Source organism: Kitasatospora sp. NPDC001527 (assembly GCF_040298605.1).
In the GTDB taxonomy this organism is placed as follows: domain Bacteria; phylum Actinomycetota; class Actinomycetes; order Streptomycetales; family Streptomycetaceae; genus Kitasatospora.
Window position 1 is genome coordinate 55,112 of the sequence record NZ_JBEPAM010000030.1, and the last position, 44,652, is coordinate 99,763.

41 protein-coding genes (1 of these 41 running past the window's edge) are annotated in these 44,652 nt (G+C 74.7%); 28 read left to right on the forward strand and 13 right to left on the reverse strand.

What is annotated here, in order from left to right:
• On the forward strand, nt 1–1,768 hold the 3' portion of the coding sequence (locus tag ABT238_RS24690; RefSeq protein WP_350789607.1) for a CLIPPER-2 domain-containing protein. The gene continues 446 nt to the left of window position 1, outside the view; the window shows 1,768 of its 2,214 coding nt (coding positions 447–2,214); the start codon falls outside the window, past its left edge; it ends in the stop codon at nt 1,766–1,768.
• A gap of 513 nt (nt 1,769–2,281) precedes the next feature.
• Here ABT238_RS24690 and ABT238_RS24695 read toward each other — a convergent pair.
• From ABT238_RS24695 to ABT238_RS24710, 4 genes are read right to left on the reverse strand one after another with little or no spacing between them, the layout of a single operon-like run.
• A complete protein-coding gene (locus tag ABT238_RS24695; RefSeq protein WP_350565418.1) occupies nt 2,282–3,301 on the reverse strand; it encodes a GNAT family N-acetyltransferase in 1,020 nt (339 codons plus the stop codon).
• Nucleotides 3,288–4,820 (reverse strand): glutamine synthetase family protein, encoded by a 1,533-nt coding sequence (locus tag ABT238_RS24700; protein WP_350789633.1) that lies wholly within the window; start codon nt 4,818–4,820, stop codon nt 3,288–3,290. The genes ABT238_RS24695 and ABT238_RS24700 overlap by 14 nt, the downstream gene beginning before the upstream one ends.
• Nucleotides 4,817–6,229 (reverse strand): amidase, encoded by a 1,413-nt coding sequence (locus ABT238_RS24705; protein ID WP_350565422.1) that lies wholly within the window; start codon nt 6,227–6,229, stop codon nt 4,817–4,819. The genes ABT238_RS24700 and ABT238_RS24705 overlap by 4 nt, the downstream gene beginning before the upstream one ends.
• Nucleotides 6,222–7,829 (reverse strand): hypothetical protein, encoded by a 1,608-nt coding sequence (locus tag ABT238_RS24710; protein ID WP_350789651.1) that lies wholly within the window; start codon nt 7,827–7,829, stop codon nt 6,222–6,224. Before ABT238_RS24710 ends, ABT238_RS24705 begins: the two co-directional genes overlap by 8 nt.
• Before the next feature lie 449 nt (nt 7,830–8,278).
• Here ABT238_RS24710 and ABT238_RS24715 point away from each other — a divergent pair, with 449 nt between their 5' ends.
• The 7 genes from ABT238_RS24715 to ABT238_RS24745 are packed head-to-tail and all read left to right on the forward strand — an operon-like array spanning nt 8,279 to nt 15,600.
• Nucleotides 8,279–9,778, forward strand: coding sequence for a phosphotransferase (locus tag ABT238_RS24715; RefSeq protein WP_350565426.1), 1,500 nt, complete (start codon nt 8,279–8,281; stop codon nt 9,776–9,778).
• Nucleotides 9,775–10,515, forward strand: a complete 741-nt coding sequence (locus ABT238_RS24720; protein ID WP_350565428.1) for a class I SAM-dependent methyltransferase — start codon at nt 9,775–9,777, stop codon at nt 10,513–10,515. The genes ABT238_RS24715 and ABT238_RS24720 overlap by 4 nt, the downstream gene beginning before the upstream one ends.
• On the forward strand, nt 10,512–11,804 hold the full coding sequence (gene purB, locus ABT238_RS24725; RefSeq protein WP_350789702.1) for an adenylosuccinate lyase: 1,293 nt from the start codon (nt 10,512–10,514) through the stop codon (nt 11,802–11,804). The genes ABT238_RS24720 and purB overlap by 4 nt, the downstream gene beginning before the upstream one ends.
• Complete coding sequence (locus ABT238_RS24730; RefSeq protein ID WP_350565432.1) at nt 11,791–12,195, forward strand: GNAT family N-acetyltransferase; 405 nt, start codon at nt 11,791–11,793, stop codon at nt 12,193–12,195. The genes purB and ABT238_RS24730 overlap by 14 nt, the downstream gene beginning before the upstream one ends.
• The gene (locus ABT238_RS24735) at nt 12,192–12,947 is read left to right on the forward strand and encodes a gamma-glutamyl-gamma-aminobutyrate hydrolase family protein (protein ID WP_350565433.1); all 756 of its coding nucleotides are present in this window, start codon (nt 12,192–12,194) and stop codon (nt 12,945–12,947) included. Before ABT238_RS24730 ends, ABT238_RS24735 begins: the two co-directional genes overlap by 4 nt.
• On the forward strand, nt 12,944–14,338 hold the full coding sequence (locus ABT238_RS24740) for a methyltransferase domain-containing protein (RefSeq protein ID WP_350789745.1): 1,395 nt from the start codon (nt 12,944–12,946) through the stop codon (nt 14,336–14,338). The genes ABT238_RS24735 and ABT238_RS24740 overlap by 4 nt, the downstream gene beginning before the upstream one ends.
• A 29-nt stretch (nt 14,339–14,367) precedes the next feature.
• Complete coding sequence (locus ABT238_RS24745) at nt 14,368–15,600, forward strand: MFS transporter (RefSeq protein ID WP_350565437.1); 1,233 nt, start codon at nt 14,368–14,370, stop codon at nt 15,598–15,600.
• A 215-nt stretch (nt 15,601–15,815) separates the two neighbouring features.
• Here ABT238_RS24745 and ABT238_RS24750 read toward each other — a convergent pair whose 3' ends face one another.
• Nucleotides 15,816–16,256, reverse strand: a complete 441-nt coding sequence (locus ABT238_RS24750) for a hypothetical protein (RefSeq protein ID WP_350565439.1) — start codon at nt 16,254–16,256, stop codon at nt 15,816–15,818.
• A gap of 312 nt (nt 16,257–16,568) precedes the next feature.
• Between ABT238_RS24750 and ABT238_RS24755 the strand changes: the two genes are divergently transcribed.
• Both ABT238_RS24755 and ABT238_RS24760 read left to right on the forward strand, forming a co-directional pair.
• The gene (locus ABT238_RS24755; RefSeq protein ID WP_350789785.1) at nt 16,569–17,648 is read left to right on the forward strand and encodes an LLM class flavin-dependent oxidoreductase; all 1,080 of its coding nucleotides are present in this window, start codon (nt 16,569–16,571) and stop codon (nt 17,646–17,648) included.
• Nucleotides 17,645–18,769: an LLM class flavin-dependent oxidoreductase gene (locus ABT238_RS24760; protein ID WP_350565443.1), complete on the forward strand. Its 1,125-nt coding sequence runs from the start codon at nt 17,645–17,647 to the stop codon at nt 18,767–18,769. Before ABT238_RS24755 ends, ABT238_RS24760 begins: the two co-directional genes overlap by 4 nt.
• A 14-nt stretch (nt 18,770–18,783) precedes the next feature.
• On the opposite strand, the gene ABT238_RS24765 is transcribed toward ABT238_RS24760, so the two are convergent.
• Nucleotides 18,784–19,875 carry a DUF5937 family protein gene (locus ABT238_RS24765; RefSeq protein WP_350565445.1) on the reverse strand — a complete coding sequence of 364 codons (1,092 nt, stop codon included), beginning with the start codon at nt 19,873–19,875 and terminating at the stop codon, nt 18,784–18,786.
• Between the two features lie 100 nt (nt 19,876–19,975).
• On the opposite strand from ABT238_RS24765, the gene ABT238_RS24770 reads away from it, so the two are divergent.
• The 6 genes from ABT238_RS24770 to ABT238_RS24795 all read left to right on the forward strand — a co-directional run bounded on the left by ABT238_RS24770 (nt 19,976) and on the right by ABT238_RS24795 (nt 23,751).
• Nucleotides 19,976–20,179 (forward strand): hypothetical protein, encoded by a 204-nt coding sequence (locus tag ABT238_RS24770; protein ID WP_350565446.1) that lies wholly within the window; start codon nt 19,976–19,978, stop codon nt 20,177–20,179.
• Nucleotides 20,180–20,339: 160 nt separating this feature from the next.
• The gene (locus ABT238_RS24775; RefSeq protein WP_350789822.1) at nt 20,340–20,975 is read left to right on the forward strand and encodes a carbohydrate binding domain-containing protein; all 636 of its coding nucleotides are present in this window, start codon (nt 20,340–20,342) and stop codon (nt 20,973–20,975) included.
• 42 nt (nt 20,976–21,017) lie between these two features.
• Nucleotides 21,018–21,665 (forward strand): carbohydrate binding domain-containing protein, encoded by a 648-nt coding sequence (locus ABT238_RS24780; protein WP_350565450.1) that lies wholly within the window; start codon nt 21,018–21,020, stop codon nt 21,663–21,665.
• 151 nt (nt 21,666–21,816) lie between these two features.
• On the forward strand, nt 21,817–22,479 hold the full coding sequence (locus ABT238_RS24785; RefSeq protein WP_350789846.1) for a hypothetical protein: 663 nt from the start codon (nt 21,817–21,819) through the stop codon (nt 22,477–22,479).
• 157 nt (nt 22,480–22,636) lie between these two features.
• Complete coding sequence (locus tag ABT238_RS24790; RefSeq protein ID WP_350789862.1) at nt 22,637–23,281, forward strand: DUF2867 domain-containing protein; 645 nt, start codon at nt 22,637–22,639, stop codon at nt 23,279–23,281.
• Nucleotides 23,282–23,295: 14 nt separating this feature from the next.
• Nucleotides 23,296–23,751, forward strand: a complete 456-nt coding sequence (locus ABT238_RS24795; protein WP_350565455.1) for an NTP pyrophosphohydrolase — start codon at nt 23,296–23,298, stop codon at nt 23,749–23,751.
• 81 nt (nt 23,752–23,832) lie between these two features.
• On the opposite strand, the gene ABT238_RS24800 is transcribed toward ABT238_RS24795, so the two are convergent.
• Nucleotides 23,833–24,690 carry a hypothetical protein gene (locus tag ABT238_RS24800; protein WP_350565457.1) on the reverse strand — a complete coding sequence of 286 codons (858 nt, stop codon included), beginning with the start codon at nt 24,688–24,690 and terminating at the stop codon, nt 23,833–23,835.
• Between the two features lie 440 nt (nt 24,691–25,130).
• Between ABT238_RS24800 and ABT238_RS24805 the strand changes: the two genes are divergently transcribed.
• From ABT238_RS24805 to ABT238_RS24830, 6 genes are all read left to right on the forward strand, one after another.
• A complete protein-coding gene (locus ABT238_RS24805) occupies nt 25,131–26,756 on the forward strand; it encodes an ATP-binding protein (protein WP_350565459.1) in 1,626 nt (541 codons plus the stop codon).
• The gene (locus tag ABT238_RS24810; protein WP_350565461.1) at nt 26,753–27,160 is read left to right on the forward strand and encodes a roadblock/LC7 domain-containing protein; all 408 of its coding nucleotides are present in this window, start codon (nt 26,753–26,755) and stop codon (nt 27,158–27,160) included. The genes ABT238_RS24805 and ABT238_RS24810 overlap by 4 nt, the downstream gene beginning before the upstream one ends.
• The gene (locus ABT238_RS24815; protein ID WP_350565463.1) at nt 27,157–27,516 is read left to right on the forward strand and encodes a DUF742 domain-containing protein; all 360 of its coding nucleotides are present in this window, start codon (nt 27,157–27,159) and stop codon (nt 27,514–27,516) included. The genes ABT238_RS24810 and ABT238_RS24815 overlap by 4 nt, the downstream gene beginning before the upstream one ends.
• Nucleotides 27,497–28,117: a GTP-binding protein gene (locus tag ABT238_RS24820; RefSeq protein ID WP_350565464.1), complete on the forward strand. Its 621-nt coding sequence runs from the start codon at nt 27,497–27,499 to the stop codon at nt 28,115–28,117. The genes ABT238_RS24815 and ABT238_RS24820 overlap by 20 nt, the downstream gene beginning before the upstream one ends.
• A 49-nt stretch (nt 28,118–28,166) precedes the next feature.
• Entirely contained in the window at nt 28,167–29,687 is a 1,521-nt protein-coding gene (locus tag ABT238_RS24825) for a cytochrome P450 (protein WP_350789950.1), read from the forward strand.
• 79 nt (nt 29,688–29,766) lie between these two features.
• Nucleotides 29,767–30,411: a dihydrofolate reductase family protein gene (locus ABT238_RS24830; RefSeq protein ID WP_350565468.1), complete on the forward strand. Its 645-nt coding sequence runs from the start codon at nt 29,767–29,769 to the stop codon at nt 30,409–30,411.
• A gap of 522 nt (nt 30,412–30,933) precedes the next feature.
• Here the strand turns inward: ABT238_RS24830 and ABT238_RS24835 are convergent.
• The gene (locus ABT238_RS24835; RefSeq protein WP_350789978.1) at nt 30,934–31,740 is read right to left on the reverse strand and encodes an alpha/beta fold hydrolase; all 807 of its coding nucleotides are present in this window, start codon (nt 31,738–31,740) and stop codon (nt 30,934–30,936) included.
• A 216-nt stretch (nt 31,741–31,956) separates the two neighbouring features.
• On the opposite strand from ABT238_RS24835, the gene ABT238_RS24840 reads away from it, so the two are divergent.
• Nucleotides 31,957–32,406: a hypothetical protein gene (locus ABT238_RS24840; RefSeq protein WP_350790000.1), complete on the forward strand. Its 450-nt coding sequence runs from the start codon at nt 31,957–31,959 to the stop codon at nt 32,404–32,406.
• A 29-nt stretch (nt 32,407–32,435) separates the two neighbouring features.
• On the opposite strand, the gene ABT238_RS24845 is transcribed toward ABT238_RS24840, so the two are convergent.
• On the reverse strand, nt 32,436–32,801 hold the full coding sequence (locus tag ABT238_RS24845; RefSeq protein ID WP_350565474.1) for an iron chaperone: 366 nt from the start codon (nt 32,799–32,801) through the stop codon (nt 32,436–32,438).
• Between the two features lie 190 nt (nt 32,802–32,991).
• On the opposite strand from ABT238_RS24845, the gene ABT238_RS24850 reads away from it, so the two are divergent.
• The 3 genes from ABT238_RS24850 to ABT238_RS38820 all read left to right on the forward strand — a co-directional run bounded on the left by ABT238_RS24850 (nt 32,992) and on the right by ABT238_RS38820 (nt 35,347).
• Complete coding sequence (locus tag ABT238_RS24850; RefSeq protein ID WP_350790020.1) at nt 32,992–33,573, forward strand: hypothetical protein; 582 nt, start codon at nt 32,992–32,994, stop codon at nt 33,571–33,573.
• A 210-nt stretch (nt 33,574–33,783) separates the two neighbouring features.
• Entirely contained in the window at nt 33,784–35,178 is a 1,395-nt protein-coding gene (locus ABT238_RS24855; protein ID WP_350565478.1) for a carbohydrate-binding protein, read from the forward strand.
• A 94-nt stretch (nt 35,179–35,272) separates the two neighbouring features.
• Entirely contained in the window at nt 35,273–35,347 is a 75-nt protein-coding gene (locus tag ABT238_RS38820) for a hypothetical protein (protein ID WP_502884254.1), read from the forward strand.
• 66 nt (nt 35,348–35,413) lie between these two features.
• On the opposite strand, the gene ABT238_RS24860 is transcribed toward ABT238_RS38820, so the two are convergent.
• Entirely contained in the window at nt 35,414–36,076 is a 663-nt protein-coding gene (locus tag ABT238_RS24860; protein ID WP_350565480.1) for a GNAT family N-acetyltransferase, read from the reverse strand.
• A 194-nt stretch (nt 36,077–36,270) separates the two neighbouring features.
• Here ABT238_RS24860 and ABT238_RS24865 point away from each other — a divergent pair, with 194 nt between their 5' ends.
• Nucleotides 36,271–36,822, forward strand: a complete 552-nt coding sequence (locus ABT238_RS24865; protein ID WP_350565482.1) for a YceI family protein — start codon at nt 36,271–36,273, stop codon at nt 36,820–36,822.
• Nucleotides 36,823–36,906: 84 nt separating this feature from the next.
• On the opposite strand, the gene ABT238_RS24870 is transcribed toward ABT238_RS24865, so the two are convergent.
• The 3 genes from ABT238_RS24870 to ABT238_RS24880 all read right to left on the reverse strand — a co-directional run bounded on the left by ABT238_RS24870 (nt 36,907) and on the right by ABT238_RS24880 (nt 43,766).
• Nucleotides 36,907–37,386, reverse strand: coding sequence for a hypothetical protein (locus ABT238_RS24870; RefSeq protein ID WP_350565484.1), 480 nt, complete (start codon nt 37,384–37,386; stop codon nt 36,907–36,909).
• A 78-nt stretch (nt 37,387–37,464) separates the two neighbouring features.
• Nucleotides 37,465–39,912, reverse strand: a complete 2,448-nt coding sequence (locus tag ABT238_RS24875; protein WP_350790099.1) for a PP2C family protein-serine/threonine phosphatase — start codon at nt 39,910–39,912, stop codon at nt 37,465–37,467.
• The gene (locus tag ABT238_RS24880; protein ID WP_350565488.1) at nt 39,909–43,766 is read right to left on the reverse strand and encodes a HAMP domain-containing protein; all 3,858 of its coding nucleotides are present in this window, start codon (nt 43,764–43,766) and stop codon (nt 39,909–39,911) included. Before ABT238_RS24880 ends, ABT238_RS24875 begins: the two co-directional genes overlap by 4 nt.
• 215 nt (nt 43,767–43,981) lie before the next feature.
• On the opposite strand from ABT238_RS24880, the gene ABT238_RS24885 reads away from it, so the two are divergent.
• Nucleotides 43,982–44,305: a plasmid stabilization protein gene (locus ABT238_RS24885; RefSeq protein ID WP_350565490.1), complete on the forward strand. Its 324-nt coding sequence runs from the start codon at nt 43,982–43,984 to the stop codon at nt 44,303–44,305.
• Nucleotides 44,306–44,652 lie beyond the last annotated feature (347 nt).

Genomic DNA, 44,652 nt, shown 5'->3' on the forward strand with positions numbered 1-44,652 from the left:
CCTCTCGCTGGAGAAGGTGGCCGCGACCGGCGGCGGAGGCGGCAACAACCGCCGCAACACCGTGATCACCACCCTGACGCCCGGACAGACGGTGAGCTACTTCTACGTCGTCCGCAACACCGGGAACGTCACCCTCAGCGGCGTCGCCGTCGCGGACACCGCGTTCTCCGGCACGGGCGCGCCACCGATCATCACCTGCCCGCAGACCGTCCTCGCCCCCGGTGAGGCGATGGTCTGCACGGGCGCCTACACCGTGACGCAGGCCGACGCGGCCACCGGGTCGATCACCAACACCGCCGCCGCGACCGGCAACCCGCCCAGCGGCGGGCCCGTGACCTCCCTGCCCTCCACCGCGACGGTGACCGGCCCACAGGCGCAGCCCGCGCTGGTCCTCGACAAGATCGTCGCCCAGGGCGGCGGTGGCGGCAACAACCGCCGCAACACCCTGGTCACCACCCTGGTGGCCGGTCAGCCGCTCGGCTACGCCTTCGTGGTGACCAACAGCGGCAACGTCGACCTCACGGACGTCACCGTGACCGACACCGCCTTCTCCGGGACCGGCACGCCGCCGGTGATCTCCTGCCCGTTCACGGACCTGCCCGCGGGGGCGTCGATGACCTGCACCGCGGCGTACACGGTGACGCAGGCGGACGTGGACGCCGGGGTCATCACCAACACGGCGACCGCCACCGGCACCCCGCCCAGCGGCCCGCCCGTCACCTCCCCGCCCACCACCGCGACCGTCACCGGCCCGCAGGCGTCCCTCACCCTGGACAAGACGGTCTCGACCGGCGGCGGAGGCGGCAACAACCGCCGCAACACCGTGATCACCACCCTGACGCCCGGACAGACCCTCGCCTACACCTTCGTGGTGACCAACACCGGTGCCGTCACCCTCACGGACCTGAAGGTCACGGACACCGCGTTCTCCGGGACGGGCACGCCGCCGGCGATCTCCTGCCCGTCGACCAGCCTCGCCCCGGGCGCGGCGATGACGTGCACCGCGACCTACACGGTGACCCAGGCCGACGTGGACGCCGGACGCGTCACCAACACCGCGACCGCCACGGGCACCCCGCCCAGCGGCCCCGACGTGACGACGCCACCCGCCACCGCGACCGTCGCCGCGGCGAGGCCGGTTCTGGCGCTGACCAAGTCGGCGGCACCGGCCGAGGTGACCTCCTCCGGGCAGCTCGTGACGTACACCCTGCAGGTCACCAACACCGGGAACGTCCCGCTCACCGCCATCGCCGTGCGGGAGACCGCGTTCGACGGCGAGGGCACCGTGCCCGCGGTCTCCTGCCCGTCCACCGCACTCGACGCGGGTGCCTCGATGACCTGCACCGCGACGTACATCGTCCAGACGCACGACCTCCACTCCGCACGGATCAACAACACCGCCGAGGCCACCGGCACGGCACCCGGTGGAACCACCGTCACCTCCAACCCGGCGTCGGCGAGCGTCACGGTGACCGTCACCCAACCGTCCGCCTCACCGTCGCCGTCACCCTCGCCGTCGCCCTCCCCCACCCCCTCGCACCAGCCGACCCAGCAGCCCACCCACACACCCACACACCCGCACTCGCACTCGCACGGTCCGACCCACGGCCACGGCCACGGAACGCCCGGCAAGCCCCCCGCCGGGCCCCCGCTCCCCGCCACCGGGGCCGGAACCCTCCCGCTCCTCGCGGCGGTCGGCGCCGCCGCCCTGATCGCGGCGGGGACCCCGCTCCTCCTCACCGCCCGCCGCGCCCGCCGTCGGCACTGAACCACCGCACGACGCTGCGGCCGGCACACCTCGCGTGTGCCGGCCGCAACCACGTGCGCCTCCGAACGGACGAACGGGGCACCGCCCCTGGACCCCGGCAGGCCACCGCGGTGCCGGTGCCGCACGGCGAGCACGAGCAACTCGGCCGTCGGCCGGTGGCGGAACCAGGGTGCCGGCATGGGCACCGTCATGCCGGATGGTCCAGGGGCGGGCGTCAGCGCGCTGCGGGCGCCACCGGGCGTTCAGGTGGCTCCCGCTCGCGGTCGTCACCACCCGCCCCGGGACGACGGCTGCGGCTGCGGCTGGCAGGCCCTTCGACGGTCCGACACACGCCGGCTCTCCGACCCGACAGGGATCGTTCCCGCTCCGCTTCGACCGATCGGGGCGGCGGGTTGCTCGTCCCCGGGATCGGGCCGGACGGCGGCGACGAGGTCCTGGGTCCTGGGCGCCGGCCTCGGCCGACTCGCGTGCCCCCTTCCGCCGGGCACACCCGTGACGCGTCACTTCCCCCTGTCACACATCGGTCATGAAGGCCTGGAGCGGCTGGGGCCGCATCCCGTAGCGGACCTTGAAGGCGCCGTTGCGCCGGCCGCCCTCCAGCGTGGGCACGCCGGCCCGCAGACCGAGCTTGATGATGGCCGACATCAGCACGTAGTAGGAGCTGAAGGGGCGCTCCTTCGCCGCGTCGGCGTTGCGGTCGTACCCGCCCGCCCACGCGTGGATCTTCTTCGCCTCCAGGAAGACCACCGCCTTGGCGATGATCTCGCCGTCCATCGTCACCTCGATGATGCGGGCGCCCTTGCGGGTGTAGTGCAGGAACGCCGCGATGCGTTCCTTGCTGTAGTAGCCCGCCGACCCGACGTTGGCCATCAGCACTTCGAAGATCTGCAGGCTCTGCGGGTCCTCCTCGCCGTCCGGCACCCGCTCGGTGATCTTCACGCCGCAGTCGTCGGCGCGGCGCAGCTGCCGGGCGTACTCGCGTCGGGCGTTGTAGCTCAGCGAGGACAGATAGCCCTGCCAGTCGCCCGCGGCGGCCAGGTCGACGGTGTAGCGGGTGTCCAGATCGCTGCCGGTCAGCCCCGCGCCCTCCAGCGCGAGCGCGGTGGGCGAACCGGTGGCCACGTTGATGAAGCCGCAGCGGCCGAGGCCGGCGGAAGCGGCGATCTCCCGCATGCGCGTCACGATCGCCCTCGCGACGACGGGGTCGGTGCGGGTGCTGGCAAGCCGGGTGTCGCTGCAGTGCCAGACGTGACTGAGCAGCGCCTTCTCGTCAGGGCCCATTCCCAGGGCCCGCAGTGGGTCGCCCTGCACGTAGCAGGGCGTCAGCGCGATGACCCGGTCGTCCTCGTCCAGCACCTCGATGTAGTGCACGGCGTGCACCGGCTGGATGGGCTCGCGCTCGTACGCGCGCAGGAACTCGTGGCCGTAGTAGAACTCGGAGGCGCCGGCGGCGGCGGCGAGTCCGTCGGTCTCCGGGGCCAGGTCCTCGACCGTGCGGACAACGCGGGTGCGGTAGGTCTCAGTACGTCGCAAAGTACTCACGGTGCTCCCATTCGGATTGATGTGCGTCGTCCGCCGCGGCACCAGCCTGCCACGCCGTGTACCGCCGCAACTCGCTACTCTTCAGACGGAGCAGACATTCTGTCAGCGACGCGCCGAGCACCTCGCGGTAGAAGTCGCTGGCGGCCAGGGCGCCGAGCGCTTCCCGCAGGTCGCGCGGCAGCGGGGGCAGCGCGGTGTCGTGCGGGTCGGCGGCCGGGCCTCCCGGGGCGAGTTCGCGCTCGATGCCGTCCAGCCCGGCCGCGAGCTGCCCCGCCAGGTACAGATAGGGATTGGCGCAGGGCTCGCCCATGCGGTTCTCGATATGGGCGGCCGGATCACCGTAGGCGCCCAGGACCCGCAGGAACGCGCCGCGGCTCTCGACCGACCAGGCGGCGCGGGTGGGTGCGAGCGAGAACCGGTCGGCCATTCGGCGATAGCCGTTGACGGTCGGCACGCACAGCAGGGCCGCGTCGGCCGCGTGTCCGAGCAGCCCGGCCAGGAAGCGTTCACCGGTCTCGGACAGGGCGTGCTCGCCGTCGGGCGAGGTGAACAGGTTCTCGCGCGTGCTGGCGCGGGCCAGGGACTGGTGCAGGTGCCAGCCGCTCGCGTCGAAACCGGGAAGGCCGGGGAGCGCCATGAACGAGGCGTGGTGGCCCAGCCGGGCGCAGACCTGCTTGGTCGTGGCGCGGAACAGCAGCATGGTGTCCGCCGCGTCCAGCGCGCTCTGCGGCGCGAAGGTGAACTCCAGCTGCCCGGGGCCGGATTCGTGCTCGACCGACCGCAGGGGCAGGCCCATGTCCATCAGCGCCCGGGTCAGCGGAGCGAGTACCGGCTCCAGTGCGTCGGTCAGGCCCTCCAGGTTGAACTGGTAACCGCCGTTGACCGGTTGGACGGCCGGTGGCCGGCCCTGCACCCCGAAGCCGCCGGGCCGGCCGGAGTAGTGCTGGTCCACGAGCCGGGTCAGGTACCACTCGACCTCCAGACCCACGACGTAGTCCAGGTCCTTCTCCCGCAGCCCGGCGCAGAGCCGGCGCAGTACTCCCCGGCTGGACAGCGGGTGGGGGGCACCGGAGCGCAGGTACTCGTCGCCGATCACCCAGCCGGTGCGCGGCCCCGTGTACGGGAGCTCCCGGAAGGTCAGCGGATCGGGCACCAGGACGAAGTCGCCCGCGCCGAGCAGTTCGTCGACGCCGATGCCGCCCCCGGGAACGGTGAAGTCGACGGCTGTGGCGTGCCCGGTGTCGAAGACGAACGGCCCCGGGCTGTGGTCCATACCGTTGCGCAGCACCGTGCGGAACGCGTCGGCCGTCAGCGTCTTGGAACGCGGCAGACCGTGCGGGTCGGCGAACACCAGTCGCACGAAGTCCAACGACTCCAGGGAGGCCTCCAGTTCGGCGGCCGCGTCGCGCCGGTGGTCGTCCCACAGGCCGTGGCGCGCGATGAAGTCCCGGCTGCCGGTGCTCACGTCGCCGTAGGCGCGGTGGTCCACCGGGTGGGGGGTGTCGGTCACGTCGGGTGCCGGTCCTTTCCAGGGTGTGCGTCGCGCCGGGGGTTCGCACGTTCGACTTCTGCGGCGACGCGCAGCACCAGGGCGTCGTGGTGCCGGGCGGCGGCGATCTGGAGGCCCACGGGCAGTCCGTCAGGGCCGAAGCCGGCCGGGACGGAGACGGCCGGCAGGCCCGCCATGTTGAACGGGAAGGCTGCGGGGGCCCAGGAGAGCCACGCCAGGGGGGCGTCGTAAGCGGGCTCGTCGGGATGCCAGGCGTCCACGGCGAACGGTGTCACCGGCACGGTCGGCATGGCCAGCACGTCGAACCGTTGCAGGCATGACGCCAGCCTCCGGGTCAGCTCGGCCCGCTCGGCCTCGGCGCGCACCAACTGGACGGCGGTCAGCGTCCTGCCGTGCCGGACGACCGCCAGCCGCGCCGGGTCGGCCGACACGTCGTCCTCGCCGGGGGACGCCGCCGCCTCGGCGGCGGCCAGCAGGGTGACCAGCGCGGGGTAGGCGTCGTCGAACGGCGGCGGAATCGTCTCCACCTGGTGGCCGGCCGCCGCGAGCCGTTCGACCGCCGCCCGCTGGGGGTCCGCCGGCACGGCGGGGCCCGGTGCGCGGAGCCCCTCGATCCAGGCGATGCGCAGCGGCCCGTCGGCGGCGGTGGGCGGGACGGGCGGCGGGGGCGGGAGCAGGGAGTCCGGGTCGCCCGGGTCCGGCCCCGCCATCACGCGCAGCAGCAGCTCCGCGTCGGCGACCGTGCGGGTGAGTGGTCCCAGGTGTGCCAACCGGTCCGGGCAGTGCGGCACGTAGGGGACGCGGCCATGGCTGGGTTTGAAGCCGACGACGCCACAGAAGGCGGCGGGGATGCGGATCGACCCGGCGCCGTCGGTGCCGGTCGCCGCGATGCCCAGGCCGGCGGCCACCGCGGCCGCCGCGCCGCCGCTGGATCCGCCGGCACTGCGGGAGAGGTCCCAGGGGTTCGCCGCCGGCGGCCCGAGACGGTTGACGGTTCCGGCGCTCCAGCCGTGTTCGGACGTGGTGGTCTTGCCCAGGACGATCGCGCCGGCCCGGCGCAGCCGGGCCACGGCGGGCGCGTCCCCGGCCGGCACCGTGTCGCGCAGGGCCAGGGAACCGCGCGTGGTGCGGATGCCCTCGGTCGCGGTCAGGTCCTTCACGCTCAGCGGTACGCCGAGCAGCGGCCGGTCGTCCCAGGCCGCCTCGCCGAGGCGCAGGATGCGCTTCTCGGCGCGGGCCGCCCGTGCCAGTGCCCGGTCGGCGGCCACGGTGACGAAGGCGCCCAGAACCGGGCCGAGTGCTTCGATCAGTCGCAGGGTGTCCTCGGTGTACTCGACCGGGGACAGCTGCCGGGCCGCGTACAGACGGCGCAGCCCGGCGCTGTCGAGATAGCGGAGCGCGTCATCCATGGAAGGCACGGAACCAGTCGTTGCCGAAGTCGCGGACGGTCGCGCGGTGTCGACCCATCGCCTGGTGCAGCACGGCGAGGACTCTGCCGGAGGCGACGGCCGCCCGCAGGTCGTCCGTGGTGTACCGCTCGCCGGCGCTGCGCATCAGGCGCAGGTCGTACAGTCCGGGCAGGTGGCGGCCGGCGTGGTCGATGCCGAGCGGGACGCGGATGGCGTGGCGCACGTCGAAGGCGACGTGTCCGGTGTGGTGCTGGTCGGAGTGGTGCGTGAGGTCCGGCATGGTGGGGGCGAAGAACCAGTCGTCGCGCCCGGGCACGCGGTCGTGGATGCCGAGGGCGTGCGGAAGGTAGTGCCAGGTGTTGAAGCGCATGCGGGCGCTGTAGGCGCTCAGGGTCTTCACCAGCGCGGCACGGTCCTCTCCGAAGGACTCGGCGAAGGCGGCACTGGGCGCGACGCAGCAGAAGAAGGCGTTGCTCCTGAGGGCGAGCGGATCGTCCTCGCCGGTGCTGCCGGGTTCGAGGGGCGCGAAGGAGCGGGGCCCGCGGCCCATGGCGACGTCCGACGCGGTCGCCTCGGCGAGGGTCGTCATGAAGCGGGTGAGCAGGGCCTCGTAGGCGCTGCTGAAGCGTTCGGGGGCGGGAGCGGCGTGGAGCGCGTCGCTCAGTACCTCGAAGGCCGACGCCGTCTCCTCGATGGTCGTGGTGACCGCCCCGATGCCCGCCTCGCGTTCCAGCAGGGCGCGCAGCGGGAGGGGTACGTCGGTGTAGCCGACGGCCGGCCGCAGCAGGTGCTCCGTCTTGTTGAGGTTGACCCCGTGGATGACCCGGTAGAAGACGCTTCCGTCGCCGAGGCGGGCCTGCCGTTCGGCGGCGCAGCGGCGGGCGAGGGCTTCGAGCCCGGCAACGGTGGAGGCCCCCTCGATGTCGGGTGGCTCGGCGCCGTATCCGCGGATGTGTCCGGTCAGCAATGCGGCGACACCGGCGGAGGTGAGGTGAGTGCCGTTGGCTTCCTCGAGCCGGGCCTGGGTGCCGCTGCTCAGCAGGACGGTCGCCAGTGCGACGAAAGCGGCTTCCTCTTTCGACCATTCCTCGGCCGGGACGGCGGCGAGCCGGGCGAGGACGTTCTCGGGAGCGGTGGGTGCGATCGATTTTCCGGGGAGGTTTCCGGAACTGCCGAGATTCGAGAACAACTGGTGGCCCACGTAGACCTGGACCGGGGCCATGTGCAGTAATACATGACCGATGCGCTCCAGGTCCTCCCGGTTCCGTTCGGAAGGACGGCCCGTCATGTACGTGTGGAGTTCGGTGCGGCCCGCCTCTTCCGCGGCTTCACTTTCCAGATACCGGCGATGCAAATCCGTTCGCGTTTCCGCGTCGGTCACCAGCGAACCCACGATATGAGAGCCGGCCGGGGCGCGGGACGCTTCCCATAAGAAGAGCATGCGTCCGGTACGGTCGAGGATCAGCAGGTCGGAGCCGGTCGCCGCCGGGTCGACGCGTAATTCCCGGGCGATTATCTCTTGGGCGAGCCAAAGGTCGGCGGCGGTGAGAGCCGCGCGTCCGACGTCCTCGGGGAGGCGTCCGTCCAGCGTGAGGACCACGTGCAAGGCCTGCTTCGTGGTGCCGCACCGCCGGGCCCGCCCGACCGTCGATTCAAGTAAATGGGGGAAACCGTCGGATCGAATTGAAATCACCCACCCCTATTCGGCGCCGCCTGGGACCGCACCGAGGTCGTTGCAACTTCAAATTCCATTAAATTTGGATGCTAGCACCGTGAACAGCAGGCGAACCAGGGCACCATCTTGTGACCAAGGTCACACTCTCGGGTGGTTTTCTGCCCCAGGAGCAAGGGGAGCCTCTGGCTCGTCATTGGCGTCATCGACGCCGGGCGGCTGCCGGCCGAGCCGTCAGCAGCTGTGAAGCAACGCCGCAAAAGAGTGCGCACAGCCGCCCTCGATCGGAGCCAAGAGCGAAGGGCGGGGTTCCGCTTTCCGGCCGCATCGATCCCGGCCGCCGGCCGGGCAATTTCAAGGGTAAGGTATATCTGGACGTGAGCGAATTACTCACCGAGTCGGCACGGCCCGCCACCGCGGCCGAGCTGGCGAACCTTTATTCCGTTCTCGACGGCCACGGTCTCCTGCCGGACACCGTGGCCCCCTCCGTGATCGTCGTGGAAGCACCCGGCAGCACCGGCCTGGCGCCCGCGCTGGCCGAGCGGCTGGAACCGTTCGGCGTCAGCGTGGCCGCCCTCCCGGCCGAGGCGCCCCCGCGCGGCGCCGAACCTCCTACCGGACGACCGGCACGCACCACGTTCCTCCTCGGCGGAGAACTGCACGGCTGGTGCCTGGAGTCCGACGGGGAGACCGACGAGGCCGAGGTGATCGCCTCCGCGGTGGTCGCCGCCAGGCTGCGCGCCTGGGCCGCCGCCACCCGCCCGGCCCCCACCGTCACCCGCTTCCACCGGCCGGGCTCCGACTCCGTCGGCGTGGTCCAGTTCGACGCCGGAGGCGCGAGCGAACTCGTCGCCAAGACCGGCGAGGCGGGAATGATCCGTTCCGAGACCGGCTTCACCTCACGCACCAACGACGACCTGGCCCGCATCGGCCGGGACGCGCTCTTCCCCCGGCTGCACGGCGTGCAGATCCAGGGCCGGCAGGGCACCAGCCTCATGGAGGCCGTCGAGGCAGCCGACCTGGAGAAGCGTCTCTTCGAGGACGAGGCCCGCACGGAACTGGCACCCGACGCGGCCGACATCCTCGCCCCCTACCTCGACCAACTGGCGGGCTGGTACCGGCTGACCGCCGGCGAACAGCGCCCCACCAGCGCCGACTACCTCTACCGCGAGCGCTTCGACGCCCTGCGCGAGCAGCCCGCCTTCCGCTCCACCTTCCGCCTCTGCTTCGGTGACCGCGACCTCGACGAGCACTTGGCCGCCGAACTGACCCTGCCGGAGGGCATCCGCATCCCCGGCTACACGGCGGCGACCTCCTGGCTCCACGAACACGCCCCCGCCCTGCTCCCGCGTACCGGCAGCCAGGTGCACGGCGACATCTACCCGACCAACATGCTCCGGCGCTCCGGGGGCGGCCCGGTCTTCATCGACCCGCGCACCGTCTGGGAGCACCGACAACGCCCCGACATCGGCTACGGCGACCCCGTCTTCGACCTCGCCACGCTGCTGCACGGCCTGCTGCCGATGCCCGCCATCCTGCACGCCGCCCGGGAGGGCGAACCGGAGGCTCTCTTCGGCGACGCCTTCGACCCCGCCCGGCCGCACGACGTCGGCTCCCTGCGATTGCCCCTGCGGTTCTCCGACCGGCTGCGGTCGATCGAGCGCCGGCTGGTCCGGACCGCCCCCGGCAGCGAGCCGGAGCCCGTCGTGCGCTGCCGCCTGTACATCGGCGCGGCCTGCTCGCTGGCCGGATGGCTGAAGTACGAGAACACCCTGCGCACCCCCCAGGCGTGGGCGGCGACCTACGCCTACAGCGTCTGGTACCTGTGGCAGGCCCGCACCGTCCACGAGCAGTACACCGCCAAGGAGTTCGCTTGACCGAGTTGGACTACGACCGACTGGCCGCCGAGTACGCCAGGCACCGCCGCCCCTACCCCGGACTGGTGGAGTTCCTGGCGGAATTCGCCGGCCTGAGCGGCGACTCGACGGTCCTGGAGATGGGCTGCGGCACCGCCAACCACGTCGCCGCGCTCCAGCGGCTGACCGGCGCCCGCGCGCTGGGCGTCGACCCCTTCCCGGAGATGCTCAAGGCCGCGGCGACCCACGAGGCCGAGCTCGAACTGCGCACCGGACGCGCCGAGGAGATGGACCTCCTCGACCTGCCCGAGGCGTCCCTCGACCTGATCTTCTCGGTCGACGTGATCCACTACGTCCGGGAGCCCCGCCGCTACTTCGAGGGCGCGCTGCGCGCGCTCAAGCCGGGCGGTGTGCTGTGCACCGCGACGGACTCGGAGGAGATCATCCGCTCCCGCGTCCCCGTGGCGCGGTACTTCCCCTCCACCGTCGAGGTCGAACTCGGCCGCCACCACGCGATCGACGTCCTGCGGGCCGAAGGGCGGGCCGCCGGCTTCACCGACGGCGGCAGCCGGGTCTTCGAGAGCACCTACGAGCTCACCGACGCCACCAAGTATCGCGAGAAGGCCTTCTCCTCCCTCCACCTCATCCCGGACGAGGAGTTCGAATCGGGCCTCGCCGCGCTCACCGCCGAGCTCGCCAGGGGCCCCATCCGGGCCAACAACCGCACGTGCGCCGTCCTGGCGCGGAGGCCCGAGTGATCCCGCGCTACTCACGCCCGGAGATGGCCCGGCTGTGGACCGACGAGGCGAAGTACGCCTCGTGGGTCCGCGTCGAAGTGCTCGCCTGCGAGGCACAGGCACGGCTGGGCACGGTGTCCGAGACCGAACTCGCCGCGGTGCGGGCCGGCCGTGTGCCCACCCCCGAGGAGGTGCGCGACCAGGAGCGCACCCGCGATCACGAGGTCCTCGCCTTCCTCGCCGCGTACACCGCCTCGATCCCCGACGATGCGGCACGCTGGGTCCACTTCGGCATGACCAGCTACGACCTGGTCGACACCGCGCTGGGCCACACCCTCGCCGCCTCCTGCGACCTCCTGCTGGGCGCGGCCGGGCGGCTGCTGCGGGCCCTCACCACGCGGGCCGTCGAGCACTGGGACACCATCTGCGTGGCACGCACCCACGGCATCCACGCCGAGCCCACCACCTTCGGACAGAAGATGGCCGGCTTCGCCTTCAGCGTCCACCGGTCCGTCGAACGCCTGCGGGCCGCCCGCGCCGCGGTCGCCGTCGGCACCGTCTCCGGCCCGGTGGGCACCTACGGGAGCGTGGACCCGTTCGTCGAGGCCTATGTGTGCGAGGCCCTCGGGCTGGGCGTCGAGCCGGTGCCCACCCAGGTCGTGGCGCGTGACCGGCACGCGGAACTGCTCGGCGCCGTGGCCGTCCTGGGCGCGGTGGTCGAACAGATCGGCCTGGAGATGCGCCTATTGCAGCGGACCGAGGTCCGTGAGGTGGAGGAGCCCCGGTCCAGCGCCTACCAGGGCTCCAGCGCCATGCCGCACAAGCGCAACCCCACCACCAGCGAACGGCTGTGCGGCCTGGCCCGGGTGCTGCGCGCCGGCCTCGGCGCCGCCCTGGAGGACGTCGCGCTGTGGCACGAGCGGGACCTGTCCCACTCCTCCGTCGAGCGCGTCGTCCTGCCCGACAGCCTCATCGCGGCGCACTACCAGGTCACCAGCGCCGCCGAGCTCATCGAGGGGCTGCGCGTCTTCCCCGACCGGATGCGTGCCAACCTCGAACAGACCGACGGCCTGATCTACAGCTCGACGGTGATGCTGCACCTGATGTCCGCCGGATCCGAACGGGAAAAGGCGTACCGTACGGTGCAGGACGCGGCCACCGAGACCTGGGAGACCGGCCGGCACCTGCGCGAGACCCTGCGCGACCGTGGCATCGTCACTGACGACGACGTGTACGACCCGAGCCGCTTCCTGCGTTCTCGGCACGTCATGCGGCAACGACTGGAGGAACTGCTCCATGTGGAAGTGTGAAGTCATCGACGCGGCCGACCTCGACGTGGCCGAGGTCGCCGACCTGTACCGCTCCTCCGGCCTGGCCGAGCGACGCCCGGTGGAGGACACCGAGCGGTTCACCGCGATGGTCCGCAACGCCAACCTGGTCGTCGTGGCCCGCGTCAACGAGCGCCTGGTCGGCATCGCGCGCTGCGTGAGCGACGGCTCCTACGTCACCTACCTCAGCGACATCGCGGTCGACCGGGCCCACCAGCGGCGCGGTATCGGTGTGGACCTCATCCGACGGGTCCAGGAGGCCGCGCCCCGGGCGAAGATCGTTCTGCTGTCGGCGCCGGCGGCCACCGAGTACTACCCGCACATCGGGTTCACCCAGCACGGCTCCGCCTGGGTCCTGGACGCGGCGCGGTGACGGGAGAGACCAGCGGCAAGCCGGTGGTGGGCATCACCACCTACCAGGAGGACGCCTCCTGGCGCGGGTGGCACCGCCACGCCTCCTTGGTCCCGACCGACTTCGTCGCCGCGGTGACCGCGGCCGGCGGGGTCCCCGTCCTGTTACCGCCCTCCGGCGCCGAGCCCGAGGCCGCGACCGTCATGGCCGACCTCGACGGGCTGGTGCTCGTCGGCGGTGCCGACATCGACCCCGCCCTCTACCGGGCCGAGCCCGGCCCGCATGCCGGCAAGTCGGCGCCGGAGCGCGACATCTGGGAGAGCGCCCTGCTGCGCCTGGCCTTGCAGGACGACCGGGCCGTCCTCGGCGTGTGCCGCGGCATGCAGTTGATGAACGTGCTGCGCGGCGGCACCCTCATGCCCCACCTGCCCGACGTGGTCGGCAACGACGACCACATGCCCGCCGAACCGGTGTTCGCCCCCAGTCGGCTCACCTTGCGCACCGATGCCCTGCCGGGCTCGCTCCTCGGCGCCGAGAGCGACCTCCCCTGCTTCCACCACCAGGCCGTCGACACCCTCGGCGCCGGCGTCGTCGCCACCGGCTGGAGCGCCGACGCCGTGGTCGAGACGATCAGCCTGACCGGTCACCGCTTCGCCCTCGGTATCCAGGGCCACCCCGAAGTCGGCCCCTCCCGGCCGGTGTTCGAGGCGTTCGTGGCGGCGGCGGCCGCCCGCCGGGCCACCCGCGAGCGGGACGGTGTCACCGCCGCATGACCGCACCCGACCCCGGCCCCCTCACCGACCTGCTGCGCCGGACCGCCTTCGCCGACCGGGTGGAGCACGCCCGGCGCCGCTCGGGGCTGCCCTGGGAGCCCTGGCCTCCCGAGGCCACCGCTCCCCCGTCCCACGACACCGGCACGGCCCTGTGGAACCTGCTCCACCACGGCCGGCGGCCCGGTCGCGGCCTCGACACCTCCCTCGCCGAACGCCTCACCGCGCTCGGTCTCACCGACGACACCGGCGGGCCGGGACGCTGGGAGGTCACCGCCTTCCGCGGCCTGCTCGCCGCCCGCGACCGGGCCGGGCGACAGGGCGCCGGCAACGTCTACATCGGCGAGGACTCGCTGCGGTTCGTCGACACCATCCTGCGGGCCCGCCCCACCGGACGCGCCCTGGACGTGGGCTGCGGGTCCGGCATCACCACCTGCGCCCTCGCCCTGACCTGCACGGAGGTCACCGGCGCCGACCTCCAGCAGGACTGCCTGGACGCCACCGCCCTGACGGCCGCCCTCAACGGCCTCGGTGACCACGTGCGCACGCGGCAGGGCGACTTCTTCCAGAGCCACAGCCCCGGCGACACGCTCAACTGCGTCGTGGCCAATCTCCCCTACGTGCCCGTGCCGCCCTCCCTGCGGTACTCCGCGGCCGGCGATGGAGGGCCCGACGGTCTGGACCTCAACCGCCGGCTGCTGCGCCGCGCGGTCGGCCTGCTCGACCCCCGCGACGGGCTGCTGATCACCCGGTTCCAGAGCCTCGGCGACGCCTCCGGCCCCCTGCTGCTGCCCGAGATCGAGGCCTTCGCCAAGGAGGCCGGCCACGACGTCAGCGTCGTCGCCGACGGCCGCACGGTCCCGGAGGTGCGGGCCGCCCTGACGGCCCTGCACGCACAGCGGCACAACCCGGAGCTGCGGCCCGCCGAGGTACTGGAGACCGTCGACGCCCACATGCGCCGCTTCGAGCAGCCGCACTACTTCGCCTGCGGGATGGTCAGCCGCTCCGGCGGCACGGGCCGGGTCACCTTCACGGACCTCTCCGGCACGCTCTCGCTCGGGGACGTGCTCACCGCCGTCCCCGGCGCGCGGGGCGAGGCGGTGGACGCCGCCGTGCGGCTCTACCGCGGCCGGGCACTGGACCTGCCCGACGGCTTCTGGGAGATCGGCACCGGCGACGACGTGGCGGTGACCGAGCAGCGGCTCCCGGCCCTGCTGGCCGCCGTGGCGGACGCGGGCCCGGTCGGCCTCACCGGCCGCGACCTGGCCCGCGGGGTCTTCGCCGACCGCTTCGAGGCCGACCCGCTCCGCTCGCGCGCCCTGCTCGTCACCACGGAATTGATGACCGGCTGCCTGGCCGACAAGGGCCTCATGGAAGGCAACAGCGCTCAGTGAACCAGCAACACCCGCAGAAGCAGGGGGGCATGACACACCGGTCGGCGGTCCTGGTCCTCGCACTCGGCGCCTTCGCCATCGGCACGGACGGGTACGTCACCACCGGCATCCTGCGATCGATCGCGGACGACTTCCACGTCTCCGTCTCGGTCGCGGGCCAACTGGTCACGGTCTTCGCCCTCAGCTACGCCGTCAGCGCGCCGGTGCTGATGACGCTGACCGCGAACGTCAACCGGCGGGTCATGCTGTACGGCTCCCTCGGGTCCTTCCTCCTCGCCAATCTGCTCGGCGCGCTCGCTCCCGACTACCCGACGCTGCTCGTGGCCCGGGTGCTCACGGGCGCGGCCGCCGCGGTGTTCATGAACACCGCGGTGGCCGCGGCGACGGCCATGACCGGCGAGCGCCACCGCAGCCGCGCGCTGGCCCTGGTCATGGGGGGCCTGTCGGTGGCCACGGCGCTGGGAGTGCCGGTCGGTACCCTGATCGGCGCCCTGGGCAGCTGGCGCACCACACTGGGATTGATTGCCGGGCTCGCGGGCCTGGGGATCGTCGGGCTCGCCCTGACACTGCCCGCCACGCCGTCCCCGCCGCCGATCACGATGGTGGCCCGGCTGCGGGTCGCCGCCGAGCCGGCCGTGCTGCTCGCCGTGCTGGCCAACGCCTGCGCGGTGGCCGGCAGCTTCACCGTCTACACCTACCTCGCCGTGTTCGCCCGTGATGTGACGGGCCTCAGTGCGGCGGGGGTCAGCGCGGTGCTGTTCGCCTGGGGCGTGGCCGCGTCCGTCGGTACGGCGATGGGAGGCCGGATCAGCGGCCGCCGCGGTCCGGACCGGGCGTACCTCACGGGTGTGCTCGGCGTCATCGCGGCATTCGCCGCTCTGGCGCTGGCCGCGCTCCTCGCCCGGGTCGCCCAGGGTCCGGCCACCGTGGTCTTCCTGACCGCGACCGCCGCCTGGGGCGTCCTGTACTGGATCGTGCCGGGCGCCCAGGTCCAGCGCGTCATGGACCGGGCGCCGACCGCACCCACCATCGCCGTCTCCGTCAGCAGCGCCTCCTCCTACCTGGGCGTCGCACTCGGCGGCGGCATCGGCGGGGCCGCGCTCTCCTTCGCCCCCTCCTGGACGCTCCCCCTGGTGGGGGCGCTGTTCCTCGCCCTCGCCGCCGTCCTGACGGTGCGTCAGATCCCCGGGGTGGCGGCGATGCCCCCCGGGGACAGGCCCCACCGGGAGCGCACGGCGGGGGCGGCGAACGCGAAGGAGTAGGTCCCGACCCGCCCGACGGGGATCATGCCGGCCAGGGCCGGGACGAGCCGGCGGCGGTTCGAACGCGCCGAGCGGGAGCCGGTCGCGGCGGGGCCGAGGCCGAGAGGGCGGTGACCGCCGAGAAGGCACCGAGGCAGCCGGCCGAGCGGGACAAGCCGCAGGGCCCTGCCCGGGTGAGCGGGCAGGGCCCCTGTCGTGCGGTCGGGACGGGTGCCTCAGCAGCCGACCGGCACGGTCAGGGTGGCGGTGGCGGGCGGCCAGCCCCACTCGGTGGTCTCCAGCTTGCCCGTGACGGTCGAACCGCACGGCGCGGTGGCGGTGATCCGGCCCACCGGGGTGCTGGAGTGGTCGATGAGGACCGAGGGCGTGATGGTGGCGAGCGTGGCACCGCCGACGACCGTGGCGGTCATCCGGTAGGGGACGGTACGGGCCGTCCAGCCGACGCTGCCGGGCGAGGACTGGCCGTAGAAGGTGACCTGGTCGCCGCTGACGGTGGCGCAGATCTCGTTGACCACCACGCCGCGGTAGCCGGTGACGCAGAGGCCGGGACCGGACGGGCCGACGGAGACGTCGGCGGCGAAGGCGGTGCCCTGGGCGGCGGCGCCGCCGGCGGTCAGGACGGCACTGGTGGCGAGGATGGCAAGGAGCCGGTTCATCGGGTGATTCCCGTTCATGGGTAGGGACGGCAACGTGAAGCCATGTGACATTTCACGCTTCACACCTCGCATGCTGGCATCGATTCTGGCGGAATTCCTAATTCCACCCCCACTTTTGAAGCCTGATGACAATTTCGGCCTTCCGATGACTGAATCGCATCGATGGCTTGCGCTTCATGACGCCCGGTTTCCGTCCGTGAACAGTTGGTTGCGGGCGTTGCCCGGGCGCTCGGCCGCCGCGCAGGATGAACGGGCCCGGCCGCGCCGACGAACGCGCGGCGGACGGGCGGCCGACAGGAGGCGATCGTCGTCGTGTCCGCGCAGCAGCTCCACCTCGCCGTACTCCCACCCGGGGCCCCCGGCCCCGCCGACCCCACCCGCCCCGCCGATCCCGGCGGCCCCTCCGGCCTCGACGGGCTCGCCCGGGTCGCCCGCACCGCCGAGCGGGGCGGGTTCGACTTCCTCCTGCTCCCCGAGACCGCTCCGCCCGGACCCGAGGTCCTCACCGCCCTCGGCGCCCTGTCCGCGGCCACCACCCGGCTGGGCCTCGCCGCCGGCCTGGACCCCGCCGTCCACCAGCCCTACGAGCTGGCGCGCCGGCTGGCCTCGCTCGACCACCTCAGCGGCGGCCGCGCGGCCTGGAGCCTGACGGCCGGCCCCGACGGCGGCGCCGGCGGGCGGCTGCGCCACGGCGGTCCGCCGCCGGAGGCCGAGCGGCCCGCCCACGCCACCGAATTCCTGCGCGCCGCCCGGGCGCTGTGGGACAGCTGGGCGGAGGACGACGTCCCCGCCGACCAGGCCGGCGGCGTGTTCGTGCGCCCCGGCGCGGGCGCGTTCACCCATCACGGGGCGCACTTCGACCTCTCCGGCCGGTTCACCACACCCCGCGCGCCGCAGGGCCACCCGGTGATCGTCCGGACCGTCGCCTCCCCGCGGGACCTCGCCGCGGCGGCCGCCGACGCCGACGTGGTGGTCGTGCCCCACACCGCTCTGGCCGAGGCCCGGGCACTGCGCGCCGACCTCGCCGAGCGGCTCGCCGCCCACGGCCGCGCCCCCGGGGAGCTGAGGGTCCTCGTCTCCCTCGTCCCCGTGCTCGGCGACACCCCGGAGCAGGCGCGGGAGCGCGCCGCCGCGCGCGTGCCCGCGGCGCACGTCGTCGGCACCGCGCGCCAGGTCGCCGACGCGCTCGCCGGGTACGTGCGGGGCGGCGGCTCGGACGGCTTCCTGCTCACCCCGCACCCCGCCGCCGGAGCTCTGGACGCGTTCGTCGACCACGTCGTGCCGCTGCTCCGGGCGGAAGGCCTGTACCGCGCCGAGTACACCGGCACCACCCTCCGCGACCACCTCGGGCTCGACCGGGCCCGCCGAGCGAGCCGGGAGACCGCCGCATGACCAGCCCCGCCGCACCGCCGGCCCCCTCGGACCGGTCCCTGCCGCCGCTGCACCTCGCCGTCGCCCTGGACGGGGCCGGCTGGCACCCGGCCGCCTGGCGCGCCGAGGGCGCCCGACCCGGCGAGCTGTTCACCGCCGGGTACTGGGGAGACCTGGTGACCGAGGCCGAGCGCGGCCTGCTCGACCTGGTCACCTTCGAGGACGCCCTCGCCGTGCAGTCGGTGAGCCTGCGCGGACCCGACGACCGCACCGACCAGGTGCGCGGCCGGCTGGACGCCGTCCTGATCGCCGGCCGGGTCGCCCCGCTGACCTCCCGGATCGGGCTGGTCCCCACCACCAACGTCACCCACACCGAGCCGTTCCACCTCTCCGCCGCGCTCGCCACCCTCGACCACGCCAGCCTCGGCCGGGCCGGCTGGCGGCCGCAGATCTCCGCCCGCGCGGACGACGCCGCCCACTTCGGCCGCCGCGCCCCGGCGACGCTCGCCGAGGCGGACCTCGCCTCCCCCGAGACGATCTCCGGCCGCCTTGCCGCGCTCTTCGACGACGCGGCCGAGTCGCTGGCCGCCGTCCGCGGGCTCTGGTCCGGCCGCGCGCCCGACCTCCCCGTCACCGTGCTCGCCCACGCCCGCATCCCCTACGAGCTGGCCGCCAAGGGCGGTGACGTCGTCTTCGTCACCCCGCACTCCCCCGAGGACACCGCGGCCGTCCTCACCGAGGTCGCGGCCGCCGCCCGCGCCGTCGGCCGGCCCGCCGAGCGCCCGCTCAAGGTCTTCGCCGACCTGCTGGTCCTCCTCGACGACCGCCCCGGCGAGGCGGCCCGGTGGAAGGAGCGGCTCGACGAGCTCGACGGAGCCCCGCTCGCCTCCGACGCCGAGATCTTCACCGGCACCCCCGCCGAACTCGCCGACCTCCTGCTCGCCTGGCGCACCGTGGACACGGCGGGCCTGCGCCTGGACGGCTTCCGCCTGCGCCCGGCCCGCCTCCCCCACGACCTCCGGGCGATCACCCGCGCCCTCGTCCCCGAACTGCAGCGCCGCGGCGCCTTCCGCACCGCCTACCGGTCCGACACCCTCCGCGGCCACCTCGACCTCCCCGCCCCGACGGGCCCGCCGAGCTGAGCGCCTGACACGGCCTACCGCAGCACGGACTCCAGGAAGTCGCTGCCGAGCCGGGCCACGACCGAGAGGTCGAGCTGGTGGAGGACGTAGCGCCCCCGGCGCCGGGTGCGCAGCAGCCCGGCCTTTCGCAGCACGGTGAGGTGGCGGGAGACCTCCGGGGCGGTGATGCCGTACGCGTCGGCCAGCTCGCTCGTCGAGTAGACGCCGCGCGCGAGGTTGCGGCACAGCATCATCCGCATCGGATGGGTCAGCGCGTCGAGGCGCAGCGTGACCGTTTCCACCGACTCGGTGCCGCCGACCTCGCGGTCGGCGACCGGGTACTGGATGACGGGCTGCCAGCCCGGCGCGTAGATGGCGAAGAGGTGCGGCCAGCCGAAGACGCTCGGCAGCAGGGTGACGGCGGTGTCGCGGGCCTCGGTGCGGCCGTGCACCAGCTTGTCGGCGACGATGCGGCTGCCGTGCTCGTCCTCCTCCAGGCTCAGCGCCCGGGACGCCGCCGTGAGCGCCTGCGCCAGGCCCTTGCGGCGCAGCAGGTCGGTCTTGTGCTGGGCGTCGGCGGTGAGCTGGACGCGCACCCGGCGCCAGGTGTCGGCGAAGAACGCCTGCTCGCAGTCCTCCAGAAGGCGTCGTATCCAGGCGCGGGTGGCGGCGGGTTCGGCGAGCATCCGCTCGACGAAGGCCGCCTGGCGCGGGCCGCGCGCCGCCGCGAGGTCGAGCGCGCGGCGCCGCGACCGGGCGTCGACCAGGGGTGAGGGCAGGCCCTTGGGGTAGTGGCTGGTGCTGCAGGAGATCTCCAGGGCCGCGCCGACGAACGTCTCGTCGTCCATGCGGTCGAGGTCGTCCAGTTCCTCGGCGAGGGTCTCCCGGGGCCGGGGCGGCATGAGGAAGTCGGAGCGTGTCGAGCGCCACATGAAGTCGGCCTCGAGCAACCGGTCGGCCAGTTCCGGCGCGAGTGCGGCGGAGGTCGCCGTCGTCCACGCGTGCAGCCGGGCGTGGTGGGCGGGCTCGGCGAGCGCGTGCAGCGCGTTGCCGAGCTCGGCCAGCGGCGAGGGGCAGAAGGTGATCCGCTCGTGGGGCAGTCCGGTGATGTCGATGGTCACGCTCATCCCCCCATGGTGCCGGAGCGGCCCGAGGCGCTCGCACGTCATTTGACCAGGGCCGTCAATCGACGGGACCTGCGGGGCGGCCCGCGGGCAGGGTGGGCGCATGAGCGCACTGCAGCAGCACCTCCTCGACGGCTACCGGGCCGCCCAGCACGCCGAGCCGGCGCCTCCCCTCCCCGGGACCCGGGACGTCGCGGTGCTGCGGGCGGTCCGCGACCACCGCCGCTTCGAAGCCGTCCTGGCCGGCCGCCCCGCCACCGGCCGCCTCCGCCTGGCCTTCCACCGGTGGCTGCGCCCGGCGCGCTGAGAACGCCCGATCGCATTCCGTGACGGATCGTCAACGAATGCCACGACAAGGATGGTTGAAGGATGCTGCCACCCCTTGACGGCGGCGGTCCGGATCCACCATGGTGTGGCGCACTCCCTCGCACCGCTGCCCCATCGGTACTCCCCCACCCGGAGACGGCATGCGTGCACCCATCCACCCCCGCCCCACCCGCCGGCGCGGACGCGGCGGTCCGTCCGCCGCCCTCGCGGTCGCCGCGCTCACCGCGGCCGCCGCCTCCACCGTCGGCATGGCCACCTCGGCGGCGGAACCGCTTCCGTACGTCAATCTGATCCTCAACGGGGGCTTCGACTCGTACCCGTGGATCTGGTCGTGCGAGGGGAACGTCTGGCCCAGCAGCATCCCGCACGACCACTACGTGTCCGGCCGTCCGACCGCCGAGAGCAACGCGAGATGCTCCCAGCGGGTGCGGGTCCTGCCGAATTCGAGCTACCTGCTCCACGCCACGGTGCGCGGCCCGTTCGCCTTCGTCGGCGTCAGCGGCGCGGGCGGGGAGAACGCCTCCACCTGGTCGAGCCAGACCAGCTGGAACAGCCTGTCGGTGCCGGTCACCACCGGGCCGGACACCACCGAGCTCACCGTGTACTTCCACGGCTGGTACGAGCAGACCGCCTACGACGTGCGGTGGGTGTCCTTCACCGGGCCCGGTTACCAACCGCACCCGTGCGGCGAACCGGCCACCCCGTCGCCGACGGCGACCGACGGCCCCGCGTCCCCCACGCCGTCCCCGTCCTGCCAGCGCACGTACATCCCCTGACGGCCCCCGCTCCGGCCGCACTCCCCCACATCGGAGATCGCCATGCGCTCATCCCGCCCCCGCCCCCGCCATGCCTACGGCGGCGGCCGGCTCGGCGCCGTCCTCGGCGCCCTCGCCCTGGCCGGCACGGCCGCCCTCGCCGCGAACGGCTCCGCCACCGCCCAGCCCGCGCCGCTGGACTGGATCAAGAACGGCGACTTCCGCTACCCGCTCGCCCTGGGCTGGTCCTGCGACGGCGAGTTCGTCCAGACCGACCTCGGGGTGGAGGGCCGTCCCAGCGGGCAGGACTACGCCGGCTGCTCGCAGTCGGTCACGGTCGTGCCGGGCACCGCCTACGCGTTCTCGGCCTACGTGTCCGGCGCGTACACCTTCGCCACCATCTCCGGCACCGGAACGGGCACCGGCGAGGTGACCCTCTGGGCCGACGGACCGGAGACGAAGTCCCTGGCCACGACCCTCACCATCGGCAACGTCCACGAGGTGACCGTCACCTTCCACGGCTGGTACGGACAGGCCCCCTACCGGGTGAGCCGCGTCTCGATGATCGGGCCGATGTACCCCAACGAGTGCGCCACCGCGACCCCCACCCCGGGTGTGCCCGCGCCGACCTCGACCCAGCCCTGCCTGCCCCGGCCGACCACGCCCCCGACCGGCCCCGGAGTCCCCACCCCCACCCCGACCGGGAGCTGACCCGCACCACACCTCGGGCACCCGGCACCCGCCCCGCCACCCGCCCCGCCACCCGCCGCGCGCGGGCGGTGGCGCGGGTGTCGGTGACGGGCCGTAGATTCGGCGCGACCGAGCACCAGCCGCGCGATTCCCGGACAGGACACCGAGCCCGATGAACCCCGCCTCCCCGATCCCGCCGAGCGACGCGCACGGCGTCGCGCTCACCGAGCGCGCCATCGCCGCCGTCGCGGCCGACCCGCACCGGCCGATCCTGGACTACGGCCCCTGGGCCGGGCCGTGGCTGACCGGCGAGCCCGAGCCGCTGCCGGCCGGGCTGCTGGCCGGCGCCGTCTTCCCGAGCGGGCGCCCGCTGCCGCCGAGCCTGCGCCGCTGGCTGGCCTTCGACGCCGGCCTGCTGCGCCGGTTCGGCTGGCTGGACGGCGCGGGCCGCTTCACCCCCCGGTCGCTGGGCGACCTCGCCCGGGACGAGCTGGGCGACCTGTGGGGCTCCTGCTTCGCCACCGTCTCGGACCGCTTCGACGAGTGCTTCCTGCTCCCGGGCGGCTCGGACTCGCGCCGCGTTCTGGCGACCGGGGCGGGCGACGAGCACGGCGAGTACCCGGTGTTCGCCCTGGACGTCGACGACATCCCCAGCGTCGAACTGATGTACCCGGGGCTGGACGTCTACCTGGCCGACACCTCCGGCGTGATCACCGTCGACCTGGACGGCTACTCCTGCCTGGCCCGGGACGGCGTCTACGCCCGGCGGATGCTCACCCACGCGCACCGGGTGTTCGGCGGCCGGTTCGCCGAGGAGTGCCTGCCGGACTTCTGAGGCCTCGCGCAGGCCCGGGGGCCGGGTCGGAGCGGCCATGCTCCGGCTCACCCGGCCCCCGCACACCCACCCCCGTGTGACGCCTGATCTGCTCATATACGCTGGCACACGGACGGGGCCCGCAGGCGGCGCCCCGCGCAGAGAGGCGGTCCCCGGCATGCGACTTCCGCGCAGTGCCCACACCCGTCGGCCGTGGCGCGTCCACGAGTTCGCGCCCGACTTCCGCACCGAGGACGTCTGGGCCTTCCGCACCCCCGGCGCCGGGCCGGAGGACTTCGACGTGATGCTCGCCGCGATGCGGGCGGGCGGGGGCTCGGCCCGGCAGTCCCGGGCCACCCGTTTCCTGTTCGCGGTGCGCTGGAAGCTCGGCGCCCTGCTCGGCTGGGACGGTGCCGCGGCCGGCCTCGGCACCCGGGTCCGCTCACTGCGTGAACGGCTGCCCCGCGAGCTGGCCGACACCGTCGACACCGGCGAGCCCGACGGCCTGCCGTTCACCCCGGCCTACCGGCTCCCCGACGAGGACGTCCGCGAGCTGGCCAACCGCACCGTCCACACCCTGATGCACCTCGGCTGGGCGCCGACCGGCGACGGTGGCCACGAACTGCGGATGGCCGTCCTGGTCAAGCCCAACGGCCTGCTCGGCCGGTGCTACCTCCTGCTCATCGCACCGTTGCGCCATCTGATCGTCTACCCGGCCGTGACCCGCCAGTGGGAGCAGGCCTGGCGCGACCGCCGGCTCCTGCTCGCCGATGGCGCCGGCCCGGTCGGGTCGCGGCGGAGCGGCGGGGCTGGGGGTTCGTGACAGACGTGCCGGCCATGGGTGAGAGCGAGGCGGACGAGGCCGCGCGGGGTGTGCCGCTGCTGGTGGTGGACGGGGCCAACGTCGTGGGCTCGGTGCCCGACGGATGGTGGCGCGACCGGCGGGGCGCGGCGCAGCGGTTGCGCGACGCGCTCGCGCCGCTGGCCGGCGGCGGGCTCGGCGCGGTGGCCGGCGACGACCGGGCCGGCCTGCCGCCGTGGGCACGGACCGGTCCGCTGGAGGTGGTCCTCGTCGTCGAGGGGGCCGCCCGGGGTGTCGCGGCGACGCCGGAGGTCCGGGTCGAGGCGGCGGGTGGCAGCGGCGACGATCTGATCGTCGACCTGGTCGCGGCGGCGCTGGCCGCCCGCCCCGGGCGCGGCTGCCTGGTCGTCACGGCCGACCGCGGGCTGCGCGCCCGGGTCACCGCCCTCGGCGCCGCGGTGACGGGCCCGCGCGCCGTCCGCCCCGCCTGAACGCCCGGCCCGGTGAGGGGTCTGACGATCCGTCGGTAGAGGCCGTTGGCCCGGTCGCTGGAACGCCCGGTCCCGGCCCCTTCACAACCCGGGCGGCAGGGGGCCGTACAGTTCGGCCATCGCCCCCGACAGGGAGGCCCCGCCCGGGTCCGCCGCGCGCCGGTCGGCCACCGAAGTGGGCAGCATCACCACCGCGACGATCAGCGCCGCGGCGGCGAAGGCGCCGAACCCGGCGATGCTCAGCGGCAGTTCCATCCAGGTGCTGAGCCAGCTCACCAGCCACAGCTTCAGCAGGTTGCCCGTCGTCGCGACCGCCAGTCCGGCGGCCGAACGCAGGCGCACCCCGCGCCCCGGCAGCGACAGCCGGCTGAACTTGGGGCCGAGCACCGCCCCCAGCGCGACCAGGGTGAGCAGTTGCCGCCAGCCCGGGCCGTTCGCCTGCGTGGCGCCGTCCAGCACGGCGACCACCAGCGCGAGTCCGGCGACGGCGAGCAGGTGCCGGGCGACGCCGCGCAGCGCCGTCCCGTCCCCGTCGCGGTCGGCCAGGACGGACCAGAGGTGGCGCACCGTCACGCCGACGAGCATCACCACCACGGCGGCGACCACCGTCGCCCCCGGTCCAGCCGGGCCGGCGGACAGGCCGACCCCGCCGGCCAGCCGCACCGCCAGCCAGAGCGCGGCCGGCTCGGCGGCCAGCAGCAGCGGGAGCAGCAGGAGCGCCCGCAGGCAGAAAGCCCGTGAGCGGCCCGCCGGGAAGCGCCGGACCAGCGCGCCGCCGGCGGAGTGCACCGCCACCAGGAGCACCGCCGCGCCGAACACGGCGGCGCACCCGGCCATGGGCGGACCGCCCAGTTCGAAGCCCGCCACCACGGCGGCGGCCACGGCGAGACCGACGGCGGTGGCCACCAGGTCGAGCAGGTGGGCGGCCGGACCGCTCACCGGCCGGGATCCGTTCGATATCCGTCCCCCCGGAGTCGGGCGTGTTGGGCCATGGTTCCCCGCCCGCCCGCCCGCGACCCGTCCGGCGGCCCGTCGCCGCGGCTGACGGAAGCCGCCGCGGGGCGCCCGCGGCACCGGTACGCCGGGGCGCACGACCGCGTGCTTTAGCACGAAACGGCGCCAGTTCGCAGGAAGTTCACCGGGAGTCCGCTCGCATTGGCGAACTGGGCGCGGGGGCCCGTTCACGGCGCGCGGCGCACGGTAAACCTGAGGCCGACACCGGCCCGGTCGCGGGCCCGGGAGTCCGGCCGGACCGCTCCCGCCGGCGCGCGCAGCGCACGGCCACGGCGGGTCCCGGCGCCACCCGCCCCACCCCGACCGCACAACCCCGGGCCGACCGCCCGTCCCCTTCCCCGCTTCGACCGTTCTGAGGATGCTGAATGCTTGGTGCTGGTTCGTCACCCGGACGCCGGCGCTCCGCCCCCGTGCTCGTCTGGCTCCTGCCCACCCTCGCGACGGCCGCCGTCGCCGCCGTCACGGTGGCCGCGGCCTCCCCCGACGCCCGGACCGGGGTCGCGCTGTGCGCGGTGGTCGGCACCCTGGCGGTGGTCCTGGTCGCCGCCGAGGCCGCCCGCCGGGGCCGGGCGGCGGAGGAGCTGCGCGCCCGGGCGGTCCAGCGCGAGGGCGAGTTGCTCCGCCGGCTGACCCGGCAGGAGACCGAGTACATCCGGCTGGCCAAGTCCGTCCTGCCCGCCGCGATGACCAGGCTCTCGATGGGCGAGGGCCTGGACCACGTCGTCGACGCGTACACCCTGCAGGACGTCACGGTCGGCCCCGAGTTCCGGGCGGCGCAGCAGACCCTGGTGCGCGCCGTGCTGGAGACGGTCGAGAACGAGGAGGCGCTGCGCGAGTCCGCCCGGCGCTCCTTCGTCAACATCGCCCGCCGCGTCCAGGCGATCGTCCACCGGCAGGCCGCCGAACTGCGCAGCATGGAGCACGCGCACGGCAACGACCCCGCCGTCTTCGACGACCTGCTGCTGCTCGACCACGGCAACGCCCTCATCGGCCGCCTCGCCGACAGCATCGCGGTGCTCGGCGGCGCCCGGCCGGGCCGCCAGTGGAACAAGGCGGTGCCGCTGTACAGCGTGCTGCGCGGCGGCATGTCGCGCATCCTCGACTTCCAGCGGGTCGAGCTGCACCCGGTCTCGGAGGTGGCCGTCATCGGCCCGGCCGTCGAACCGATCATCCACGCGGTCGCCGAACTCCTGGACAACGCCACCCGCTACTCCCCGCCGCACACCCTGGTGCACCTGACCGCGGTCGAGGTGCAGACCGGCATCGCGATCGAGATCGAGGACGGCGGTCTGAGCCTCAGCGAGGAGGGCCGGGCCCGGGCCGAGCGGATGCTGGCGGAGGCGCAGGCCGGCATCGACATCAACGACCTCGGCGAGACGCCGCGGCTCGGCCTCGCGGTGGTCGGGCGGCTCTGCGAGGCGTACGGCCTGCAGGTCTCGCTGCGCCCCTCGGCCTACGGCGGGGTGCGGGCGGTGCTGGTGGTCCCGCAGGAGCTGATCACCACCGCCCCCGCGACCGGGCGCGCCCACGGCATCGGCGTCACCGGCTCGTCCGGGCCGGAGCCGGTGGACGACCGCCGGCCGCACACCTCTCCGCCGCCGCGCCGCCCGCTCACCGGGCCACCGCCCGGGCCGCTCAGCGGGGCGCGCAACGGCTCGCCCGGCGCAGCGCGCAACGGCTCGGTGACCGGCGGGGACGAGGCCCCGCCGGTCACCGAGCGGACCGCCAACGGCCTGCCCCGGCGCCGCCGGCACACCGCGCCGGCCGTCCGCTTCGGCACCCGGCCCGCCGCCCCCACCGGGAGCACGCCGCCCGGCGGCACCCCCGTCGGCCGCGCCGCCGGTGTGCCCGGGCAACCGGCCGAACCGGTGCAGCCGGGCCTCTGGCTGGCCGCCTTCACCGAGGGCATCAACGGCACCGGCCCGGCCGGACACGACGACGCGGGCCACGACAACGGAGACCCGAAGGGGACGCGGAGGGACGAGCGGTGATTCAGCCACGGACCAACCTGGACTGGCTGCTCAAGCAGCTGGCGGACGAGGTCCCGCTCGTCCGCAACGTCATCGTGCTCTCCTCCGACGGTCTGCGGATCGCCCAGCACGGCACCGAGCCCGACGCCGCCGACCGGCTCGCCGCCGCCTGCGCCGGGCTGCAGAGCCTCGCCGCCGCCGTGGCCCACGAGTTCCCGCACGGGGACGGCCGGATGCGGCTGGTGGTGATCGAGATGGGCGGCGGCTTCTTCTACCTCATGGCGGCCGGCGCCCGCGCCTACCTCGCGGTGCTCGCCGACGAGGGCGTGGACGCCGGGCTGATGGGCCAGCGGATGCGCGACCTGGTCGCCCGGATCGGCGAGCACCTCACGACGCCTCCGCGAAGGGGCGAGCCCGTCGCATGAGCACCACCGGCCGGGACTGGGGCGACGAGGCCCCGGAACGCTTCTACGTGATCACGCGCGGCCACCCCCAGCCGGCCGGACGGGCCGCGCTGGACCTGGTCACGCTGATCGTCGCCCGTGCGGAACCCACCCCCTCGATGCCGCCGGAGCACGCGGCGATCCTGCGGCTGTGCGGATCGCCGCTCTCCGTGGCCGAGATCTCCGCCTACCTGCGGCTTCCCGTCAGCGCGGTCACCCTGCTGCTGGCGGACCTCGTGGCCGAGGAACGGGTCGAGGCGCGCGCCTCCGTCCCGGCCGCGCTCCTTCCCGACCGTGCCCTGTTGGAGGCGGTGATGCATGGACTTCAGCGGCTCTGACACGGAGCTCGGGCCGGCGGACGAGGATCTGCTGCCGGACTCGGCCGCCGCGGCCGTCAAGGTGGTGATCGTCGGCGGCTTCGGCGTCGGCAAGACGACCCTGGTCGGCTCGGTGAGCGAGATCCGCCCGCTGACCACCGAGGAGACGATGACCCAGGCCGGGGCGGAGGTCGACGACCTGGCCGGGATCGAGCGGAAGTCCGAGACGACCGTCGCGATGGACTTCGGCCGGATCAGCATCAGCGACGAGCTGGTGCTCTACCTGTTCGGCACACCGGGGCAGGAGCGGTTCTGGTTCCTGTGGAACGGCCTGTTCGAGGGGGCGCTGGGCGCGGTCGTCCTGGTCGACACCCGCCGGCTGGAGATCAGCTTCGACGTGATCGGGCGGCTGGAGGACCGGGGCGTGCCGTTCGTGGTCGCGGCCAACGCCTTCCCCGACTCCCCCGCCTGCCCGGACGAGGAGCTGCGGCTCGCGCTCGACCTGCCGCCCGAGGTCCCGATCGTGGCGTGCGACGCCCGGGTCCGGGAGTCCGGGCGGGACGTGCTGCTCGCGCTGATGCACTACCTCTACGACCTCGCGGGGCCGCCGCCCGCGCGGTGAGCGCCTCCGCCCTTCCCCTCCCCACCCCCCACCGACCCCCGGAGCCATCGTGACCTCACCGTTCCGTGACGACGCCCTCCTCGCCCCGCCGGCCGGCTGCCCCGCCCACCGGGCCGGCGACCCGGGCGGCCGGGAGCAGGCCGTGTTCGACCCGCTCGACGAACCCGGTCCCGACGAACCCGCCCTCGACGAGCTGCCCGTCGCGGGGCTGCGCCGGCTCTACGGGCCGGCCGCCGAGGCGGACCCGGCGGGGCTGTACGAGCAGCTGCGCGCCGAGTACGGCGAGGTCGCGCCCGTCCTGCTGCACGGCGACCTCCCGGCCTGGCTGGTCCTCGGCCACACCTCCAACCTCACCGTGATGCGCACGCCCTCGCGCTTCTCCCGTGACTCCCGCCGCTGGACGGCCTTCCGGGAGGGCAAGGTCGCCACCGACTCTCCGCTGATGCCGGTCATCGCCTGGCAGCCGCTCTGCGTCTTCGCGGACGGCGCCGAGCACCGCCGGCTGCGCGGGGCCGTCACCGACGGCCTGAACGGCACGGACCGGCGCGGAGTGCGCCGCTTCGTCACCCGGTACACCGCCGAGCTGGTCGAGGAGTTCGGCGCGAGCGGCCGGGCCGACCTGGTGAGCCGGTTCGCCGAGCACCTGCCGATGCTGGTGATGACCCAGCTGGTCGGCATGCCCGAGGAGTACGGACCGCGCCTGGTCGAGGCGGCGCGCGACCTGATGAAGGGCACCGAGACGGCCATCGCCAGCAACGACCACGTGGTGGCCGCGCTGCGCCGCACCGTCGAACGCAAGCACGGCGACCCCGGCCCCGACCTGTGCACCCGGCTGATGCGGCACGAGGCCGGGCTCACCGACGAGGAGGTGATGGAACACCTGCGCGTGGTCCTGCTCGCGGCCAACGAGACCACCGTCAACCTGATCGCCGACACGCTGAAGATGATCCTCACCGACGAGCGGTTCCGCGCCCACCTGTCGGGCGGTCACATGACCGTGCCGGACGCGCTGGACCAGGTGCTGTGGGACGCCCCGCCGATGTCGCTGGTCGCCGGGCGGTGGGCGACCGGCGACACCGTGCTCGGCGGCCGGCGGATCAAGGCCGGCGACATGCTGCTGCTGGGCCTGGCGGCCGGGAACGTCGATCCGGTGGTGCGGCCCGACCCGACCAGGCCGCTGCACGGCAACCGCTCCCACCTGTCCTTCGGCGGCGGCCCGCACGAGTGCCCGGGCCAGGACATCGGCCGGGCCATCGCGGAGACCGGGATCGACTGCCTGCTCACCCTGCTGCCGGACCTGCGGCTCGCCGTCCCGGAGTCGGAGCTGACCTGGACGTCGGCCTGGCTGTCGCGCCACCTGGTGGAGCTGCCGGTGGAGTTCACACCGCGCGAACGCCCGCCGGCGACGGACGGCACGAACCGCACGAGCGGCGCGAACGCCGCCGTCCCGGTTCCGCCGGAGCCCCTGGAGCCGGCGGATCCGGTGCCCTCGGCGGAGCCGGAAGCGGTCCCGCCGCCCGGGGCGCGGCGCGGCTGGTGGGACACGCTCACCGGCTGGCTGCGGCGCTGAGCACCGTCGCGCGCGTAGAGTCGGCCCCGACCGGCCGCGGCCCGCCGCCGCCCCGCGCCGCCCACCGGAGGGTGTCCCCGTGTCCCTGGTACGCGTCCACAACTTCTCCGTCTCGCTCGACGGCTACGGCACCGGCGAGGGCCAGAGCCAGGAGGCCCCGTTCGGCCACGCGGGCGACCGGCTGCACCACTGGTTCTTCCGCACCCGGACCTTCCGCGCCATGCTCGGCCAGGAGGGCGGCGAAACCGGCGTGGACGACGCCCTGGCCCGCACCTGGGGCGAGGGCATCGGCGCGGAGATCATGGGGCGGAACAAGTTCGGCCCGCAGCGCGGTCCGTGGCAGGACCACGAGTGGAACGGCTGGTGGGGGCCGAACCCCCCGTTCCACACCCCGGTGTTCGTGCTGACCCACCACCCCAGGCCCAGTGTGGAGATGGCGGGCGGCACCACCTTCCACTTCGTCGACGGCTCCCCGCACGAGGTGCTCGCCCGTGCCAGGGAGGCCGCCGGCGGCCTGGACGTCCGGATCGGCGGCGGCCCGGCCACCGTCCGGGCCTTCCTCGCCGCCGACCTCGTCGACCACCTGCACGTGGCCCTGGTCCCGATCCTGCTCGGCCGCGGCGAACGGCTCTGGGACGGTCTGGAGTCCCTGGAGGACCGCTTCGACGTCGAGTCCGTCACCACCCCGAGCGGCGTCACCCACCTGACCTTCACCCGGCCCTGAACGCGTTCGCGTCCGCGGCCCAGGTCACCGGCCGCGGCCGACGCTGTCCGCGCGGGTCCCGGTGGCCTCGGCGGCGTCCAGCCGTGCGGCGACGTCGCGAACGTCCTCGTACGTGGCGGGCGCGGTTCGCAGGCCGAGTTCGTCGTGGAGCGCGCTGGCGACCTTCGAGAGTCCGCGCTTGAGATGACTGGCCGGGATGGAGGGTTCGGCGGGACGGTGGGCGCGCAGGCGCTCGGCTCGGCCCCCGGTAGGGGACGGCGAGCCCGGTCCGTGGGTCGACGACGCCGCACTCGATCTCCAGACCGATCCGCGCGGACGCCGTCGCAGGCGCCACCAGCAGCGACCGGAGATCGTCCCGACCCAGCCCAGCCGTACCCATCCGCCGGCCTCCTCGCGTCCGAACGGCCGCACGCGGCCACGTCAGCGATCAGTGAACCCCAGCGGTTCGAGCACCGCCGGCATGCACCGCTCCGACACCGGGCGGGTACGCCCGAGCGGACCTGAACACCCCGGGCAGGCCGGTCATCGACCCCCGGAAGACCGGAGCCCGTCGAGGAACGGCACCAGGACGTCCAGGAGTTCGGCGGGGGCGTCCACCGCGATCAGGTGGCCGGCGGTGGGGAACTCGACCAGGCGGGCGCCGGGGATCGCCGTGGCGTAGCGGCGGCCGATGTCCTGGAAGTCGGTGACGTCGAGCCCGCCGGTGGCGACCAGGGTGGGGACGCCGACGGCGGCGAGGTCACCGGTCGCGGGGCCCTGCGAGTGCTCGCCGACCGCGGCCTGGTTCACCAGGGAGGTCCGCAGGGGTTCGCGGAGCCGGTCGGCCGCGTGCGCCGGCACCTCGTCCCAGGTGCGGGCCGGTCCGCGCACCCACATGTCCAGGTTCACCCGGACGGCGGCGTCGAGGTCGCCGGCGGCCAGCGCCGCGGTCTCGGCCTCGTCGTAGGCGATCATCCCGGCGGACCAGTCGTAGCCCGGCCACGGCGGGGCGAGCAGGGCCAGCGTCCGCACCCGCCCGGGGTGGGTGAGGGTGAAGTCCAGGGCCACCCGGCCGCCCCAGGAGGCGCCCACCAGCCGGACGCGCTCGTGACCGAGGTGGTCCAGGAGGCGGCGCAGGTCGTCGGTCTCGCGGAACGGTCCGGCCGGGGGCGCGGACTCGCCGAAGCCGCGCAGGTCGTAGCGGACGACGGTGTACCGGCGCGCGAGTTCGGGGACGAGCGCGTCCCACATCCGGTGGTCGGCGATGCCGGCGTGCACCAGCACCACGGGCGGGCCGTCGCCGGTGACGACGTAGGAGAGGTGGCCGAGATCATCGGCGAGCGTGAGCATCCGCCGATGTTCCCAGGTGGCAGGCGCATGCGCCACCCGTAAACGATCACCGCCGGGGCGACCCGGTGCGCCCCCGCCCGCCCGGGTGTGCCCGGCCGTGCCCCGGGTGGGAGTGCCCGGGGAGGTTTACCGCTCCCGCCGGGGTGCCATATCCGAGGCTGCAAGCCGGATCCGGCGGTCGGCCGGATCGGGCCGACCCAGGGAGGGGACACCCGGATGACAGACACCCAGCGGTCCGCGCTGCGGTACACCGCCGACATCACCACCGAGGACATCGACGGCCTCGCGGGGTTCATCGGGCGGCGGATCGTGCTGCTGCGGGAGGGCGCGGACGCGCCGGGGAACGAGGAGGAGCGGGTCGGGGACGCGCTGTCCCGGACGGTGACGGCCCTGACCGGGACCGCGCGGGAAGTGCTCGGCGCGCTCGCCGAGCGGGCCGCGAGGGCGGCCGAGGCGGCGGAGGGGAACGAGGGGCCGTCGTCCCCGGACGACGTGGTGGAGGAGCTGAGGGCGCGGCTCAGCGTCCTCTGGCGCTACCTGCTGACGGCGGCCGAGGCGTGGAGCCACCTGCCGGACTACGACGTGCTGCGCTGGCGGCTGGACGGCCACCTAGACGCCGAGCACGAGGCGCGGGCCCGCTGGCTGGCGGCCGGCGAGGCCTGGTAGGCGCACCGGCCCGGCCCGGCCGGGCGGTGTCAGCAGATCCTGCCGGGCCGGGCCGCGGTGGCCCTGAGCAGATCCCGCAACAGGCCGAAGTCGATGTTCTCGGGCCTGCGGAACCGCAGACAGCTCTTGCCCATGTCCTGCCCGGCCAGCCGCTCCCCGAACGCCTCACGAACGTCGCCGCGCATCAGATAGAAGGAGATGTACTGCTTCTGGCCGGCGAACGCGATCTCGCAGGCGCCGTCCCGCTCGTATGCGGGCATCCCGTACGCCATGACCTCGTCGAAGCCCTCCAGCTCCTGCCGGCACAGCTGCCGCACCTTCGCCAGCACAGCCCGGCGCTCCTCGGGCACCTCGGTCAGGTAGCCGTCGACGTCGCTTGCCCTGCTCTGCACCATTCCGCGAGGTTATGCCGGATTCGAAGCCCGTATCAACATGTCGACGACGGAGCCCAGGGGCCCGCTGCGGGCCCGCCGGGCGGGGCGGAGGTCACCCGGGCGGGTGGTCCTCGGCGTGGGGCGGCACGGCGGGCGGCCGGGCGGGGGTGGTTCGTGGTCGGATGGGCGGTCGGCGTGGAGAGGGGGGACCGTGCGGCGGCTCAGGGCGGTGGCGGCGGTGGCGGCGGCGGTGGTGCTCGCCACCGCGGCGGTGGCACCGGCCGAACCGCCGGACGGGGGCGCCGACCGGGGGCGGGACGGGGCACCGGCCCAGCGGCCGGCGGGCGGGGCGGACGGGCCCGGCGGGTCCGGTGAGCAGGGTGAGCACGGCGTGTTCGGCGGGCTCGGGGCGATCGGCGCGATGGGCGGCTTCGGAGGGCTCACCGGTCTCGGCGGGGGCCGGCTGCGGCTGCTCGCCGGGGCGCTGCGCCAGGACCGGCCCGGCAGCGGCTGGTACCTGGTCGGCGGCGCGCACCTGGTGCTCAACCTGGAGGTGCTGTCCGCCGACCACCGGCAGATCGTGCTGCGCTTCCCGCCCGCCCGGCGCGTGGTGTCGGTGCTCTGCGGGCCCGACGAGACGTACGCGCCGCTCGGCTACACCTGCGGCGCGTCGGTCGCCCTGGACACGGTGACCGTCCGGCTGGGGCGGGGCGGGCGGCCGACCGACCCGACGGCCACGGCGGCCGGGCGGTACGCGAACTTCTGGCTGCTGGGGCTCGTCGAGCCGCGCTGAGGGCTCCGGCCGCCGGGCACCGGCGGCCGGGGGTCTTGACGAAACGGTCCATCAAAAGGTGTTCTGTACCACGGAGCCGGCCGGTCGCCGGCCGTGCGGTCCCGGTGGGGTATAGCCCGGGGCTGTACCCCCGGGTGACATCTCCCCCGCCGGCGGACGGGGCTCCTACGGTTTCCCGCAACCCCCACACCCTGACCGCGGGAGACCCCCATGCTCCGACGACCCGCCAGGGCCGCGTGCGCCGTCCTGGCCACCGCCGCCCTCGCTCTGACCGCCCTCCAGGGCACCGCCGGCGCCGCCGCCCCGAACCCCGGATCCACCGCCGCCGTCCGGGCCGCCTCGGCCGCGGCCGGCGCGCCGGACACCCTGGGCGTGGCCGCCGCCGCGCCCGAGGTGATAGACGCGCTGCGGCGCGACCTCGGCCTGACGGCCGGCCAGGCGCGGGCGCGGATCGCCAACGAGGCCAGGGCCGGCGCCCGGGCCGGCGCGCTCGCCCAGGGCCTGGGCGGCAGTTGGGCCGGCTCCTGGGTGGAGGGCGCCGACGCGGCCCTCGCCGTGGCCACCACCCGGGCCGCCGACGCCGCGACGATCCGCGCGGCGGGCGCCCGGCCGGTGGTCGTCGCGCACCCGCTGGCCGCGCTGGAGGGCGCGCTGACCGCGCTCGACCGGGCCGCCGAGCGCGGCGCCGCGGGCCGGGCCGACGCGCTCGCCGCGCCGGTGCGCTACGTCGACGTGCGCGACAACACCGTGGTGGTGCAGGCCACCGACCCGGCCGCGGCCGAGCGGCTGGTCACCGCCGCCGGGGTGGACCGGGCGGCGGTCCGGGTGGAGACGGTGGCCGAGGCCCCGCGTCCGCTCTACGACCTGCGCGGCGGCGACGCCTACTACATCGGCTCCGGCAGCCGTTGCTCGATCGGTTTCCCGATCACCCGGGGCACGACCCAGGGCTTCGTCAGCGCGGGCCACTGCGGCCGGGCCGGCGCCACCACGACCGGCGCCAACCGGGTCTCCCAGGGCAGCTTCCAGGCCTCGGTCTTCCCGGGCAACGACATGTCCTGGATCGCCGCCAACAGCAGCTGGACGGCGACCCCGTACGTGAACAGCGCGTCCGGCGCGGTGTCCGGTTCGGTGCTCCAGCAGGTCGGCGCCTCGGTCTGCCGCTCCGGGTCCACCACCGGCTGGCACTGCGGGACCATCCAGCAGCACGGCACCAGCGTCACCTACCAGGAGGGCACCGTCTCCGGTGTGACCCGCACCAGCGTGTGCGCCGAGCCCGGTGACTCGGGCGGCTCCTTCATCTCGGGGACCCAGGCGCAGGGCGTGACCTCGGGCGGCACCGGCAACTGCTCGCAGGGCGGCACCACGTACTTCCAGCCGGTCAACCCGATCCTGCAGGGCTACGGGCTGACCCTGAAGACGGACTCGCAGGGCCCCGGCCCGGGCCCGGGCCCGGGCAACCCCGGCGGCACCTGGGCGGCGGGCACCGTCTACCAGGCCGGTGCCACGGTGACCTACGGCAGCACCTCCTACCGCTGCCTCCAGGGCCACCAGGCGCAGGCCGGCTGGGAGCCGCCGAACGCGCCGGCGCTCTGGCAGGCCGTCTGACCCGGCCGGGTCCGGGCCGGCCGCAGCGGACCGGCGCGACGGCGGGCCCGCGGTGTGAGACCTTGGGACGGGGGCGAACCACCTAGGAGGCCCGATGTCCTCGAAGCGTCGCCGCAAGAAGAGGGCCCGCCGCAAGGGCGCCAACCACGGCAAGCGGCCCCAGTGCTGAACCGGCGCCGAACCGCTGCCGCGGCGCCGTGCCGGTCCGGACTCCCCGTCCGGACCGGTACGGCGTTCAGCCGTTCGCGGGTTCCGCGTCCTGCGGCGCGTAGTACAGGCTCGCCATGGTGGCGCGCTCGCGCCAGCCGAGGGCGGTGTACAGCGCCCGCCCCTCGGGCGTGCCGACCAGCAGGCCGGTGACCGCGCCGCGCCGGTGCCCGGCGTCCTGGAGGATGCGCATCACCAGCGAGCCGAGCCCCCGGCGGCGGTGCTCCGGGTCGGTCTCGATCTGGTCGGCGACGGCGGTCGTGCCGGTGACGGCGAGCTGGCCGCGCGCGGCGAACCGGCCGTCCCCGGTGCGGACCAGCACCCGGACCACGTCGCCGCGCCACCAGCTGGTGAGGGTGTATCCGGCCGGCACCGCCGGGTGTCCGGCCGCGAGCGGAACGCTCATCAGGTACCCGGGGACGTCGAAGCACCAGCCGGGGCCGAGCCAGGGGCGCACGGTGTCGTCGTCGGCGAAGAGCTTCAGCCAGGTCCACGGCGCCGTGGTGGCCGCCACCAGCTTCCGGACGTCGGCCTCGGTGGGTTCCGGCAGGACGTGCCGGGCCACCTGCCGCGGCTGCCCGACGTCGACGGTCCATCCCCAGGGCTCGTCCACCGGGTCGGCCGCACCCCGCGACACGATCCAGCCCTCGACCCACTCCCGCACCAGCTCGTTGACGGTGGGCTCGTCCACCCGCCACCCCCTGTAATAGTCAAGATTCGATTATGAATATTACCAAACCGCCGCAGGGCTCCGCCCGGCGGCGGTCGGCCGCGTCGACTGCGGGGCAACCTGCCGCAGGCCGTCGCGCACGCGATGATGCTGGGGTGCGCGGCCCGGCCGGCCGTGCCACCGTCCTTGCGGACCCACACCACGGAGGCACCCCCATGACCGCTTCGCTCCCCGAGCTCACCGGCGACTACGTCCTCGACCCCGCCCACACCCGGATCGGCTTCGTGGCGCGCCACGCCATGGTGACGAAGGTCCGGGGCTCGTTCGGCGAGTTCGAGGGCACCGCCCACCTCGACGGCGGTGACCCGGCCAAGTCGGCCGGTCAGGTGACGATCAAGTCCCAGAGCATCGACACCGGCGTCGAGCAGCGCGACCAGCACCTGCGCACCAACGACTTCCTGGACGCCCCCACCTACCCCGACATCACCTTCCGCACCACCTCGGTCGAGCCGCGCTCGGAGACCGAGTACCGGGTGACCGGCGACCTCACCATCAAGGACACCACCCGTCCGGTCACCATCGACTTCGAGTACACCGGCAACGCGGTCGACCCGTACGGCAACCTGCGGGTGGGCCTGGAGGGCTCGGTGACGATCAGCCGCAAGGAGTACGGCGTCACCTGGAACGCGGCGCTGGAGGGTGGCGGCGTGCTGGTCGGCGACAAGGTCGTCCTGGAGTTCGACATCTCCGCCGTCAAGCAGAGCTAGCGGCACCCGGTACCCGGGGGTCGGCGGGGCGGCCGGGGTGGCCCCGGGCGGGCGGTCGTTCCTCCTTCACCGGCGGGCCGGCGGTCAGCGGTAGGGGCCGAGGATCCGGCGCAGCCGGCTGCGGCGCGCGGGTTCGCGGGGGATGCCGCCGGTCCGGTCACCCTGGTCACCGGCGGTCCCGGCGGTCCCGGCGGTCCCGGTGTCCTCTGCGCCCTCGGCAGCGGCCACCGGGCCTCCGGCGACCGGCTCACCCTCCGTCCGTTCCCGGGCGACGGGCTCGCCGGCCGTCCGCCCGTCGGTGCGCGGCGCCCGCTCCGCGACGGCCGTCCGGCGGACCGGCCCGGTCCGCGCCCGGCGGCGGGCCGCGGCGGCGAGCGCCAGCCCGAGGCAGAACAGGAGCGCGAGCGCCAGCCCGGCGAGGAAGATGCCCAGGCTGTCCAGCGTCACCAGCTGGTTGCCCAGGATGGTCACCTGGTACTCCGGCCCGCCGGACAGATTGTCGGCGATCAGCAGACCGGTGAAGGCCGCCGTCGCGGCGACCAGCAGGAGTCCGAACAGCAACATGGCGTGTCCCTTCGGTCCTCTCCCCCGTCGGTGCCCATGCCCCTCCGGTGCGGCGCGCCTACCCGGGCGGGCCCCGGCCTAACGCGGGGCGCCGGGGCCGGCGGAGCCGCCCTGTTCGACCCGGACGGCGACCAGGCAGGTGTCGTCGTCGGTGTCCGCCGGGCTCAGCTCCAGCAGCAGGTCCAGGTACCGCTCCAGGTCGGGGCCGGGCCGGCCGGCGGCCCGGATGAGGTGGTCGACGGACTCCTCGACCGGACGGTCCCGGCGTTCCACCAGACCGTCGGTGTAGAGCAGCAGGACGTCGCCCGGCTCCAGGCGGGCCGTGTCCTCCTCGTACTCGGCGTCCGCCAGCGCGCCGAGCAGCACCCCGTGCGGCAGCGGCAGCACCTCGGCGCCGTCCGGGCCGAGCCGGATCGGTGGGAGGTGGCCGGCCCGGGCCCAGCGCAGCGAGCCGTCGTCCGGCCCGAGCAGCACGCACACGGCGGTGGCGGTCACCTGCCCCGGTTCGCGCAGGGCCACGGTGTTGGCCCACTCCAGCAGCCGGCCGGGGCCCGCGCCGGTGACGGCCAGTCCGCGCAGCGCGTGGCGCAGCGCGACCATGCCGGTGGCCGCGCCGACCCCGTGGCCGGCCACGTCGCCGACGGCGAGCAGCACCCGCCCGTCGGGCAGCACCAGCACGTCGTACCAGTCGCCGCCGACCCGCTCGCGCTTGGCGGCGGGCCGGTAGCGGACGGCGGCGCGCAGCCCGGTGGCGCCCAGCGGCGGCGGCGCGGCGGGCAGGATCGCCTGCTGGAGCCGCAGCGCCAGTCGCTCGCGCTCGGCCGATTCCTGCTCGCTGTCGGCCAGCCGGGCCCGGGTCGCGCCGAGCGCGACCTCCGTCCAGTGCTGCGCCGACACGTCGTGGTAGGCGCCGCGCACGGCGCTCAGCGCGCCGTCGGCGTCCAGGACCGGTTCGGCCACCACCCGGGTGTAGCGCTGGGAGCCGTCCGGGCGGACCAGCCGGAACACCGCGGAGGCGGTGCGCAGGCGGTGCTGCACGGTGTCCAGCAGCCGCCGGACGGCGGGCTCGTCGTCCGGGTGGACGTGCCGGGCGAGGCGCGCCAGCGGGACGGCCGGGGCCCCGGGCGGCAGGCCGAACAGCTCGGGCAGGCCGGCGTTCCAGAGGATCCGGCCGGTGCCGGGCTGTTCCTCGAACCCGGCCACCCGGGCGAGGCGCTGGGCCTGGCGCAGCAGCGCGGTCTGGTCGGTCTCGCCGGGCCGGTCGGTGTCCCGCTGCCAGCTGAGCAGCAGCCGTCCGTCGAGCGGGGCGACCGCGATCCGCAGGGTGGTGGGCTGGGTGATGCCGCCGCCCTGGAAGACCAGGTGCAGGCGGTCGTCGGTGCGGGTCTCGCCGGTCTCGTGGGCGCGCAGCAGCGGTTCCAGCAGGCCGGTGGCGCAGGCCACCGGGTAGGCCTCCAGCAGGGAGGTGCCGTCCAGGCCGCTGCGGGGGCGGCCGAGCGGGTCGCGGAACGCCCGGTTGGTGCGCAGGATCGTGAAGTCGACGGTCCGCCCGTCCCGCAGGACGGGTTCGAGCAGCAGGGCGGGGTTCACCAGGCCGTCGAGGAGGTCGGCCTGCCGCTCGGGCGCGACGGCGGGTTCGGGACGGCCGAGGACGGTGGCGCACAGGTCGGCGAGGGCCCGCAGCTGGCGGCGCTGCGGCGTGCCGAGGGCGGGCGCGGGGCCGGGCCAGAGGACTTCCAGCGCGCCGCGGCGGCGGCCGTCGCCGAGCAGCGGGAGGACGGCCCGGGGTGTGTCGGGACCGCCGACGCAGGGGCCGGGCGGTGCCGGCTGGTCGGGCCAGTGCTCGGCGCCGGAGGCGAGGGCCTGGCGGACGGCGGCGGGGACGCCGGGCGGCACCCGGTTCCAGGCCTCGGCCTCGTCGGCCGGCAGGCCGGACTGGGCGGCGAGCGCGAGGGCGCCGGCGGGCAGCCGCTGCCAGACCAGGACGGCGTGGGCGCCGAGCGGGGCGGCGCCCTGGCGCAGGACGGCCTCGACGGCGCCGGCCAGGTCGGGCACGGCGGCCAGGGCCCGGACGGGGGGTGCCGCGGCGTCGGGCGGCTCGGGCGGCTCGGGGCGTCCGGACGGTCCCGGGGCATCGGGCGGCCAGGCCCGGCCGGGAGCGCCCGGTTCGGGGCCGGCCGGCTCGGCGGAGCGGCCGACGAGGTCGGCGGCCAGGGTGACGACCGGCACCCCGGCCTCCCGGGCGAGCCGGGCGAGGCGGGCGGCGGCCTCGGCGGGCGGGACGGTCAGGCGCTCGGCGAGCATCCCGGTGGCGAGGTCGACCAGCGCCCGGGTGCCCTCCTCGCCGCGCATCCGCTCGGCGGCGTGCTGGAGCCGCCGGACGGCGCCCGCGAGCTGCAGGGCGACGGCGTCCCCCGCGTCCGCCGCATCCGCCGCGATTCCACTCGCCGGGGGCGGGCTCCCGGGCGCGGCGGGGTCGCGCACGGTGTCGTCGCGCGGGGTGCCGTCCGGTGGCCCGGCGGTCATGAGGTGTCCAGCCAGTGCCGCATCCGCGCCAGCAGCTGCTCGGTGTCCACGGGCTTGGTGACGTGGTCGTCGGCGCCGGCGTCGAGGCTCTTGGCCCGGTCCCCGGCCATGGCCTTGGCGGTGACGGCGACGACCGGCAGGCGGGCGAAGCGCTCGTCCGCCCGGATGGCGGCGATGGTCGCGTAGCCGTCGAGGCCCGGCATCATCACGTCCATCAGCACCAGGTCGGTCTCGGGGTGGTCGCGCAGCAGGTCGAGTCCGGCGCGCCCGTCGGCGGCGTGCAGGACGGTCAGGCCGTGCTGTTCTAGGGCCGCGGCGAGGGCGAAGACGTTGCGGATGTCGTCGTCGACGATCAGCACGGTGCGCCCGGCGAGCGGCTCGTCGGCGCCGGCGCCGGGCCCGGCCGGGCCCGGGGCGACGGGGTGGCGGCCGCCCAGCAGGGCGATCAGGCGTTCGCGGACCTCGTCGAGCCCGGTGAGGAGTTCGAGGCGGTCGACGGTGGTGCCGAAGCTCCCGGCGGAGCCGCCGTCGCCGTGGTAGCCGAGCACGGGGGTGCTCTCCGGGAGGGCGGTGAGCAGCACGGCGGCGAGATCGCCGGTGCGGGCGAGGTCGACGAGCGCGCACCGGTACGGGCCGTCGGCGATGGCGGCGCGCAGGGTGCCTTCGTCGCCCGCGGTGCGGACGGCCGTGGGCGGGTCGTCGCCGTGGGCCTCGACGGCGGTCCGGGTGAGCAGGGTCAGCAGGGCCGGCGGGTCGGCCTCGACGACCAGGACGCGGGCCTCGGCGGCCGGGGCGGTGGGGGGCCGGTCGCGGCGGGCGAGCGGGAGGTAGAAGCTGAAGCGGCTGCCCCGGCCGGCCGTGGAGCGGACGGTGAGGGCGCCACCGAGCAGCCGGGCGAGTTCGCGGCTGATCGACAGGCCGAGGCCGGTGCCGCCGTAGCGGCGGCCGGTGGTGCCGTCGGCCTGCTGGAAGGCGCCGAAGATGGAGTCGAGGTGGGCCGGGTCGATGCCGATGCCGGTGTCGTCGACGTGGAAGGCCACCGCGGCCTCCGCCTGGCCGAGTTCGGCGGGCAGCGCGCCGGCGTCGACGCGTTCGATGCGCAGGTCGACCCGGCCGTCGTCGGTGAACTTGATGGCGTTGGACAGGAGGTTGCGCAGCACCTGGCGCAACCGGGCCTGGTCGCTGACGAGTTCGGGCGGCACGCCGTCCTCGACGGTGATCCGGAAGGCGAGGTCCTTCTGGTCGGCGAGCGGCTTGAAGGCGGCCTCGACGTAGGCCAGCAGCTCCTGGAGGGTGAAGGGTTCGGGGCTGAACTCCATCTTGCCGGCCTCGACCTTGGAGAGGTCGAGGATGTCGTTGATGAGCTGGAGCAGGTCGGAGCCGGCCGAGTGAATGACGCCCGCGTACTCGACCTGTTTGGGGGTGAGGTTGCCGGCCGCGTTCTGGGCCAGGAGCTGGGCGAGGATCAGCAGGCTGTTGAGCGGGGTGCGCAGTTCGTGGCTCATGTTGGCCAGGAACTCCGACTTGTACATCGAGGTGAGGCTCAACTGTCTTGCGCGTTCCTCAAGTTCCTGCCTGGCCTGTTCGATCTCCAGGTTCTTGGCCTCGATGTCGCGGTTGCGGTCGGCGAGCAGCCCGGCCTTCTCGGCGAGTTCGGCGTTGGAGCGCCGGAGCTCCTCCTGTCCTTTCTGCAACTCCTCTGAGCGGGCCTGGAGTTCGGCGGTGAGACGCTGGGACTCGCCGAGCAGTTCGTCGGTGCGGGCGTTGGCGAGCAGGGTGCCGATGTTGACGCCGCAGGCCTCGGCGAACTGCTCCAGGAAGTCACGGTGGACGGCGCTGAACGGGTGGACGGAGGCGAACTCCATGACGCCGAGCAGCCATTCCTCCAGGGCGATCGGCAGGATCACCACCGAGCGGGCGTGGGTGGCTCCCGCGCCGGAGGCGATGGTGGCGTAGTCGGCCGGCAGGTCGTCGAGGGCGACGGTGCGACGGCTGCGGGCGGCCTGGCCGACCAGCGACTCGCCGAGCCGCACCCGCGCGGGGGCGCCGCCGCCGGTCGGCGGCCCGTAGGCGCTGATCCGGGCCAGCCCGGTGGACTCGCCGTCCTCCTCGGCCAGGTAGAAGGCGCCGTACTGGGCGCCGACCAGCGGGGTCAGCTCGTCGGTGATCAGTTCGGCGACCGCGCGGATGTCGCGCTTGCCCTGCATGGCGGCGGTGAAGCGGGCGAGGTTGGTCTTCAGCCAGTCCTGTTCCTGGTTGGCGCGGGTGGTCTCGCGCAGGGACTCCACCATGAAGTTGACGTTGTCCTTGAGGTCGGCGACCTCGCCGGAGGCGTCCACGGTGATCGAGCGGGTGAGGTCACCGGCCGCGACGGCGCTGGTGACCTCGGCGATCGAGCGCACCTGCCGGGTGAGGTTGCCGGCGAGTTCGTTGACGTTCTCGGTCAGCCGCTTCCAGGTGCCGGAGACACCCTCCACCTCGGCCTGGCCGCCGAGCCGGCCCTCGGTGCCGACCTCGCGGGCCACCCGGGTCACCTCGTCGGCGAACGATCCGAGCTGGTCGACCATCGTGTTGACGGTGGTCTTGAGCTCCAGGATCTCGCCCCGCGCGTCCACGTCGATCTTGCGGGTGAGGTCGCCCCCGGCGACCGCCGTCGTCACCTGGGCGATGTTGCGCACCTGGCTGGTGAGGTTGTGCGCCATGAAGTTGACGTTGTCGGTGAGGTCCTTCCACGTCCCGGCGACGTTGGGGACGCGTGCCTGGCCGCCGAGCCGCCCCTCGGTGCCGACCTCCCGGGCCACCCGGGTCACCTCGTCGGCGAACACCGAGAGGGTGTCCACCATGGTGTTGATCGCGCCGGCGAGCGCGGCCATCTCGCCCTTGGCCTCCACGGTGATCTTGCGGGAGAGGTCGCCCCGGGCGACGGCGGTGGCCACCTCGGACATCGAGCGGACCTGGCCGGTGAGGTTGGAGGCCATCACGTTGACGTTGTCGGTCAGGCCCTTCCAGGTGCCCGACACGCCTCGGACGGTGGCCTGGCCGCCGAGGTTGCCCTCGGTGCCGACCTCCCGGGCCACCCGGGTCACCTCGTCGGCGAAGGCCGAGAGCTGGTCGACCATCGTGTTGATGGTCTCCTTGAGCAGCAGGATCTCGCCGCGCGCGTCGACCCGGATCTTCTGGGTGAGGTCGCCCCCGGCGACCGCGGTGGTGACCTCGGCGATGGCGCGCACCTGCGCCGTGAGGTTGTCCGCCATCCCGTTGACCGACTCGGTGAGGTCCTTCCAGGTGCCCGAGACGTCACGGACGTCGGCCTGGCCGCCGAGCCGGCCCTCGCTGCCGACCTCCCGGGCCACCCGGGTCACCTCGTCGGCGAACGCCGAGAGCTGGTCGACCATCGTGTTGACGGTGTTCTTGAGTTCCAGCAGCTCGCCGCGCGCGTCCACCTCGATCTTCTGGGTGAGGTCGCCGCGCGCCACCCCCGTGGTCACCTGGGCGATGTTGCGCAGCTGCCGGGTGAGGTCGCCGGCCATCGCGTTGACGGCGTCGGTGAGTTCCAGCCAGGTCCCGGCCGCGCCGGGGACGTGCGCCTGGCCGCCGAGCCGCCCCTCGGAGCCGACCTCCCGGGCCACCCGGGTCACCTCGGAGGTCACCCGGGCGAGTTGTTCCACCATGCCGTTGAAGACGGCGGCGATCTCACCGGGCACGCCCGGCAGGTCCGGTCCGAGGCGGGTGCGGAAGTCGCCGTCGCGCACCGCCGTCAGTCCGGCGAGCAGCTGCCGCAGGACCTGGTCGGGCTGGTCCGCGCGGCCCGCGCCGGCCACCGGGGCGCGGCCCGGAGCCTGGTGCTCGTCCATCCGTCCACCGTCCGGATCGGCCGCACGGCCGGATCGCCCGACGGGCGGGCCCGGCCGCCGGGAGCGGCGGCGCCGCCCCGCCTCCCACTGTGCCACCGTCGCGCGGCGCGTGACGCGCGGAACGCCCGGTGCCGCGGTGGCGGCGGGGGTGGTTTGCCGTCCCGCCGCCGGGTAGACGCGGGCGCGAGGACGCGGAACCGGAAAGGAGCGCCGCCATGCCCCGAGGATCGAGCCCCAAGCGGGAGCGCCAGTACGAGCACATCAAGGAGAGCGCGCTGGATCGCGGCCAGAGCGAGAAGCGCGCCAAGGAGATCGCCGCCCGGACGGTCAACAAGGAACGCGCCCGGCACGGCGAGTCGAGGACCGCGAGCCGCAGTTCCACCCACGACATGTCCTCCGGCCGGCGGGGCGGGCAGCGCTCGCACCGGGGCGCCGGCGGGCCGACCTACGACCAGCTGTACAACGAGGCCAGGCAGCGCGGCATCAAGGGCCGTTCGAAGATGAACAAGCGAGAGCTGTCCCACGCGCTGGGCCGGTGAGGTCCGACGAGACAGGTGAGAGCGCCATGACCGTCCCGACCGTCCCACCGCCCGGCCATCCCGACACCGAGCCGTTCCCGCATCCGCACCCGCACCCGAATCCCGCGCCGCGGCCGGAGCCCGACCCGGCGCCGCCGCCGGTGCCGCCGTTCCCGCCGCCGGAGCCCGACCCGGGCCCGCCGACCGAACCGCGGCCGGTCGGCTGAGCACACCCGCCGACGCACGCCCGCCTGAACGGGCCCGCGGACCGGCCGGGGGGGCGCGGGGCCGGGGCCCGGGCCCGCCGGGCGGCGCCCCCCCCCCCCCCCCCGCCGGGCGGGGGGGGGGGGCGGGCGCCCCGGGCGCCC

Excerpts from the sequence above, each read along its gene's own strand:
- ABT238_RS24705 (WP_350565422.1), bottom strand. The coding sequence starts at position 6,229 with ATGGATGACGCGCTCCGCTATCTCGACAGCGCCGGGCTGCGCCGTCTG.
- ABT238_RS24730 (WP_350565432.1), top strand. The coding sequence starts at position 11,791 with ATGTGGAAGTGTGAAGTCATCGACGCGGCCGACCTCGACGTGGCCGAG.
- ABT238_RS24740 (WP_350789745.1), top strand. The coding sequence starts at position 12,944 with ATGACCGCACCCGACCCCGGCCCCCTCACCGACCTGCTGCGCCGGACC.
- ABT238_RS24745 (WP_350565437.1), top strand. The coding sequence starts at position 14,368 with ATGACACACCGGTCGGCGGTCCTGGTCCTCGCACTCGGCGCCTTCGCC.
- ABT238_RS24750 (WP_350565439.1), bottom strand. The coding sequence starts at position 16,256 with ATGAACCGGCTCCTTGCCATCCTCGCCACCAGTGCCGTCCTGACCGCC.
- ABT238_RS24760 (WP_350565443.1), top strand. The coding sequence starts at position 17,645 with ATGACCAGCCCCGCCGCACCGCCGGCCCCCTCGGACCGGTCCCTGCCG.
- ABT238_RS24765 (WP_350565445.1), bottom strand. The coding sequence starts at position 19,875 with ATGAGCGTGACCATCGACATCACCGGACTGCCCCACGAGCGGATCACC.
- ABT238_RS24770 (WP_350565446.1), top strand. The coding sequence starts at position 19,976 with ATGAGCGCACTGCAGCAGCACCTCCTCGACGGCTACCGGGCCGCCCAG.
- ABT238_RS24775 (WP_350789822.1), top strand. The coding sequence starts at position 20,340 with ATGCGTGCACCCATCCACCCCCGCCCCACCCGCCGGCGCGGACGCGGC.
- ABT238_RS24780 (WP_350565450.1), top strand. The coding sequence starts at position 21,018 with ATGCGCTCATCCCGCCCCCGCCCCCGCCATGCCTACGGCGGCGGCCGG.
- ABT238_RS24785 (WP_350789846.1), top strand. The coding sequence starts at position 21,817 with ATGAACCCCGCCTCCCCGATCCCGCCGAGCGACGCGCACGGCGTCGCG.
- ABT238_RS24790 (WP_350789862.1), top strand. The coding sequence starts at position 22,637 with ATGCGACTTCCGCGCAGTGCCCACACCCGTCGGCCGTGGCGCGTCCAC.
- ABT238_RS24795 (WP_350565455.1), top strand. The coding sequence starts at position 23,296 with ATGGGTGAGAGCGAGGCGGACGAGGCCGCGCGGGGTGTGCCGCTGCTG.
- ABT238_RS24805 (WP_350565459.1), top strand. The coding sequence starts at position 25,131 with ATGCTTGGTGCTGGTTCGTCACCCGGACGCCGGCGCTCCGCCCCCGTG.
- ABT238_RS24815 (WP_350565463.1), top strand. The coding sequence starts at position 27,157 with ATGAGCACCACCGGCCGGGACTGGGGCGACGAGGCCCCGGAACGCTTC.
- ABT238_RS24820 (WP_350565464.1), top strand. The coding sequence starts at position 27,497 with ATGGACTTCAGCGGCTCTGACACGGAGCTCGGGCCGGCGGACGAGGAT.
- ABT238_RS24835 (WP_350789978.1), bottom strand. The coding sequence starts at position 31,740 with ATGCTCACGCTCGCCGATGATCTCGGCCACCTCTCCTACGTCGTCACC.
- ABT238_RS24840 (WP_350790000.1), top strand. The coding sequence starts at position 31,957 with ATGACAGACACCCAGCGGTCCGCGCTGCGGTACACCGCCGACATCACC.
- ABT238_RS24845 (WP_350565474.1), bottom strand. The coding sequence starts at position 32,801 with ATGGTGCAGAGCAGGGCAAGCGACGTCGACGGCTACCTGACCGAGGTG.
- ABT238_RS24855 (WP_350565478.1), top strand. The coding sequence starts at position 33,784 with ATGCTCCGACGACCCGCCAGGGCCGCGTGCGCCGTCCTGGCCACCGCC.
- ABT238_RS24865 (WP_350565482.1), top strand. The coding sequence starts at position 36,271 with ATGACCGCTTCGCTCCCCGAGCTCACCGGCGACTACGTCCTCGACCCC.
- ABT238_RS24870 (WP_350565484.1), bottom strand. The coding sequence starts at position 37,386 with ATGTTGCTGTTCGGACTCCTGCTGGTCGCCGCGACGGCGGCCTTCACC.
- ABT238_RS24875 (WP_350790099.1), bottom strand. The coding sequence starts at position 39,912 with ATGACCGCCGGGCCACCGGACGGCACCCCGCGCGACGACACCGTGCGC.
- ABT238_RS24880 (WP_350565488.1), bottom strand. The coding sequence starts at position 43,766 with ATGGACGAGCACCAGGCTCCGGGCCGCGCCCCGGTGGCCGGCGCGGGC.
- ABT238_RS24885 (WP_350565490.1), top strand. The coding sequence starts at position 43,982 with ATGCCCCGAGGATCGAGCCCCAAGCGGGAGCGCCAGTACGAGCACATC.